The following is a 57,671-nucleotide window of genomic DNA, read 5'->3' as shown; positions in this document are numbered from 1 at the left end:
CATTCTATAATTGATACTTCTTAAAGAAGAGGTATCAACCGATAATGAGGAGGGCGTTCGCAATGGGTAAACAAGCCGAATTTTGGTCTGAGTCAAAAAATAACAGCAAAATCGACGGTCAACCGAAAGCGAAATCACGCTTCGCTTCGAAACGACCTAACGGCACAATTAACACGCACCCACAAGAACGTATGCGTGCTGCAAATCAGCAGGAAGAGTAGTACAAATTAAATTAACTTCCTACACGAGGTGATAAAGATGAGCTACCGTGATCGCTTAGATAGTCGTTCTGAATTATTTAACCATACGTGGACTCGTCCAAAACATGCGAAAGCGCAAGTTAACGGACAGACGCAACAAACCCAGTCTCTCATTATATTGGCAAATGAATGTAAAAAACGCCAATTTTAGAATCTCCTATCTCCTTTAACGCCTACCAAAGATGAAAACCAGAGAGATATGTGCTCTCTGGTTTTTATTTTTCTTGCAATAAGGAAATTGGTATGCCAATCTCTTCATTATCATTTTGCTTATATCCCCAAGCAAATACCCCATTGAAATACGTAATTTTAAATAATACACCAGGTTCTTCTACTAATTCATATGTTTCACCAATACGGAATTTGTTTATATCCGTCATATAAGCACGAGCCATTGCCATTTTTCTCATTAATACATCAAATTCATTGACAATCCCAAGCTGCTCAGCTTTTACTGCTTGCTCCTTCAAAGCGCCAATTTCTTCCCTTAGCTCATGCGGTGTCATTTCACTGTAGCGTTTTGGCATATTCATCTTATTCTCCTCATTCCTCTTCGCGTTTCATTTGCAAAAATATCTCGATTTCATCAATAGAGAATCCTTTTCGATATAACGCTTGTTTCATCTTGTTTTCAAATGTCCATCCATCATGCTTCTTATATTTCTCATAATATTTATTCCCATGATAGTGTAACGCTTCTTGTTGCTTTTCGTCATCTTTTTCGTCTTTCAATTCTTCCAAACAAATCTGAATTACTTCTCTAGAATATCCTTTTCGAACAAGCATCTCATCTAACTTTAGTTTCATTTGTAAAAAAGAATGCTTTTGATAAGATTTTTTCTTCTTTTCTATGAGAAACGAAGCATTCTCAATTTGCTTTTCCTTTGGATATTCTTGTAAACTATGTGTAATAATTAAATCCTGAACACCTTTATTTAATAGCTCTCTTTTAATAACAGTTGGACCTTTTCGATTCACATTACTTTGCGTTCGCGTATATAAAACAGCATACTCTTTATCATTAATATATCGGTCATGTAATAATTTCGAAACGACTTCAGAGATGATGGCCTGTCCCACTTCTTTTTTTCGTAAAAAATCTTCTATTTCTTGTTTTGTTCTCATTTGATAGGATAAATAGGAGATTGCTTGTAAATATGCTTTTTGTACTTCTTCATTATACAAAATATTTCCTAACTCGATTTCATCAATTTCTAATCCTTTTTGTAATCCATGTTTTATTAAGATTACTTGATCCACACTAAATCCGTACTCTTCGCCTTGACCTTTATCAATATAAATATTAAATCGTTCTTTCGATCGTTTTTGTACTTCGATTTTTGTAATGACAGCCATACTCTCACCTCTCTATTATTTTAACATAGTCGAGGAACATTTTTTCTTTTCAAGAATATATATAATGAGGAGGAAATACTTGTGAAAATCGCAATTTCTGGTGGTACAGGCTTTATCGGCAAATACCTTTCTACTTTTTTTATTCAAAAAGGATATACTGTTTACATTCTCACACGAAAAAAAACTACTGAAACTTCCGACCCTAACCTTCAGTATGTTCAATGGACACCGGATTTACAAACCTTCCCCCTCTCTTCTATTGATGTAGTTATTAATCTAGCCGGAGAGTCTATTAATAGTAGATGGACAAAGCAACAAAAGAAAGCCATTTTAAACAGTAGAATTCAAACAACAAAAGGACTCATTAAACAATTGCAAACACTCCATACAAAACCACACACATTTATTAACGCAAGTGCTATTGGATACTATGGAACGTCTGAAATAGAATCTTTTACAGAACAGCATAAGACTCCTGGAAATGACTTTTTAGCAAATACAGTATATTCATGGGAACAAGAAGCATCTAAAGCAAGTTCTCTCGGAATACGAACAATCTACACAAGATTTGGAGTTGTATTAGGTGCAAATGGAGGAGCTCTTCCAAAAATGCTACTTCCCTATCAATTCTATATCGGCGGCACCATTGGTTCTGGGAAGCAATGGTTATCATGGATTCATATAGACGATGTCGTTCGTATGATGGATTTCATCATACACAAAAAAGAAATTGATGGTCCTCTTAATATGACAGCACCAACACCTATAAGAATGAAGGAATTTGGAGAAACCATTGCAACTATAATGAAAAAACCTCATTGGTTGCCTGTACCTTCATTTATCATTCAAACTTTATTAGGTGAAATGAGCATACTTGTACTAGAAGGGCAACGTGTATTACCCATTAAAGCAATTGAACATGGATACCAATACACATTTCCGGCAATAGACCATGCATTACAAAATATACTTTCGCATACAATGTAGTACTTCTAAAACACAATTTTACATGGGCTCTTTCAAAACTTTCATTTTCTAGAATCCGAAGCATCACCATACAAATAACCTTTCAGTTACTTTCCCTTAACTTCCATTAGCATTATAAAGTAACAGAAATGAGGTACCTATGAAAATATTGCTCAAACAAGCCATTGTATACCCTATTACATCTCAAAAATTTCAAGGCGATGTACTCGTTACAGGAGAGCGAATTACCGAGGTCAAACCTTTTATTCAACCTACTCAGGATATGACCGTTATAGATGCACGAGCACTCCATCTCTTACCTGGCTTTATTGATGTCCATACTCACCTTGGTCTCTATGATGAGGGTACTGGTTGGGCTGGAAATGATGCCAATGAAACATCTGAAGTTTCAACACCACATATTCGTTCTTTAGATGGGATCCACCCTTTCGATATTGCCTTTCAAGACGCTGTACAAAACGGAATTACAACCGTTCACGTTATGCCTGGCAGTCAAAATATTATCGGGGGTACGACTTGTGTAATAAAAACAGCTGGAACTTGTATTGATCATATGATTATTCAAGAACCTGCTGGTTTAAAGATTGCCTTTGGAGAAAATCCTAAAAAAGTCCATAGTAATGGAACAAAAGAATCCATTACACGTATGGGGATTATGGGGTTACTTCGGGAATCATTCTATGAAGCGCAACACTACGGGCACGAAGCTGATTTTCGAATGCTTCCTATTTTAAAAGCATTACGTCGTGAAATACCCGTACGTATCCACGCCCATCGAGCAGATGATATTAGTTCTGCGCTACGCTTTGCAACGGAATTCAACCTTGATCTACGTATTGAACATTGTACAGAAGGACACTTTCTTGTTGAAGAGCTTTCGAAACACAATTTGAAGGTTTCAGTTGGTCCCACTCTGACACGTCGTTCTAAAATCGAACTAAAAAACAAGACATGGGATACTTACCATATATTATCTAAAAATGGTGTGGAAGTTTCTATAACAACAGATCATCCTTATACACCCATTCAATATTTAAATATTTGTGCCGCTGTCGCAGTAAGAGAAGGGTTAGACGAGAAAACAGCACTAGAAGGAATCACCATATTTCCAGCGCGAAATTTGCGTTTAGAGGATAGAATTGGAAGCATCGAGGTTGGAAAAGACGCCGATCTCGTGTTATGGACTCATCATCCTTTCCATTATTTAGCCAAGCCTGTACTAACTATGATTGATGGAAAAATAATTTACAAAAAAAATAAAAAAAACTAGTTTATTTTTTTGACTAGATAAAGTATTATACGATTATAAACTGAATGAAACCATAATCAATTTGTGTCGTGATTATCATTTTCAAATTGATGAATGGGGAAGGCAAATGGTGCGCCACCAGCGTTAGAAACTGGTTCTAGTGGGTTCGATTCCCACCCCGAAATTTTTTAAAGATTGATATAAAAATTTCGAGGGTGGGGTGTTTTTTCGTCATGCTACCCTCGTGTGAGGAGGAGTTAGTATGTTGAAAAAACGCGACTTACACGACAGCCACGTTCTATACGAGTTAATGGTGGATCCAGCTGTCTTCCCTTTTGTGCGTCAAAAGGCTTATTCTTATGAAGAATATTTATTCTTAACGAAACAAACGATTGAAGCTGAAGAGCGTGGTGAATTAATTTCACGCACAATTTTAGATGAATGGGGTAACCCTATCGGAACAATTACTTTATTTGATGTGCAAGAAAAAGCTGGATTTCTCGGGACATGGCTTGGCAAACCATATCATGGAAAAGGCTATAATAAATTGGCAAAAGATTCATTTTTTAGTGAACTTTTCTATGAATTAGATATTGAAACAATTTTCATGCGTATTCGTAAAATAAATATTCGTTCTATTAAAGCTGCAGAAAAACTGCAATATGTGAATCTAGCAAACGAAACAAGAAAAGCCGTATATGATGAAATTAACGCAAACGAAGAAGTGTATAACTTATATGAAATTCCAAAAGATCAATACACACTTGCTACAATGCGAGATACAACCTTCCAAGATGCTCATCAATTAAAAGAAGCGTAATCTTAATTTTCTGAAATAATAATCAATAGTTAACATTTTCCATATGCGTATATCCCCTCATGTCTTTGGAAACGATAAATAGTAACTTTAAGACACGAGGTGATTTGTAATGGATAAAAAGAAACGTGATAAAGCAAAAAACACATTATCTAGTACACAAGAAGTTCTCTATCAACGCGAATTTCAAAAAGCAGATCGTGCAGCAGGATATCGCTCGAAAAGCATTTAAAGTGAAAATGAATAATTAGAAGTTTCCCCCCTAATTATTCATTTTCATTACACAATTTTCTCGACTGATAGAAGTAAGCAAAAAGGACCCTTATACATAAGGGTCTTTTTTGCTGTGGACAACTTTATCCACAAAATCAATGAAATTGTTAGTAATTTTCAAAAACATTTAATATTTTTCTATATTAAAGCATATATCAGCTGTTTTAATTGTGGATATTTTTCTAAAAATTGTGGACAATGTGGATATAGTTGTTAATATTCCGACTTTACTGTTTAATGAAAGCGTAATCCTTTTGTGGATAACTGGCTAAATTTTCTTTGAAAATAATAAAGAACCCTCTTTACATATACAAAGAGGGTTTCATATTAAGTAAAAGATTGTGCAAGAGCAGGTGATTTAATAGGTATATGGCGCGGTTCTGCATGATTTTCTGCCAAAATTGCATCTACAATATGACCAGCTGGCTCTGGAAGATAGATGCTTTTCATTGCTTCTTTCATTTGAAGAAGCTTCACATCATCTTGTAATAATGCCTCTGTTTTAGCAAAAACCTCACTATCATCGCGAATGACAACTGCTGCTCCCTTTCTTTCAAAGTACATCGCATTTTCATTTTCTTGTCCTGGAACAGGCTTATATAAAATGACAGGTACTTGCAACGCTGCTGCTTCACTTAATGTTATTCCGCCTGGCTTCGTAATCATACAAGAAGTAACACGGAATAATTCATCAATATTTTCAACATACCCAAACACTTTTAATGCATCGGAATTTTGCTTCTGTAAACTTAATAAATCCTGTTTTAAAGCTTCATTTTTTCCACAAACGACAACTACTTGTAAATTAGGCACTGACATAAATGATTGGCATAGTTCTTTTACATTTCCTAATACTCCATGAGCACCTGCTACAATTAGTAAAATCTTTTTGTTCTCACATAACTGATATTTATTATATATGATTTCTGGATTTACCTTTAACTCAAAACTACTCCGAATTGGAATTCCTGTTTCAACAATTTGTTCCGCAGGTACACCGATATCAACCATCAATTCTTTCACGTGATCCGTTGCAACAAAATAACGATCTACTTCTCGATGAATCCATATTTTGTGCACGCAAAAATCCGTTAATACGTTATAGACAGGAATTGAAATACCTGTTTGTTTCTTCAATTCTGGTACAGCGATAATTGGAAATGTATTAATTACAATATCTGGTTTCTCCACCTGTAACAGTGTTTTCAAACGTTTTCTTCCAAAGTTCGCATACCAAGATGCTATTTTCTTATCATAAATTTTTTCTACCCCGTAATAAAACAAACGATATAATTCTTTTCCTATTGTATAACTTTTTAAATATAGATATTTTGTAATGTCAGTTATAAATGGATGTGATTCTCCAAACAAGTCGCATACAATAACATCTTCAATTCCTTTTTGGCGAAATGTTTGTTCTAATGTTTTTGCTACTTGCACATGACCATTACCGTAATGTGCAGTTAATATTAAAACCTTGGGGTTTTTTATCAAACAAATCCACTCCTAGCTTTTTGTTTCTCCATATTGCATATACGACAATAGGAAAAACATTTTCCTTAAAAATTACATAAACAGATTCTAATAATTCCCTTTCAGCTATGTACCTGTCGTGGATATGCAAAGCATATAAGATTGACCCCTTAATCCTATCTGTGCTCATATCTTTACATTATACTTTCCTATAAGAGCTTTCGCAATAACTTACAAATGTTCTCTATTCCATGATACTCACTCTTTTACTTCTTAATTCTTTTTACTATTTTGATTTCCCTTTACAATTATGTAAATTTCTCCACTTATTCCTTACAAAATTATGGATATTCTACTTTCAGTATACTCTTTTATCAATATATACTCTAGATTTTATTGTAAAGAAAGCAAAAAGCCTAATCCAATATTTGGATTAGACCGCTTGTAAAATATGTTTAGCATGTTCTACATTTTTCTCAGTAGGTGGTTCTACATTTGCGAGTGGGTACTTGTGTCCAAGCGCCTCCCATTTATATACACCAAGCTTATGATATGGTAACACTTCAACTTTTTGAACATTAGACAGGCTTTGAATAAAGCTAGATAGTTTTTGTAGATCCTCTTCATTATCCGTAACACCAGGGACTAATACGTGTCGTACCCAAATCGGTTTATTCTTATCCGATAAATAACGAGCAAATTGTAAAATATGTTCATTTGGTTTCCCTGTTAATTTACGATGCTTTTTGGAATCGATATGTTTCAGATCCAATAAAACTAAATCTGTATAATCCATTAAAATATCTAGCTTATTTTGGAATTCTGGTTCTTCAGAATAACAACCACCAGAAGAGTCAATTGTTGTATGGATACCAGCCTCTTTACACTTTTTAAACAACTCAATTAAAAAGTCTAGCTGTAATAATGGCTCTCCACCGCTAACTGTTATACCGCCTCCGGAAGCTTCAATAAATGGAAGGTAACATGTCACATCCTGCATCACTTCTTCAACTGTTATTTCTTTACCTTTACCGATTTCCCACGTATCAGCATTATGACAATATTGACAACGTAATAAACACCCTTGTGTAAATATGACATAACGAATCCCTGGGCCATCAACAGTACCACAAGACTCTACAGAATGTATTCTTCCTTTTACCATGTTACTTCCTCCTTTATTGAAACAGCCTCCCTTCGCTATATATTAAGAACGAAGGGACACTTTTTTTCATTTACATGCTTTCATGCATTGTACGGTTAATTACATCAATTTGTTGTTCACGAGTTAATTTAATAAAGTTTACAGCATAACCAGATACACGAATTGTTAATTGTGGATACTTCTCAGGATGTTCCATTGCATCCATTAATGTTTCACGGTTAAATACGTTAATATTTAAGTGGTGACCTTCTTTTACTGCATAGCCATCAAGCATTGATACTAAGTTACGTACTTGTACATCATCTTCTTTACCAAGTGCTTTCGGAATAATAGAGAATGTATTAGAAATACCATCTTGTGCATCTTTATATGGTAATTTAGCCACAGATAATAATGAAGCTAATGCACCTTTTGTATCACGTCCATGCATTGGGTTCGCACCTGGTGCAAATGGTTCTCCAGTACGGCGGCCATCTGGAGTATTACCAGTTTTCTTACCATATACAACGTTAGATGTGATTGTTAAGATTGACATTGTATGAACAGAATTTCTGTATGTTTTATGTTTACGAAGTTTATTCATAAATGTTTTTACAAGATTTACAGCAATCTCATCTACACGATCATCATTGTTACCGTATTTAGGGAAATCTCCTTCAATCTCGAAGTCAACTGCAATACCATTTTCATCACGAATTGGTTTTACTTTTGCGTATTTAATTGCACTTAATGAATCTGCCACTACAGATAGACCCGCGATACCTGTTGCCATTGTACGAAGAACATTTGTATCATGAAGTGCCATTTCAATACGTTCGTAGCTATATTTATCATGCATGTAATGAATAACATTTAATGTGTTTAAATACAGGCCTGCTAACCATTCCATTGTCATATCAAACTTATGCATAACTTCTTCATAATCTAATACTTCAGAAGTAATCGGTGCGTACTCAGGACCAACTTGTGCTTTAGATTTTTCATCTTTACCACCGTTAATCGCATATAGTAATGCTTTTGCTAAGTTTGCACGTGCGCCGAAGAATTGCATTTGTTTACCAATTCTCATTGCAGATACACAGCAAGCAATTCCGTAGTCATCGCCGTAATCAGCACGCATAATGTCATCATTTTCATATTGAATTGCTGATGTTTTAATAGACATTTTTGCACAGTAGTTTTTAAAGTTTTGTGGTAATTGTTTAGACCAAAGAACTGTTAAGTTTGGTTCTGGAGCTGGTCCTAAATTATCTAATGTATGCAAGAAACGGAATGAGTTCTTTGTTACTAATGAACGACCATCTAATGCCATACCACCGATAGACTCAGTTACCCAAGTTGGGTCACCAGAGAATAATTCATTATAATCAGGAGTTCTTGCAAATTTCACAAGACGTAATTTCATAATGAAGTGATCCACAATTTCTTGTACTTCTTCTTCTGTTAAAGTACCATTTGCTAAATCTCTTTCAATATAAATATCTAAGAATGTAGAAGTACGTCCAAGACTCATTGCAGCTCCGTTTTGCTCTTTAATTGCTGCAAGATATGCGAAGTATAACCATTGGAATGCTTCTTGCGTATTTGTTGCTGGCTTAGAAATATCAAAACCATGAGCAGCAGCCATTTGTTTTAACTCTTGAAGTGCACGCATTTGCTCAGATAACTCTTCGCGTAAACGCATTGTCTCTTCGCTCATTACACCGCCAGTTAAATTTAAATCAGCTTTTTTCGCTTCAATTAAATGATCTACCCCATATAATGCTACACGACGGTAGTCACCGATAATACGTCCACGTCCGTATGCATCTGGAAGACCAGTAATAACACCTGATTTACGAGCAGCTCTCATTTCTGATGTATAAGCATCGAATACACCTTGGTTATGAGTCTTTCTCCAATCTCTAAAAATACGACTAAGTTCTTTATCCATTTCGTATCCGTAAGATTCACAAGCTTGTTCCGCCATACGAATACCACCATATGGTTGTAAAGAACGTTTAAATGGTTTATCAGTTTGGAAACCGACTACTTTTTCAATATCTTTATTTAAATATCCTGGTTCATGTGATGTAATAGAAGAAACGATTTTTGTATCCATATCAAGAACGCCACCGTTTTCACGTTCTTTTGTTGTTAAATCCATTACTTGATCCCAAAGTTGTTTCGTTGCTTCAGTTGCTCCCGCTAAGAAAGATTCATCTCCTTCGTAAACGTTTACATTATTTAAAATGAAATCGCGAACATCAATCTCAGCTTTCCATTTTTCACCTTTAAAGTTTTCCCATGCGTTTTTAACATTTTCTAATACTTGAGTCATCCTAATCTCCTCCATTTTTGATTAGTACAGGACTAAGATTTTTTATATAACAGCTTACACACTTAGAATACTACTTTTTTGCGAAAGTGAACGAAACAGTTGTGACATGTTTGTGAAATATTGAGCAAACTACTATATGTATAGTGTTAACTTCACTTAAAAGTCTTTATAATTAACCCTTTCCTTAATTGTATTTTTTTGGTACCCTTATATACGAGTCCTATTTTGTAATATAAGAACAATAACCATTGTAGAGCTGTAATACTCTTATCTCCTAATCTGTTATAGTTTTTATAACAGAACAAAAAAGTGTACATATGTTGTACACTTTTTTTGTTACTACTCTAAAACATCTCTTTTTCTATTGCCGTCATAGAATCCGCCACGATTGTCTGTTAATGCAATTATTTGCTCTAGTCCCTCTATATGATCACCTATAATTCGAAGTACAGCTGGAGGGTGACCTATTTTTGCGAAATGTTCACTGGGACGAATACGGTTCATCTTATCAACCTCAACATGATATACACATGCAATTTCAAATCCAGAAAGAAGAGCCTTCACTTGTGCTACACAAGGTGACAATAAAGATTTATACCCAATTGCTTTCAAACACTTTTGGCTAAATGCATTAGGTACCGCAATAAGTGATCCTACCCCTAAATCCTTTCTATCACAAGCTAAATTTAATGCATATTTAAATGCAGTTACAAGATGAAGCGGTACTCTTAAATCTAAATAATGATTTAGATCATTTAATGCGACATCCATTCCATCTGCAATAGCTTTTGCGAAAGGATATAGTTCCCTAGCCGGGATAACAAAGTCACCGTCTATAAACAACACAATATCGCCTTTTGCAAAGTAAGTTCCAAGTGAACGCCCTACATCGTTTCCAAGTGCTTCTTTATATACAATTGTTGTTGCTCCCTTTTCTTTTGCAATCGTTGCGGTTTGATCAGACGAGCCATTTACTACAACGATAATTTCAAAAGGTTCAATTTTTCGAAGTTCATCTATAACATTTCCAATTGTTTTCTCTTCATCTTGTACAGGAATAATGACTGATAATTGCTTTCCTTTATACAATTTAGATGTAATGCCCCAACCTTGATAAAAATCTTCGAAATCTAGAGTATGATAGACACTATCCCTTTTCCTATTTCCATCATAATATCCTCCGCGCTCATCACTACCTACTATTCGCTCCGCTACAGCTTCTATATGATCACCTATCATCCGTTTTTCAGATTGCGACAGACCCGTGCCATATGCAGCATGCTCGGTCGGCCGAAATTTATTTGGCGTAATAACGTCAATTGCACAATGCCGACTAATTCTCCATTCACTTTGAACTAGGCGTAAATGAGCGACAATAGGATTAACAAAGCTTTCATATCCAATGCTTTGAACGACTTCTTTCGTCAACGCATGAGGTGCATCTAATAAGGAATCAATTTTTAATTCTTCACGCTCTAACATTGCATTTAATATTTGGCGCCATACTGTAATAGAATTGGGTTTTTGCCTTTTTAAAAATAATGCATCCAAGTTATTTAAAACGATGTCGGTCTGATCATGTAAAATCGGATTCAGGAATAATTGTAATTTGGAAGTTTGAATAGCAAAATCACCATCTATAAATAGTAATACATCACCTATCGCGTGTTTTGCGCCAACCGCACGGCCAACATCGTTCCCTAGTAGCTCCGTATGCTTGATTACTTTACACCCTAAATGATCAGCAACCTCTTCTGTACCATCGTTACAACCGTTTGCTACTACAATAATCTCTATTGGATTTAATCCTTTTGCCGATTGGATAACATCTGAAATCGTTTCAACTTCATTACATACAGGTATAATGACCGATAGTGACTTAGCCATTATTTTCTTCACGGAACCACTTAATAGTTTCTTTCAATCCTTCTTCCCACGTTACTTCTGCTTGAAACTGAACAAGTTCTCTTAATTTCGCAACATCCGGTCTTCTATTTGGAATTTCTTCAAATCCATGTGGGTATACCTCTTCGAAAGGAACTTGGACAATTTTCGAAGAAGATTTCGTTAGTTTTTTAATTACTTCTGCTACTTCTTTTATACTCTTTTCATTCTCAGAACCTATGTTAATAATTTCACCATTTACCTTTTCATCCATCGCTCGAATCGTTGCCTCTACCGCATCACTTACATACGTAAAACAACGTGTCTGCTCTCCATCTCCATATACGAGAATGTCTTCTCCTTGCAGTGCCGCACTAATAAATCGCGGGATTACCCCTGCATACGGACCATCTTTCGCTCTTGGACCATAAATATTAAAATAACGAACAATCGTTACCGGTAAACCTTCTAATGCGTATCCTAAACATAATGTTTCTTCTAATGTTTTACACACTGCATAACTCCAGCGTATTTTAGAAGTTGCCCCGTATAATCGATCTCCCTCTTCAGAGAAAGGCGGCTTGGCCTTACCATATACTTCTGAAGTAGAAGCAAAAACTACTTTCTTCTTTCCTTTTAACGCTGCTTGTAAAATATTTCTCGTCCCATCAAAATTCGTTTCTATGAGCTCTATACTTTTTTCCATTGTTGTTTTCACACCTAAAATTGCTGCTAAATGAAACACGACATCATGCTGATCTACTAATTCATAAATAGAATTTTTATCTAAAACACTTATTGGAATAACACGGATTTCTTTCATCAACTCTTTATGATACTTATTTTTACCTTTATAAAAGTTATCCACAACAGTGACCTCATAACCTCTTCTCATCAACTCTTCAGCTAAATGCGACCCGATAAATCCGGCCCCACCTGTAATTAAACATTTCTTACTCATTTACTCACCTTCTTTACGATCCCGCGTGTATCTATTACTTGATCCATTCCTTTAAAAAGCTTCCAATCAATATTTGAATGATCCGTTAAAATTAAAATACAATCCGCTTTTTTAACTTTTTCTTCATCTAAAGAAACAGATTGGTACACCTTATCTCCCATTTCCGCGGAAGAAATATAAGGATCATGATATTCTATCTCGTATCCTTTATTTCTTAATAACTGAATAATCGGTAACGCTGGTGATTCTCTCAAATCATTTACATCTTTTTTATACGCAATCCCTACAATTAACACCGTTGCAGGTGATTGCACCACACTTTTTACTTTCCGGACTATTTTCTCTGGCATTTCTTCATTAATCACATGTGCAGCCTCAATTAATTGACTAATTTCCCCATTCTTTTTTATTCTCCATTGGAAATATAAAGGATCTACTGGAATACAATGTCCTCCTATTCCTGGTCCTGGCCAATATGGGGTAAATCCAAATGGTTTTGTAGATGCGGCTTCAAGCGCCTCATAAAAATCAATTCCTAAACTTTCACATAGTGTGTTTAACTCATTTACTAAGGAAATATTGACTAGGCGCTGAATATTTTCAAATAACTTACACATTTCCGCTACTTTTGGAGAACTAACTGGAACAACTACATCAAATGTAGTGCTATACAACTCCTGTACTTTTTGTTTACACTTTTCTGTTTGTCCACTAATAACTTTTGGAATAACTTGAACTGAATATTGACTATTTGCTGGATCAATTCTCTCAGGGGAATATCCGATATAGAAATCTTCACCTACCTTTTTACCATTTTGAGAAATAATAGGTAGGATGACTTCTTCAAGTGTGCCTGGATATGTGGAGCTTTCAAAAATGAAGGTTTGTCCTTTTTGAAGGTTTTGTTGTATATAATGCGAAGCTGAAATGAGGGCACTTAAGTCTGGTTCTCTTTGTTCATTAATTGGAGTCGGGACAGTGACAATAACATAATCACTATTTTGAAAATCAGCAATGCCTTGATCCGGTGTATTTACTGTTAATTTTTTTTTGGTCAATAAACTTTGTAACTCTTTAGAAGAAACATCCGGAATATAACTTTCTCCTTTTATAATTGAATCTATTTTTCTAATATCTTTATCTAATCCAAGTACTGTATGCCCTCTTTCTGCAAAATGTACTGCTAAAGGAAGGCCAACATACCCTAACCCAATAATAGCTACTTTACTACTATTCATTTGTATTCTCTTCTTCCCTTCTCAATTGTTGAATTATATCTCTATCTCTATCTCCATCAGTAAAGCCACCGCGTTCGTCCGTACGTTGTAATAAATACGCAATCGCCTCAATTTGATCACCGAAAATACGATCAAATGCTGAAATACGTCCATTTACAAATTCGTGTTGCTCTGGACGTACTCGATTTGTTTTTATAACATCTACTAACTCTACTGCTGTAATAGAGAATCCTTCTAAAATAGCTTTCACTTGTGCTAATGGCGGAATGATAAGGGAGTCATATCCTATTTTCTCTATTACCTTCTTATGAATGGCATGTGGTACAGCAGTTAGTGAGTTATTCCATAAATCTGGTCTTTTCGCTACCAAATTCAAAAAGTATTTTCCCATACTAATTGGATCTGCTGGATGAAACATATCTAATAAGCATTGTAAATCATTTAGCACCACGTCATTTCCATCTTCAACAGCATGTAAAAATGGAGTGAGTTTTTTTGCTGGAATAACAAAATCACCATCAACGAATAAACAAATATCTGCCGTAGCATGCATGGCCCCTATTGCTCGTGCTACATTATGTCCAAGCGCCTTCGTAAATTCAACAACAATAACATTCTCTAGCTTTGTCTGTTTAACAGTCTCAACATCTGCTCCATTCGCGACAACTATAATTTCATCTACACCTGCTTCTTTCACTTCTTGTATAACAGACCTTATAGTTGTTTTCTCTTCTGATACCGGGATAATGGCACTATATTTCGCTTTTTTCTTTTGTAATAAAACTGGTTTATACTTTCCTACAAACTCTCTATCTCTATTGTCCTCTGAAAAATCACCGCGATTACCGTATGTTTCAATTACGTATTGTAAAGCACGCAAATGATCACCCATAATACGACTAGTCGCTTTCGGATAAGGAGAGCCAGGTGATGTGCCCGTATGGACAGGACGAACTTTATTTGTGTAAATGACATCAACTGAAGCCATATCAGAAATATCTACTCCTCTAGACATCGCCATCGCTTGAAATAGTGCTGGATCCGCTAAATTCCACCATCCTAGTTTTTCAATCACTTCACGACTTATCGCATGTGGTATCGCAATTAAAGATCCTACAACAAACTCTTTTTTGTTCAAATAACGGTTTAACATATATTTTCCAACCGTCGTATAATGCGGTCTCATCTTCAAATAAACGGACCATGTTAAATTATTTAAAACAATCTCATGTCCTTGCTGTATTCCTATAATAAAATTGTATAATTCTTCACTTTTCATGACGATATCGCCATCTAAAAATAAAACAATTTCACCTTTTGCTTCTCTAGCACCAATTGCCCGTCCCACATCATTACCAAGGGAATATCTATAATAAATCACACGGCAATTATGCTGTAGCGCTATTTCTTTCGTACCATCTGTCGATCCATTATCTACTATGATAATTTCATATGGTTCGAGCTTTCTTACTTCTATTAAAACTTTTGATAAAGTACTTGCTTCATTATGCACTGGAATCACAACTGACACTCTCATACTTGCATCACTCTTACCCTTCCAAGCGAACATAAGCAATAATAGGAATACGTACAACTACATCTTCTGGTGGTCCATAAGAAGGAGAAGTACGAACAATTACTGCCCCATCCGTCACAGATAAAAGAACGCCTGCAATGATTTCTACAGCTGTCACAACTTGCACTAGTTCCCCAACATGGTTACGTAATTCATCAGTAAATAACATATATAACTCTCCTTTCTTACGCTTCTTTAATTGATATAATACTTGTAAATGGTAATAAAACTTCTGTTCCTATTCCTTCTCGCAGTGTTAAGAAATCATCTCCAACCGCTACAATCACACCCGTTAACTGTCCAACTGTCACAGTAATTTCTACGTTTTTACCCAAATACTGCTCTGCAATTTCTTTAAATGGTGATGTATTACATTCTTTTAAAATGTTACAAATAATAGATTGAAATCTACTTGATTCAATAAATTCCTCTGTAGCTTGCTTAGAATTTCTTTGAATAAATCTCGCGAAGTTTTGTGAAAATAAAAGTCTTTCCACAGCAGGTAATAACTTATTATCTAAAAAATAATCTAATTGCCTATTAAACAATCTCGATAATTTATGCCAATATTTTCTGAACAGACACATACACTTCTCCTCCTATTATTTTTAGATTATAAAATTTCACATCCATACATCTTAATGTATACAAAATAGATATTTTTGTGATAGGTAAGACATACATTTTCTAAAAGAAATATTTGGTTCAAGGCATAAAAAAAACTATCCAAAAGGATAGTTTCTTACACTTCAATATTCCGCAATATCGAATAAATGTCGTTATTCACTTTACCAAATGATTTAATGTTATTTTGAATGTTAGATAATAAAACAACATATACACTACCATTTTTACTAAATCCGTTTAAGCAATTCCATCCTGGCATTACACCGTGATTCGAATAGCTTCCTGGGTCTACGTACCATCCAAACCCGTAATCCTTTTTTCCACCCGTAAACATTTGATCGTAACTCTCTTTTGAAATTAATTTACCAGAGAATAGTGCTTCGTTAAATAAATATAAATCATGCGCACTTGTGTATATATCACCACAACCATATAGTTGTGACATGCTCGGAATATTAGGTGTTGTCATATTATTATTTACTATTTTATAACCCGTTGATGGGAATCTTGTTTGTTCTAACGCTGTGCCAAAACCAGAATGTTTCATACCCGCAATAGCAAAAATATGTTGTTTAATATATTCTTCGAGCGACTGTCCACTTACCTTCTCGGCAATGTATGCAAGTATAGAGTAATTCGAATCAGAATACTTCCACTTCTCTCCTGGACCACCAATACGCTTTTGATTTCCTATCCGCTTTATCAGTTCTTCATGAGAAATATCTTCTTTTCCCTGCTCATATTCGGGAATCCCTGATGTATGTGTTAATAGATGTTTTAGCTGAATACTATTACCTTGAGGAAAGTCTGGAATATACTTTGCAACAGTATCTTCTACTTGTAATTTATTTTGATCTTTCAACTGCATAATAGCGGTTGCCACAAACGCCTTTGAAATAGAGCCAATATAAAAAGTTGTCTCTGAATTATTTGGTACTTGCTGCTCTTTATTTGCCATGCCGTACCCTTTATTTAAAAGAACTTTTCCATTCTTCACAATAACAGCCGTACCACTAAATCCTGCGTTTTGTAAATACTGGTCCAATTGAGCGTTTTCATTAATTTCTTGAGGTGGTCCCTCGGTAAGCTTCTCCACAGCTTGCGCTTGCTTCACTTGTTCTTCCTGCTCTTTTTGTTTTTGTTGTTTTTGTTCTTCTTGCTTCTTTTTTTCTTCTTCTTTCTTTTTTAGCTCTTCTTGTTTCTTCATTTCTGCTGCCGCTTTTAAAGTTTCTTCTTTCTTATTATGCGCAACAATTTTTGTATACATGAAATATACAAGTGATAGTAGTAAGACGAAAATAATTGTTCTTTTTATGTATACAATCGGCCGACGTGCTTCCCTATTCGCATTATTTTTTTCCTGATCCATAATTGCTTTTTTCCCCTTACTCAACAATAATTTAATTCATCTACTAAAGAATTATTTTAGTAGATTATGGATAATCCATTCTATATCATCCCTACTTTATCACGCACTGCACATATTACCAACCTATATGTACAAAAAAGAAAAAGAAAATTTACAAAAGTAAGATTCCCTTTAAATTATTAACAAAAAAGAGGATATCCTCTAAAAAATTGATGTCATCAATCTTTTCGGATATCCTCTTATCGTATTAGTTATACGTGTTTTTTCATATCATCGGCAACAGATTCAACATTTGTACCTACGATAACTTGGACACTCGTGTTACTTAATTTCATAACACCTTTCGCACCAGCACGTTTTAACGCTGCTTCGTTTACTTGACCAGCATCTTTTACTTGTAAGCGTAGACGTGTTGCACAGTTATCAATAACAGTTAAGTTTTCTTTTCCACCTAAAGCTGCTACGTAAGTTTCACCAATTGAACCTGCAACTGGTGCATCACCATCTTCAACTAACTCATCATCATCTTCACGACCAGGAGTTTTTAAATCGAACTTCTTAATTAAGAAGTAGAATACTATGAAATAAATTGCTGCGTAAATTAAACCGATACCTGCTAGTAAGACTGGTTTTGTTGCAATACCGAAGTTTAAAGCGTAATCGATTGCACCGGCACTAAATGAGAAACCATCATGAATGCCAAGTGATGTTGTAATAAATAAAGAAAGACCTGTTAGTACAGCATGAATACCATATAATACTGGTGATAAGAACATGAATGAGAATTCAATAGGCTCTGTAATACCAGTTAAGAATGAAGTTAATGCTAGACCAGCTAACATACCAGTAACTGCTTTACGCTTTTCTGGTTTAGCAGCTGCAATCATCGCGAAACATGCTGCTGGTAAACCGAACATCATAACTGGGAAGAAACCAGTCATAAACATACCCGCTGTTTTATCTCCGGCAAGGAAACGAGCAATATCACCATTAACAACATTACCTGCTGCATTTGTAAAGTCCCCAAATACAAACCAGAAGTATGTGTTCATTACGTGGTGTAAACCAATTGGGATTAATAAACGGTTTAATAAACCAAACAATCCTGAACCAATTGCACCTAAATTAACAATTCCATGAGCTAATGCATCAATACCATTTTGAATTGTTGGCCAAATTTGTGCAAATAGAATTCCTAATATCAGCATCACAACTGATGTAACAATTGGGACGAAACGTTTTCCAGCAAAGAAACCTAACCATTCTGGAAGTTTAATCTTATGGAATTTATTATAAAGAAGTCCCGCTATAACACCGACAATAATACCACCTAAAACCTTCATATCTACTTTAGTCGATAATTCAGCAGCCTTAGATACTTGTGTCATTGTATCCGCAAGCTTAGATGGATCTACATTTGCGCTATTACCTATTAAATCTTGGACTTTACCCAATTTATCTTGTAATTCAGCAGTTGAATACCCTTTGCTAAGCGCATCAATACTATTTTTCATAACAAGATAACCAATTGCACCTGCAAGACCTGCTGCACCACTACCATCCACTGAAAGACCGATTGCAATACCAATTGCAAAAATAAGTGCTAAGTTATCAAAAACTGCTGCGCCGGCCTGTGCCATAACAGGAATATCAAATACATCTGGTTGCCCTAAACGAAGCAATAATCCTGCTGCTGGTAGTACTGCGATCGGAAGCATTAAAGCTTTACCAATACGTTGTAAAAACTGCAACATTTTAATTCCCCCTAATTAAATTTATGAAATCGTTATCATTATAAGTACGCTTTAGAAAACGCTTTCTATTACATAACCATAATAACATATAGTTGTATAGATGTGTAGTTTTTATTTCTGAACTTTTTATGGATAAATCTCCTATTTCCAAACTGTTATATAAAAGGAAATTTCTCCTTTTTAAAATACAGAATACTCGAAACGAAAGACCTATTATATCACATTGAACTTTCGTTTTATCATTCCACTTTTTCATGTTATTATTTATTTCCGAGCATATCGGGAAAAGTAAACTTAGTTAATTCAAAATAGGAGCGTTGGTACTATGCAGTGCATTGAAACAAACAACTTACAACAGTTGTTAGAACAAGTAAAACCATATACGAAAAAAGGAAAACTTGCTACTTATATCCCCGAACTAGGAAATGCAAATCCAGACGATTTAGGGATTGCCATTTTCCATAAAGAAACAGAATATATCCATGCAGGCAACTCACAAACACTATTTACTCTTCAAAGTATTTCCAAAGTAATTACACTTGCCCTTGCCCTTTTAGACCGTGGTGAAGAATATGTATTTTCTAAAGTCGGAATGGAACCAACGGGTGACCCATTTAATTCTATTATTAAGTTAGAAACGACAAGTCCGTCCAAACCCCTTAATCCAATGATAAATGCAGGTGCTTTAGCTATTACAAGCATGTTAGCAGGAAAAGATAACGAGGAAAAAATGGAACGTATTCTTCATTTTGTACGTGAAATAACAGATAATCCTACTATTAATTATTCCTCTAAAGTTGCCGATTCAGAACTAGAGACAGCTTACCTAAACCGTTCACTTTGTTATTATATGAAACAAAACGGAATTATCGATTGTGATATTGAAGAACTTATGGATTTATATACTCGTCAATGCGCAGTTGAAGTAAACTGCATCGATTTAGCACGTATCGGCTTAATTTTTGCAATGGATGGATATGATCCATATAAAAAGAAACAAATCATCCCTAAACATATTACAAAAATTTGCAAAACATTTATGGTCACATGTGGTATGTATAACGAATCTGGTGAATTTGCAATTCGTGTTGGTATTCCTGCAAAAAGTGGTGTAGCCGGTGGTATTTTTGGCTGCGTAAAAGGAGACATGGGAATCGGTATTTTCGGACCAGCTTTAGATGCAAACGGAAATAGTATTGCCGGTTTTAAAATTCTTGAACTTCTTTCTGCTCAAGAAGGTTGGAGCATTTTTTAATCGCGAGTTATCCTGCTATACTAGCAGGATTTTTTATTTCGCCAAAACCTCACTTTTGTCAGTTATCAATCCTCTTACAAAAACAGTGCTGAAAGTTTCTCTATATCATGCATATTTGTTCCCCCCTCCTGAATAATATAGTACAACCTAGCGCTATATGTGGAGGTGTGAAAGATGAAACTAATATTTCAAATGGGAAAACAACCTGTTCTTGAAAAAACAATCCTTCTTTTTATATTGAGTATTGTAGAAAGCTTGAAGTTAAAAGTTGTTTCACTCGACGAAGCTCACCGATACATATTCAATTTAGAAGTACTTGAATTATTAATGGATCGGAACATCGATGATCAAGTACTTGAACTTATTCATTTCGGGATGGGACTTGAAGACATTTATCATGTGCTTCCTGAAGAACTTGAGCATACGATTGAGGAATTAAAGTGGCTTTGCATTCAAGTATTAAGTGAGTACAGTATGCATGAAGAATCCGAACAATTAATTGAAGATATACGGTAAAAAAGCACCTATGTAGGTGCTTTTAATGTTTTTTTAAACTATTTTTATACGCCTCAATATTTACTGGTAGCTCTTCCTCTTCCAAAGTATGTTCATTTACATCTTTATGAATGAACGCACCTTTAGGTGGTTGATGATCATGCCCTTTTTTCTTATGATCAAATGCTTTCCCGCGTCCCATACAAATCCCCCTTTCTTAAAAGAAATCCGTATTAGTATGGAGAAAAGTACGTCGATATATGCAATCTCTTGCTGTATTTCCAAGGAAATACTCGAACCTTGTTTTCTACTCTCCTTACAACAACTGATCGATCCCAATAAGAATTAATAATAGTCCTGCGATAACTGTCGCCCATTTTCCTAAGTATTCTGCTAAAAATCGTTTTCCTACATACGCAAAACCACTAATACAAATAAAACTAAACACCCCAGAAATAGTCGCTGTAAGCCAAAGATTTAAATTTGTTACCCCTGCATCAAATCCACCTGCAATATTATTAATAGACAACGCAACTCCTAAAACAATTGCTTCTGAGAAACTAATTGTTTTAGAACCATCAAAATCTGCTTTTTCCGGATTACGTAAAATGCCCATAAGTACATTACCATCTTTAGAACCTGCAGTATTTTTTTGACCCAAGAAAGGCTGGCACAAAATAAACACACCGATTACCCCTAAAACGATTGCTCCAATCAGATTTGCTGTAAACTCTGAAATAAATAACGCAATCCAGTTTCCAAAAAATCCAGCTAGTAAAGTAAATAAAAATCCAAAGAATGCGATGATAAAATTGTTAAACCACGAAATACGAATTTTACGAATGCCATATGCAATTCCAACACCTGCATTATCTAAATTAGAAGCGATCCCGATTAAAAAAATTGAAAATAAGCCTACTGTACTCATAAATAGTCACCCCTTTTTCTCACTTTTCAATGCATATTATGAAAATGTTGAGCAACTGTGCCTGTCTGTTTCATATACTTGTAATAAATGCTCAATATTTTTTCAATACTAAAAAAGGAGTGCCTACACTATGGCTAATGAAAACCCGAATGATCGGCTTGGCAAATTAATAAAAAAACTTTTAAAAGAACGCGCCTTATCTATGCGCCAACTAGGAATACTTACAAATATTGATCCTGCAACAGTCTCAAGAATTATTAATGGCAAACAACCGCCAAAACAAAAACATCTACAAAAATTTGCAGAATGTCTTCAAGTTCCACCCCAATTGTTATTTGATGAAATGTACCCTGATTCTCCTCACATAAATAAAGAAAAAACAGATATGTACACATCTCTTGATACCATTCAGCAAACGCTGCAATCCTCTAACTTATTCGATTTCGATTACACTACAACTCGCGTAAAACAAGAACTCGAAAATTACGAACGCTATGCCCAGACAACAGAAGGCGAAAAACGTATTCATGACAGTTTCGCAAGTAAATTAGAGCAAATTGATAGTGCTGGTCCTTTTATTGAACAATTAACAGATATGTATCAACAATTTTGCAATGAAACCATTTCAAAAGAAGAACGTGCAGTTCTTGGGAGCGCATTACTGTATTTCATTTTATCGACAGATATTATTCCCGACTATCTCTTTCCAATTGGCTATTTAGATGATGCGATCGCCGTTGAATTAGCAAAAGAGAAATTACTTGAAATAAAGCGAAAGACATAGCAAAATAAAGAACTATTTCAGTTGTTTATTTTTACCTCTGAAATAGTTCACTAAAAAATCGTACAAGTATACATACTCGTACGATTTTACTATACAAATCTATTTTTTCGTGTGGCACCATTCATATATAAATGCTGTTATTACTTTTGTAAATTCAATTAACTGTTCAATTTCAACTTTCTCATTTACAGAATGTGCTTCTTCTAATGTACCTGGTCCATATATAATCGCTGGAATATGAAACTCACTAAACCAACCACCATCAGTTACCGTTGCAGACATATCTAAAATTGCATTTTTTGATAAAATAGACTCGTGTACTGAGCTAAGTTTTTTTACAGCTGCATGTTCCCTATCTACTTCTAATGAAGGGAAAATTTCACCACGATCTACAATCATTGATTCTCCGCCCCACTTAAATTGTGGCGGATTTTCACTTAACCATGGATCGGCAGCTGCTACCTTTCCAATATATTCTTCAATTTCTTTTATTATTTGTTCATGTGTTTCGTTCGGATAGAAGTGCACTGTTATCCATAACTGGCACTCATCCGCAATAAACGCCGCATGCCTTCCCCCCTCAATAACAGCTGGATTAATTGTTGTTGTTCCAGATGGATAGCCTTCATATGTTTTCATGACTGCCCAGTGACGCTCTAATTCTTGTAAGCTCTGCACAATTTTCATCATTTTTTCAATCGCACTCGCTCCAAATAAACGTCCTCCAGCATGGATTATTTGTCTGCGCGTTGCATCATGAAACGTTTGCGGACTTTTCACTGTAATCCATCCAGTAATGACACCACCTTGCCCTTGCATATGTAAATCACTCGTATCCACTACGACTGCAAAGTCAGCATCGTAACCTCGCCTGCAGCATTGAAGTGTTCCTGCCTCTCCAACTTCTTCCCCTATTACTGATTGAAAGATTAAATCTCCAGGTAATTCAATACCAGCTTCTTGTAAAAGTTGAATGGCAAATAGCGCTCCAGCCAGCCCACCTTTCATATCTGCTGCGCCACGTCCAACTAACCAGCCATCTTTTATAAATGGATCAAATGGATCTGTTTCCCACGCCTCATCTGCTGACACTTCAGCTACATCCATATGACCATTAATAATAAGACTTTTATATGAGTCACTTTTTATTCCTTTTTTTACCCCAACAACGTTCGGATCATTCGGATATACATCCCATTTATTAATACTAAAATTTCGTTTTCTTAAAAACTCTGCAACAAATTCTTGCGCTTCATTTGTATTTCTCGCTGGCGGTGCTGGTGTTTCAAAACGAATTAATGTTTTTGTAAGTTCTAACAATTCCTCTTTCCTTGAATCTATTTGTTTTAACAACTGCGAAACTTCTGGATTCATCGCTAATTCCCCTTTGCATACATAGTATGTTTCCAGCTTTATTTTCACAAAAAAAGAGACTGTTTACAATTTTACAGTCTCCTAATTAATCACTATTATAAACTCTCTACTTCCGTTGTATTTGTCTTTTCAATATGCTCTACATTACTTCCCTTATTTCTTGTAGCACGATAAAACAGTAAACAAACAATCATAAATGGAATACCACAATATAATGCCATTCTTTGTTCTGGAATAAAGGCCATTCCAACGATTACTGTTAAATTTAATACTAACGCAAGAAGTGGTACAAATGGATACAATGGTGTTTTAAATTTCAAGTCCTTCACATCCCCGCCCTGCTTAACATATGTCCTTCTAGCTAATAAGTTAGATAGAGCAATAGATGCCCAAACTAGTATCGCTCCGAATCCAGCGATAGAAAGCAGCCATAAATAAACTGTATCTTCCGCATAAATACCTGATAATAATGAGAGACAACCTACAATTGTACTTACAATCAATGCATAAATAGGAACACCGTTTTTAGATAACTTACCAAAAATCGGACTAATCATTCCTTGATTAGACATAGACCATAGCATACGAGAAGTTGCATATAATCCTGAATTCGCAACGGATAGCACTGCTGTAATAATAACGAAATTTATAATATCTGCTGCATAAGGAATACCAATTTTATCAAATACAACTACAAATGGACTTTCAATTACTCCTGCTTGCTGCCAAGGGAATAGTCCAGCAAGAATAAAAATAGATAGTACAAAGAAAACAAGTATACGCCAAACTGTATTGTTAATTGCCTTCGGGATTGTTTTCTCTGGATTTTCACTCTCACCTGCTGCAATACCAACTAATTCTGTTCCTTGGAAAGAAAAATTAACTGCGATCATCGTAATTAAAATGGCTGATAATCCATTGGGGAACAACCCACCATAATCAGTAAAGCTAGAGAACATTGGCGCTGGTTCATTTCCTTTCATATCTAGAAACCCAAACATTGCTGTCCCACCTAAAATAATAAATGCAATAATTGTAATTACTTTAATACTTGCAAACCAAAATTCCACTTCCGCAAAACTTCTTGAAGATAACGCATTAATAGCAAAGAGCAGTACCGCGAACACTACACACCAAATCCATGACGGTACATCAGGAAACCAACGTTTCATCAGAATACTAACTGCAATTAATTCAATGCCTATCGTAGCAGACCAGTTTAACCACGACATCCATCCCACTACATAACCTGCTGCAGGAGAAATATGCTTTGTCGCATACGTTTGATAAGATCCTGCGTCAGGCATCGCAACCGCCAACTCTCCAAGACAGAGCATCGTTAAATACATTACAAATCCACCGACAAGATATGCTACAATTGCTCCTCCAGGTCCAGCCTCATGAATCGTATAACCTGACCCTAAAAAAAGTCCTGTACCAATAACTCCACCGAGTGCAATCATAAATATGTGCCTACTTTTCAATTCTCTTTTTAATCCTTGGTTTTGATCCATCATATAAATCCCCCCTTTTCACTTTGCCAACCCATTTAATGTAAGCGTTTTTAAAAGTATTCATTGTAAAAATAATGATTGAAAAGAGCAAAAATACACGTCACTTACATTAATCACTGCCTGTTACTAAAAGGTCATCCCTTACTGTTATTAATAATTTTTGATCAGCAATAGCTTGTCCTTCTACTACTTCTAATGATTCAATATAACCACTGATCCCTATCTTAATTTCTACTTTCTGTTTATCTATTGTTTCAATTAACGCTAATTTCTCCCACTCGTATACGTAAGAACTTTCCGTAACAAATAACTTCTCTACTTTTCCATAACAAGGACTATACACACCTTCTATAACTGTCTTCACTTTATAAATTCCTCCCTCTTATTAATTGACACCAAAACGTTGTATATCCTGTAAAAATTCATATTCTCCCCTCTAGAGATTTCGAATATTATTTATGCAAAATACGTACCAAGTCTCTAATTCATATATTAAATGAGAGTTTCATACAAAAAAATGTGCACAACCGCAAAATTTTTCGATCATTTAAAAAGTTTTAAACGAAAAATAGCAAAATTTTTTTGCGATTTTATAAGAATTTTAATAAAATTATAAAAAGTCAGTCTTCATAGGGTGAAATGAGGAGAAGATGTTACATGCATACAGAAGAAATTAATTTCAAACAAATTATTGAAATGAATATGCTATATGAAACTTTAATCAATGAACTCGATATCGGGATTCATATTATTAATGAGGAAAGTAAAACGATTGTCTATAACCGCAAAATGATGGAAATTGAATCAATGGATCGCTTAGATGTGCTATATAAAAGTCCTTTAGAGGTATTTGCATTTGAAGAAAATAAAAATAGTACTCTTATAGAGGCATTAAAATTTGGAAAAACAAAGAAAAATATAAAACAAACGTATTTTAACAATAAAGGACAAGAAATTACAACGATTAACGATACTTTCCCTATAATAGAAAATGGAAAAATTAAAGGCGCTATTGAAATATCAAAAGAAATTAGTAACTTAAAACAAACGATAAAAATAAGTCCTTCTCGAAAACAAAGCACTAAATTTACCTTTGATCACATAATTGGTGATTCTGAAGCCATTCAATCAATCATTACAGAAGGAAAAAGAGTAATTCGTACATCTTCCTCCATACTTCTCGTAGGGGAAACAGGCACTGGTAAAGAACTATTTGCACAAAGCATCCATAATGAAAGTCAGCGTTCAACCAAACCCTTTATTTCACAAAACTGTGCCGCTATACCTGATACCTTAATAGAAAGCCTACTATTTGGCACAAATCGAGGTGCCTTTACAGGAGCAATAGATAAATCAGGCTTATTCGAAGAAGCGAACGGAGGAACTTTGTTATTAGATGAAATCAACTCATTAAGTCCAGCACTTCAAGCGAAGTTACTACGAGCTATACAAGAAAAAACAATACGAAGAATCGGAGGCACACACGAAAAAGAAATTGATGTTCGTATTATAGTAACTATCAATGAAGATCCTTTCGAAGCCATCGCACATAATCGATTAAGAGAAGACTTATATTACCGATTAAGCGTCGTTACTTTATGTCTTCCGCCTTTACGTGAAAGAAAAGAAGATATTCCAGATCTTGTTCAGCACTTTATTGAAAAATATAATACTCAATTTGGGCTCAATGTAACCGATGTAGATGTAAATGTAAGAGAATTTTTCTATGCATACGATTGGCCTGGAAACGTACGGGAGTTGGAACATATAATTGAAGGTTCCATGAACTTGATAGAAGATGAAACCATCATTACAGCGTTTCATATGCCTACTCGCTTTCGTGAACGAATAAAAACAGAATTCAATATGCAACATGCACTAACTAATCAAAATACTGATGCACCTAAAACTTTAAAACACACAATAGAAAAAATGGAAAAGAACTACATTAACCAAATTCTTAAAGAAAATCATGGCAACATCTCACAAGCTGCAAAATTTTTAGGATTAAGTAGGCAAAACTTACAATATCGAATTAAAAAACTGCATTTACACATATGAAATAAACATGTCTCCAAGTGCAAAAATAACTTGGTAAAATATGTTATAATAAACATATAACATGCTAGAAAGGGGCTATATATATGAGTAATGATAAAAAATTAAAGTTATTACACTACTTATACCTTCTCCCTGCTGTTCTATGTATAATGTTATTCATTAATGGTGATATGAGTAGCTTTCCTTATGCAAAGCTATTAGGAACAATTAGTGGCTCCTTTGCAGCTATTATGCTTGCTGCTTTTTGGAATTTGAAGCTACGTATAAAAAACGAAAAATCTTCGTAATACTAAAAAAATCGAGCTACTTAGCCCGATTTTTTTATTTGCCATTAAAACTCAACATTCTCTAAATACAACCCACTTGCCTCAGCAAGACAATTAATTTGATTGCGCTGCTTTTCCTCTAAAATGTTTGGAATTGCTTCAGCGTCTAATTGTCCTAATCCAACTTCAATTAATGCCCCGACAATTTTTCTTACCATATTATGAAGGAAGCCGTTACCACTTACTCTAATTTGTACAAACCCTGCCTCTTCCATCACATCAAGTGTATATACTTCTCGAACCATAGATTTTTTCTTTGATTTCGCATTTGAAAAAGCAGTAAAATCATGTGAACCAACTAAATGTTTCGCAGCTGCTTTCATGCTTTTCACATTTAATTTTTTATTCACATGCATGCTATATTTACGCATAAATGGATTTGTATGCTCTTCATTCCAAATTTTATACAGATATGTTTTTGCTTTAGAATTGTAACGAGCATGGAAGCGATCATGTACTTCTTCCACATTCGTAATGCTAATATCATTAGGTAAATATTGATTTAAATATTTTTTCACTTTATGTTCCACTAACTTCTCATCACTTTGAAAGTTAGCAACTTGATTCAAAGCATGTACACCAGCGTCTGTTCTACTACAACCGATAATTTCAATTTCTTTTCCGACCATTTCAGAGATGACACTTTCGATTTTTCCTTGAATCGTATTATCGTTATTACCGAGACGTTGCCATCCTTTAAAACGTGCACCATCGTACTGAATCGTTAATTTATAATTGTACATTTCATTCTCCTTCATAGAAAATATTCCCTCATACCATGAGGGAATATTAATAAACTTTACTTTCTAACAAGCTTCACTACATTTTCTACGTGAGCTGTATGCGGGAACATATCAACTGGTTGCACATACTCCACTTCATAGCTCTTCATTAATACTTGTACATCACGTGCTAATGATGAAGGATTACAAGACACATAGACAACTTGTTTCGGCTTCACTTTTAAAATTGTTTCCAGTAATTTATCATCGCAACCTGTACGTGGTGGATCAACAACAATTACATCTGGACGCCATCCTTCTTTTACCCATTTCGGTAACCATTGTTCAGCTTTACCTGCTTCATATTTCGTATTTGTAAATCCGTGACGCTTCGCATTTTTTCTTGCATCTGCAATCGCTTCTGGAATTACATCCATACCACGTACTTCCGCTGCATCATTTGCAAGCCAAAGTCCGATTGTACCAACGCCACAATACGCATCTACAATTTTCTCATTGCCTGTTAAAGCAGCGGCTTTTTTCGCTTCATTGTATAAAACAACCGTTTGTTCTGGATTCAACTGGAAGAATGCACGTGCTGATAATTCAAATGATAAATCACCAAGTGTTTCTTGAATTACTTCTTTTCCAGCCAATTTAAATGTTTTATCACCGAAAATAACAGATGTTTTACGCCAGTTTACATTTTGCATAATTGATTTAACAGCTGGCATCTGTTTTTGTACTTCTGCGATAAATTGCTCTTTATTTGGCAATTCTTCTTTTGTTGTAATAAGTGTAACTTGTACTTCCCCTGTTTGCACTGCAGTACGTGTCACAATTGTACGTACTAAACCTTTTTGCTTTTTCTCATTATAAATAGAAACATTTAACTTTTCTAATATACGTCTTACAACTTTTGTCGCTTCATTCGTTACTTTATGTTGAATCATACAATGAGCAATATCAATTAACTGATGTGAGTTTTGTTTATACAGCCCTGTAATAACCTTTTCGTCTTTACGCCCCACTTGTAGTTGACTCTTATTACGATAATGCCATGGATTTTCCATGCCAAGCGTCGGACGAATTTTCTCTTCCAAACCGTTGTTCATATACTTCTGGAATGCTTGTACAACGATATCACGCTTTTGATTTAGTTGTTCTTTATAGTCTAAATGTTGCAATTGGCAACCGCCGCACTCCTCATATACTGGACACGGTGCTTTCACACGATGCGGTGAAGCTTTACGAACTTTTTTCACTTTCGCTTCAGCGAAGCCACGCTGAATTTTCGTTGTTTCTGCAACAACTTCTTCTCCTGGTAATGCCCCTGGAATGAAAACAACTTGTCTCTTAAAATAACCAACGCCTTCTCCGTTAATCCCAAGACGTTTAATTGTCACAGGAAACGTTTGACCAACTTCCAACTTACTCTCATGTTGCTTTTGTATCATTATTACACCTCTACTCTATACTTTTCCATAAATATAACGCTGCATAACTGCAGTATGGTTCACACTCTTGTTTCACTTTTTCTAAAAATGCATCATCAGGTTTATCATCTAATTGAAATATACCTTGCACTGCACGCTGAATCCCAATGTCCGCTTTCGGGAACATATTTTTCCGTCCAAGCCCAAACATTAAAAAGTTTTGCACTGTCCATGCACCAATTCCCCTAATTGGCAACAATTGTGCTGAAACTTCTTCTTCTGTCCCATTTTCTATACTCGCTAAATTTAATGTACCACTGACAATACTTCGACCTAATCCTACTATATATTCAGCCTTTCGCTGACTAAACTTCTGCTCTCTCAATTCTTCTATTGAAATATTTGCTACTATTTCCGGAGTGGGGAAAAAGAATACACCGTTCTTCTCTGTTCCATACCGTTTCACAAATTGTTCTGTTAACACAGTAGCAAATTTCAAATTTATTTGTTGGTGAATGATACAGCGAAGAAGACAAGCAAAATAATCAAATTCTAAAATAATTGGAGTATAAGCATATATTTCAAATAGTGGACGTAATGATGTGTTTAAAAAATGATTTTGTATATCTTGAAACGGTTCATTCCAATGAAAAATGGCCCTCATTCGTTTCATGACTTTCTCTGGATCTCCTGTCTGACTAGAAATCCAAAACTGTGGATTTTGAACAGTACCAATCCCTTGTAAGCGAACAACAACCTGTTCCTCGTCTATACAAAGCGGGATATAAATAACTTTCTCATCTAATTGAATGACGTTAAGAGGATCAAAAGATAAACGTTTTAATACTTCTTCAAAATGATACGGATACTCTAACGTAACATGTTCGCTCCACATACGTTTCCCCATCCTTTTTACACATCATTATAGCATGAGAAAACCGTAAGCATACATGCTTACGGTTGATTGCTTTTTACTAAGTCATCTAGACTTTTAAAATGATACCCTTTCTCGCGCAAATCATCAATGATTTTCGCAAGTGCTTCTGCATTATCTTTTGATATTGCATGAAGTAATAAAATAGATCCTGGATGAATCATCGTCATAACATTATTATGCGCATATTGCCATCCTCTTTGCTGATCCACTTTCCAATCCAAAAATGCAAGTGACCAAAATACATTATAATAGCCCATTTCTTTCGTAAGAGCTAACGTTCTTTCACTAAATACACCGCGCGGAGGACGTACATATTTCACTTCTTTTTGCCCAGTTACTTTTTTAATTTCTTCCGTTACACTCGTTAATTCTTCACGAAGTTTCTCATCATTTACCGCTGTAAAATCAGGATGACTCCAAGAATGGTTTCCAATAATGTGTCCTTCATCCTTCATTCTTAACAATAAATCTTTTTGTGTTTTAATGTAATGCCCCGTTACAAAGAAAGTTGCTGGTACTTTTTTCTCTTTTAATACATCTAATATTTTCCCGGTGTATCCATTCTCATATCCATTATCAAATGTTAAATAAATATCTTTTTTCTTCGTATCTCCTAAATAAAACCCGCCATTTTTTTGTAGTAAATCTGTATATAACTTTCCTGCATCTGGTACTGTTTCATTTTTAGGACGCGGGATTCCCCAGTTATGTGGAGTATTTGTATAAGCCAGTGCTGAAACTGGAACAAGTGCCATCATAATTGAAAAAATGAGACCGATATATAACCATTTATATTTCATAAATAGTCTCCTTTCCATATATAATCGTACTTGTAGTTTCTGTTGCTACGCATTCTTTCATGCTGAACATGTTTTTCTATATATACCAAAAAATGCATCTCGAATCATTCGAGATGCATTTTTTATTTACTTAAATACTGGCTCTTTAAAGCTAGCTAATTTTTCAAGTGATGTTTTATCAACATCTGCATGTAAGCTATTACCATGAGAGTCCATCGTTACAACTGCTTTAAACCCGTCGATACGTAAATGCCACATTGCTTCTGGAATACCAAATTGTAAGAAATCAACATCTTTCACTTCTTTAATACATTCAGCATAATATTGCGCTGCACCACCGATTGCGTTTAAATATACACCGCCGTGTTCTTCTAAAGCCGCTAATGTTTTCGCACCCATACCGCCTTTTCCAATGACAGCGCGAATACCGAATTTCTTCATAATATCGCCTTGGTAGGGTTCTTCACGAATACTTGTCGTTGGACCTGCCGCTTTAATTTGCCAATTGTCATTTTCATCTTTCACAACAACTGGACCACAGTGGTAAATAATTTGTCCGTTTAAATCTACTGGACAATCATTATCCATTAAATGCTTATGGATTGCGTCACGACCTGTATACATCATGCCATTAATTGTTACAACATCACCAACGCGAAGTTCACGAATTTGCTCTTCTGTAATTGGTGCTTGTAATACAATCTCACGTTGCTCTGTTTTTTCTTGTACTTCATGCTGAAGTGTATCTTCCCCTTCTTGATATAACCAATCCATAATGTCTCCTGTTTCAGGATGGATTTTCACACCAAGGCGACGATATGCCCAGCAATTATACGCAACAGATACATAGAAACTAGCTGGCAAACGATTATAGACGCCAATTTTACAACCAAGTAAAGTTGTTTCTCCGCCAAATCCCATCGTACCAATGCCAAGCTTATTCGCATTTTCTAATACGTACTCTTCAAGATGTTGTAACTCTGGTACTGGATTGACATCATCTAATGTACGGAATAATTGATTTTTTGCTAATTCATAACCTGATGTGCGGTCTCCCCCGATACCAACACCAATTACACCAGCGCTACATCCTTGCCCTTGTGCTTGATATACTGCATGAAGAAGGCATTTACGAATCCCTTCTAAATCACGGCCAGCTCGTCCAAGTCCTTCTAGTTCACACGGTAAGCTATATTGAATATTTTTATTCTCACAGCCACCACCTTTTAGGATTAAACGTGCATCAATATAATCTTTTTCCCATTGTTCAAACTTAATCACCGGTGTACCTGGTCCTAAATTATTTCCACTATTATCTCCAAAAAGAGAATCAACAGAATTGGGACGAAGTTTACCATCTTTTGTCGCCCGCTCAAGCGCATTATAGATAGCTTCCTTCAACTTTAATTGATTCACACCAACTGGTGTATAAATTTTAAACGTTGGCATCCCTGTATCTTGGCAAATCGGCGAGATGTTATCATCAGCCATTTTAATATTATTTGTAATTGTGCCAAGTGCCATCGCAGAACGAGTCCCTGCATTTTCTCGCTCTTTCGCTTGTTGAATCGCACGACGAACATCTTTCGGTAAGTTCGTTGACGTTTCAACAATTAGTTGATACATGCTTTCTTGAAGCTTTTCCATTGTTACTTCCCCCTCAATTGTGAACGCTACCAAAACGTTATGAGCTGAAAATTCAATTGTTATGCTCTTTAGCTATTTATTTGTTTCACGCTATTAGAGCATAAATGAAATTTTTCACAACTTGATTATACCTCTTTTTCTATCGTCCTTCTATTACCCGAACAGAAAAAGGCTACCAAATTGGAATTGGTAGCCTTTTTAATATATTATTCGTCTTTTTTAAATTGCTCACATTTTAATTCTAATTCATCTAACATTGCAAGAAGACGATCTACATCTTCTAATTCTACTTCTTCAGGTTCAATTGTATCAATTACTTCAATGAACATATTTAAACGTTCTTTTAAATATACTAATTGTGTATCTTTATCTTGAATTGCTTTTCCCATGAAGGCACTCTCCTTTTAATTCGAGTTGCTTTTATTATACCGCAAAAACGATTGCTATGGGCATGAAATTTCATCAATTTTGTCACAGTCATCCACTATAATGTAAGCCCTCTCTCTTTTCATGCTAAAAAGTTTCACTTTATAAAAAGCACATATTCTTCTATTATAGAGAATGGACAAATTGTTATTTCAATAGTCAAAGGAGTATTTCATATGACGATATCACAAAAAATGAAGCCGATTACTCCTTCTTACGATCCATGGGAAGCGTATATGGACCTTGAAGAGTACGGCAAACTACTATTAACAAATGTTGAATTTACAACGACGACGTTATGCAATATGCGCTGTGAGCATTGCGCTGTTGGTTACACGTTACAGCCGAAAGACCCAAATCCGCTTCCGATGGATCTTTTATTAAAACGATTAGATGAGATTCCTCATTTACGTTCTTTAAGTATTACTGGCGGAGAACCTATGCTTTCCAAAAAATCCGTCGACAACTATGTAACACCACTCTTAAAATATGCCCATGAACGAGGCGTTCGCACTCAAATCAACTCTAACTTAACTATAGATTTAGCACGTTATGAACAGATTATTCCTTATTTAGACGTATTGCATATCTCTCATAACTGGGGAACAATTGATGACTTCGTTGAAGGCGGATTTGCAATGATGGAGCGTAAGCCTACTTACGAACAACGTGCAAAATTATTCGAAAGAATGATTACAAATAGTAAGGCTTTATCAGATGCAGGTGTACTTGTATCGGCCGAAACAATGCTAAACAAAAGAACTCTACCACATATTGAACATATTCACCGCCAAATCGTCGAAGAGATGGGCTGTAAACGTCATGAAGTTCATCCAATGTATCCAAGTGACTTCGCGAGTAATCTAGAAATTTTAACAAAAGCTGAAATTCGTGATGCGATTGAACATTTACTAGAAATTCGCGATGAAAATGTATGGATGCTATTTGGAACTTTACCTTTCTATGCTTGTAGCGATGACGAGCGAGACATTGCCACATTTAAAAAGTTACAAGAGAGCAAAAATGTAACTGTTCGTAACGATCCAGATGGTCGTTCACGCTTAAATGTAAATATTTTTGATGGCAATATTATCGTTACTGATTTTGGTGATGTTCCACTTCTAGGAAACATACAAACAAACACATTACAAGAAGCGTATGAAAAATGGAGCGCTTCAAAAACAGCAAAATCATTAAGCTGTCACTGTCCTGCAGTAAAATGTCTTGGACCAAATGTTCTTGTAAAAAACAGCTACTATCCGACAGAAGATTTCTTATCAAAAACAGCAAACATTACATTATAAAAAAACGTCAGCTCATAAGCTGACGTTTTTTCATGTTATTGCGAGTGGGAAGAAGAAATGAATTTAAAATACAAATGATCATGAATTGGAATAGCAGCTCCAATTCCTTGAGAAGTAATATTTTTCACAACAAGTCTTTTTTGATTTCCCTTTAATACAAGATACACTTCTCCAAATGTTACTTTTCCTTTTTCATTTACTGCTGGTGTATAAGCGTATAAATATCCGAGTTGACTCGGGCTAATATTATACACACGCTCATGCCCAGTACCATAACCAATGGTCGTTTTAAACGAAAGGGGTAATTGTACTTTTTCAAGTGCTTTGAGAAGCATCATTTTTTTCACATCTGCAGCATCTTTCATATCTGCTGTTAAATCGCCTTCAACCGTCTTTTGTGTTTCTTGCTTATAGCGAAGTGGATATAAACGGTCTCCTCCGCGATTATCATACACATTTCGATTCACTTGTTTATATTCCCAATTAATCGATGTGTCTACTGATTCATAACGTAAAGCCCATTGACCTAAATAAATTTTTGCCCGATACCCTACTGCAAGCGGCGCATTTGAAATTGTCGTTTCATTAAACATCCGAATTAAGTCTGGATTTTCAATTTTAATATTAGCCGTTTTCAATAGCTCTTGAGCAAATTTACTTGGTTGTAAACGTGGCAAATCTTGCGCATCATTTGGAAATGTATTGTCTTTTGAAATATTTAAAACAGATGAAGGCATTTTTGTTCCTACTGTTGTCTTTGCAAAACTCATGTTAGGAAATAATAAAATAAACGAGACCATAGTTGAAAGGCATATGCTGTATACTCGTTTCACCTGTCTGGCTCCTTCCTATGTAGGTATATATACTACTTCGTTTATTGTTTTCTCTGAGCGCAATTGTTATGCCTATTTTTCATAATAAATAAAAACCAATTCCCATAATGACATACGCCGCTAGTAAAGTGCCACCTTCAAACCAGTTTGTATCTCCATCATTGGAAATCGCAATCGTTAAGAAAACGGCTGTAATCATAGACACAAGTTCTGGTATGGTAAATACTAAAGGCATCCTTTGTGCGAAGAACATAGATAGCAATACTAATACAGGAGCAACAAACATAGCGATTTGTAATGTAGAGCCTATTGCAATTTCGACTGCAATATTTACTTTATTTTTATAAGCCATAATAATTGCAGACGCATGTTCCGCTGCATTCCCAACAATTGCAACGATAATAACCCCTATAAATAACTCTGACCAGCCAAATGACTTTGCAACAGTTTCAAAAGTATGCACGAGTGCCTCTGACACATAAGCTACTGCCAGTGTTGCTATCGCTAAAATAAGGAGCGCCTTCCCTTTCGACCACTCTGGCTCTTCTTCATGCGCTACTTCGTCACTTTTATGTTGATATACACCACGGTGCGTAACTAACTTAAATAGTAATGCAGCAAGGTACATGATAATCATAATAATAGAAACACCTATACTTAATTGATACGTCTTGCCAGCGTCCATCTTCATTGAAAAGATCTCTGGAATAACAAAGGCCACAACAACAGCAAATATTAATAAAGCTGAATTATGCCTTGCATCATATACATTAAAACTTTGTCTTTTGTATTTAAGACCTCCAACAAAGAAAGATAACCCTCCTACTAATAATAAATTTCCAAGTACAGAACCCGTTAAAGAAGCTAACACCACTTCAATTAACCCTGCTTGAAGTGCAAAAATTGAAATGATAAGTTCAACAGCATTACCGAAAGTAGCATTTAATAACCCGCCTATTCTAGGACCAGAAACAATTGCTAAACTCTCTGTTGCTCTCCCCATAAAACCAGCTAATGCGATAATCGTAATACAATACACAGCAAACATAATTGTTTCTGGCCAATGAAGTGTTTTTCCAAGCACAGACAGTGGTACACCTATAAGCGCTACTATAAGAAATATTTTATTAAACATGCTTTTTCATCCTTCCATCGTATGTATTTCTCCTCAATATTATTATTATTCTCCTAACTTGTCCGATTTCATCACAATTACGTTTAAAAAATCGGATTGAAGAAAACAGTATGAAAGATATTTAAATTATCTTGTTTAAACAGACAGAATTATAAATTGTGAAAAGGGGTTAAAATTATGCACTTAAAAGAAAAAATCGCAACTATTATTCAAGGTCAACGTACTGGTGTATTATCTACAGTACGAAATGAGAAACCTCATAGCGCCTTTATGATGTTTTTCCATGAAGATTTTGTACTGTATGTTGCAACAGATCGACAATCAAAAAAGATAACAGATATTGAACAAAATCCTAATGTCCATGTACTACTCGGACGAGAAGGGAAAAAATTAGATGAAGATTATATTGAAGTTGAAGGATTGGCTTCAATCGAGGAAGACTCGACATTAAAAAACAAGTTTTGGAATAATAGCTTAAAACGTTGGTTACTCGGCCCTGAAGACCCTAATTACGTACTGATCAAAATCAATCCCGACACAATTTATTACATCGATGGTGCCGGTACGACGGAGCCTGAGTTTTTACGACTATAAAATAAAACAAGCCCCCTTAGGTGGGCTTGTTTTGTCGAAAAGTTCTTTTGAAAAAAACAATAAAATAGGTGGAACTTTCTAAAGATTCTGTTATATAATAGCAGTAACTTAAATAAACTGTATTAAAACAGATTGAGAGGAGAAATAAAATTGATGAAGAGAGAAGAACGCAAAAACATGATTGAGTTTATTGAAAAGAAAAAAGGGATTGAGCGTGACGAATTACTGTTTATGACAGACGATGAAGTAGAACATATTTATAATGTAACGTACTTTTTATATGAGGAAATTGCAGAGTAGTATAATAACCCCCACCTTATTAAAAATATAAGGTGGGGGTTATTTCGTTATTTCGTTATTTCGTTATTTAGCCCACTATTTACAGACAGTAAAACTCCCACCTTAAAATTCAGGTGGAGCAAGAAGTTAAGTTGAAGTCGTGCTTCCTATAAACCTCAATTGCTTCAACCTTATACATGAGAATCATTTTCATGTATAATACTGTAAGATTGGAGGAATTTTACTATGAGTTCGTGGCTCTTATTTGCCCTATTATCAGCAATTGCTGCTGCCCTTGTATCGATTTTTGGAAAGTTTGGTTTAGACGGCATCGATGCAAACGTTGCAACAACAATTCGATCTATTATTATGGCATTATTTATGATAGGCGTTATTATCATACAAGGTAAATTTCAAAATATCGGCGACGTACTGCTAAATAAAAAAGCACTGCTATTTATCACATTAAGTGGGGTTGCAGGTGCTTCGTCATGGCTATTTTATTTTCTTGCCCTCAAAACAGGAAAGGTTTCACAAGTAGCTCCTGTCGATAAATTAAGCGTCGTATTTTCTATCATTCTCGCTATGATTATCCTCGGTGAAAAGTTAAACTTTATGACCGGTGTTGGTGTATTCTTTATTACAGCTGGTGTATTATTTATTGCTTTCAGCTAAAAAAACCGCTATTAGCGGTTTTTCTTTTTCTTTATGTACAACCATACAACACATGTAACAACTGCTGAAATTAATAAAATCCATATTCCATAATGATGTAAACTATACTCAACGAAGCGCCACTTCTCGCCTAACTTCCAGCCAAGCCCAATAAAAACACTTATCCAAATGAGCGCACCACCGTAAGCGTATAAACAAAAACGCCAAAGTGTCAAATTTGATACCCCAGCAAAATATGCTGTTAAATGACGTACTCCCGGTATAAAATAACCAATCATTAAAAGAAATGGCCCATATTTTTCAAATAAAATATGTGTTTTTTCAATGTGATGTTCTTTAATTCTAATTTTCGGCCCATATTTCTTTAAAACAGGGAGCCCAAGTTTTAAACCTAATATGTAGCTTAACGTGATCCCTAACATCGCACCAGCCATCCCACTTAAAAAAGCAGCAGTTCCTGACATAACTCCTTTTGAAACATTATAACCAACAAAGGTCAATAAAAACTCGTCTGGTATCGGTAATCCGACAATCCCACCAGCCAAAGCTATAACAATTCCAAAATAGCCATAATGCGCGATTAACTCGCCAATATGTTGTTCCATTCGGAAGACACATCCTATGCACGATCGTTATTCCACATTGTACCCTTCCTATCTTTAAGGCAAACATGGTATACATATTCACTATACATTGTTTTTATAATGAACTCTACTTCTATTCTTTCCTTTAACAGAGATAAAGTGAAACTTTAATCAGTGGGAGTTTTGTTCATCCTCTACTAATTATTAAACTACGCTAACCTTGCTTCTACAGACATCCCGACTCCCACATAACTCACTTACATTCACCAATTTTGAGATTAGATTCTTACTGCATGCAAATGACCCGATAAAAAATAAAAATTCATATGCGTGTTTTTTTGTTACAATAAAGGAAAGTTACTTTTCGCAACGGTTTAACTCTCAAGAAAAATGATATATCTAGCAAAAACATAGTTTGGTCTATATAATGCAACTTCTACCTATTAAAAGAACATACACCCTTTTACATACAACATCATTTTTCTAAATTATACAGGGGGGAACGAACATGACCATTGAAAATCAATTTATTCAAAAAGTTTACTATAAAACATTTTTAACAGAAGAAACTTCTACTCCTGCATCGGAAGTACTCGGTGAAGCATATATAAATGAATCTAAAAATGAATTCTCCAACATTTCTAATATTCGATTTGCTCAAGGTGAATTTTATTATCAAAATAAAGATTTTGAAGCAGCTATATTTAAATGGGAAAAAGTAAATAATGCTCTTGCACTTTGGGCGACAAAAAATATTGCAGATGCTTATTTTGAACTAGGATTCTTATCAAAGGCAGAAGAAATTTATCAATCTATTCAAACGGAAGATACAACTCTTACGATGGAGGTTTCCTTACAACTTCTTTCTCTTTATATCGAACAAGATCGTTTAGGACTCGCTTTTAAGACGATTAGTGAAGCTGTTGCATTCCAACCGGATTACCCAAATATTACTGCAATTGCACGTTCTTTCTATGAAAAACAAGAAGATTGGAACAACGCTATCGAACTAGCTGTTCAAGAAGGTATTCGAACACAATCTTTACACTGGTTTGATACGTTAATAAATTACATAAACAAAGGATTTACAAAAAATATTAAGCCTGAATATTTCTATGAGTCTTTAAAAGCTCTATATGCTGTTGATCAAGCCCAATTTAAAGAACTTGTTATTGCTCTTTGGAATAGCTATCAACATGAATCCTTATACCTTCCTTGGATTCAAAGTATTAATCATTTATTCTTGCATATTGAAACAGACAATAATGACGATTGGAATGAAATTTGTACTCGCTATCAAGAAACATACTTTGCATTAATTACCGGAAATCACTTTATGCATGAATTAAACGGACTTGTACCAAATTTATTAACAAATTGGTTCAGTTTAACAAAAGCAAAAGATTCTCTAGTTGTCTCTGCAGCAGTGTTAGCATGGAATGAAGTCTCACCTACAACTTTAGAATCATTACTTGTAAAAAGTGCTGGTTCCTTACTTTCTAATACATCAGCTGAAGCAGATGTAAATATGGAAACAGTTTCTCATTTATTCGAAACAATCGCTGTATGGGCTGAGAAAAATGATGTAGATTTAAGTCATCAATTTACGCTACTCGTCCATGAACTATGTGATTTAAATGTCACACCACTACTAATAGCTGGAACTAGCGACCATGATAAAACATCATTTGTTAATTCAATATTGGGAGAGAACATCTTAACTGAAACTTTAACAACTCCTATTCTATTTAAAGACGCTAGTCAAACTGAAATTACAGAATTTACCGAGTTAGATATACGAAATATCTCTAACCTTGATGAATTCCATCAAATAACGTCTACATCTGCTCAGTCAGAACTTGAGAAAAAATGTATAGAAATTAAGCTACCAAGTAGGTTTTTAAGAAAAAATAAGTTTACATTTCTTATTACACCATCCATTCAAGAACAATTGGATAAAAACAATGCATACTTTGAATACTTACAAGCAGCAGATAGCCTTGTTTACGTATTAAATTCTTCTTCACCATTGCATAGTGAAGAAATTGATACGTTAATTTATTTACGTGAACAAGTACCAAACTTACAAATTCACTTCGTATTACATACAAATAATACGACTACTAATGAAAAACTAATTAATAAACTTAAAGCACATTTTCCAGATGCACAATTCTTCCCATACTCTCCTTCGCAAGAGAGTAGCCAGCAACTTGGAGATGTAACAGAATCTATTCTCTCTAATCTTGCAAAACGCGATATAGAAAAAGAACGTATAGAAAAGCTAATATGGTTTACGCAAAAGACAATTGCTTATCTCATAAATGAACGTGTGGAATTAGAAAATACATTAGTAAAATCCGTACGCTGGAATAAACACATCTCAGTGAAACTTACTGGATTTATTAATAACCTTACTGCTCTTGAAAAAGATAAAATTCGCTCTATTACCGAATCCTATCTTTTAATGAAAGAAGAAATTACACGAGATATACATTCTCAAATTCCTGAATTATTACAGAGCTGCTCTGATCTTGTTCAAGAAGATAGTGATTTCAAACTAGTTCATGAAGAATTAAATGCTGCAATGAATGAACGAGTTCAAAAGCATGTACAACAGGTACTTCTTCCTAAATTTACTGGTTCTATTCAAGAATGGATTGAAACAGCACATAATGAATTTATTCAAGCTCAAGCTTATTTAGATGAAATGAGTGAAACATTTAATAAATTATATAAAGAAGAACGTATGAAACTTCCTTGCGATTTCAAATTATTAGATGATTGGAATCGAGATGTTGTACGAATGACAAATCGAATTACAGTAACGAACATCAATATTTTATTACGCTTTACACCGACACAGTTTTTCTTAAAAAGTGCCGGAAAATTATTTGGTAATATGCAAAAAAACCAATCTATGCTCGCCAACAAATATAAACAATATATTGAAACAGAAGACTATACAGAAATTGCTCACACAATTTCAAAACAATTCTTCCTTCAATTTGAAGTATTTGAAGGTGCATTAGAACGTGATATCATGATGTTCTTCAAAGATCCACTTAACATATTGAAACAAAATGTAGATGCAGCTCAACTTGAGATAAAGGAAGACGAGCAAACATTAGCAACGCTAAGAAGCAATCCAGAAACATATCATGATCCTTTGGCGTTATTTAAACTACAATTGCTACAACATAAATTCGTTTTAAGTACTACAAAGAAATATGAAGATACCTTTGTATCTAACGAATCTCCTACTGTTTAACAAAAAAACCAAGCAAACTAAAATTTGCTTGGTTTTTTTACTTTATTATTTTCATATGTTCAAACGGATAATAAACGCCTGCTAACTTTCCTAACACATCTTCTCTATCAATAAAACCTAAACCATTTCTACTATCTTTACTTATTAAGCGATTATCTCCCATAACAAAAATCTTATTTTTAGGAACTGTAATCGGTCCAAAGTCCTCTGTTAAATTCATAAGTTTTTTTTCTGCTTGTTTTTTATTACTATCCAAATACTCTTCATCTTCCACTTCAGAATTTACATATAATTGATCATTTCTCATCTCAATTATATCTCCAGGCAATCCAATCACTCTTTTGACATAAAAATTATCTGTTTTCACAACAATAATGTCTTCTCTCCCATAGCTTTCAAATTGTTTTGCTAACTTATTAACAATCACCTTATCTCCATCTTTCAACGTTGGCCTCATAGATGCTCCTTTTACAGTCGTAGGGAAAAACACAAAAATTTTCGCCAAAAACACCAATAAACATGCAATTGCAATAGTTCCAAAGAATTCACGCCAACGTTTTTTCTTTTGCATCATTTCACCATCTCATCATCTTTTTACTTTTATTATAAATAATACAACTGATGATTTTCTACAAAATTCTTAATTGTAAAACTATAAATTTTAAAATAATAATACTGATCAAATTAAACAAGCAAAAAAGATACCCTCAAAATAGTCTATCCACTATTTTGAGAGTATCTTTTTATAATCCCACATATACAATACACATTTGAGCAGCTACATATGTAAACCAAATCCAAAGTGGCTCATACTTCAATTTACGCCCTCCGATATCTGTCACGCCAATAATGAAATCAGAAATCACAAACAGTAAACCACCAAACGCTGGTATCCACCATATTCCTGTATTTTCATAATATAAGGCGAATGCAAAGCAAGCCATTCCTCCAACCCACAATCCGTAAATTAGAGCTCCTATCGTAAACAATTTATCCTGTTTATCATTTCGGATAAAGAAGAACCATCCTACAATTAGAAAGAGCCCATATACGAGTAAGCCAATCCAAAAACCATTCCACGAAATTCCTGTTTGCAAAAATGCTTTTACATAAAAACAATGAGCAAGAGCGAAAGTAACCATCCCACCAATTAACCTGTGACCAATTGGAATCAGCCCAGCCATAAACAAATCTCCCACAGTGGATAAAGTCATACCAAGTGCAACCCACGTACTATACTCTACAGATGGATCTTGTACCCATATCCAAATTGCACTACCTGTTAAAGAAAAACTAAGAATAAGACGGATTGCTAAAGGTAACGGCATATTATCTTTTGTTCTTTTTGTCTGCCGTATTGCATAAATTGCACCAATTAAAAAAAGAAGTATTTGCCCAATTAACAACACGTAAAGTAGATTCATAATATGTTCTCCTCAATAAATGCTTTTTGTATCTTTTTTCGTTACACTTAGTCTATTATCCTTTTTCTACAAAAAAAAAGAAGAACAGTACTGTTCTTCCATTGTAATCGCTTTTCTGCTCTCTATGCCACTTGTTTTTCTTGCTCCATTTTTTGCTTAGCTGGCGTTCGATTTACCACAATAATTCCCGCGGCTACACACGCTAAACCGAATAGCACAAATGAATGAATTGCTTCACCTAAAATCATGCTCGATAATAATACACCAAATACGGGTATAAAGAACATATACATAGATACTTTTCCAACCTTGTTGTATTTCATAATTGTATTCCAAATGCAAAAACCAGCTGCAGATAAGAAAGATAAATAAATCAGCATAAGTAGTGCATGTAGACTAAATGTAAATGGCATGACTCCAACTTGTAAAGCCCCTATACATAATAATCCTATAGAACCAAACATCATTTGGTATGCTGTCATATAGCCAACATCTAATGTTTTACTACCTTCTTTTGCTAATATGTTTCCATATGAATACAGCATTGCTGCACTAAGAAGTAACAAGCTTCCGATTCCAAAATGAAATGATAAGCTACCATCACTCGGCACATTTACTAAAATGACGCCACAAAAACCAATCGATACCCCAATTATTTTTCTCATATTGAGGGCATCATCTTTATATAAAAAATGGGCGAGTAAAATTTGAAAGAATGATGATGTCCCTGAAATGATAGCTCCTTCAATTCCCGAACTATAACTCATTCCAATATAAAAACAGATATATTGAAGAAACGTTTGGAATAAACCAATTTGTATTAACTGTTTCCCCGTTCCTTTTTTGAAGCTCATATCTTTTCCTAACATTTTAAAGAATAATAAGAGCATGACTCCAGATAAAAGGAAACGATAACCGGCAAATAATATTTGCTCTCCAACTTCTTGTGGTTGAATTCCAAGTTCAACATAACTTAATTTAATAAAAGGAAATGCGCTTCCCCATAAAAAAGTTGCTACTATCGCAGCAATAAATACGCCAATCGGATGGGTAAAAAATTTCTCTGTCTTCACTTGTTGTCTTCCTTTCCGATCTTTTATGAACAATATTCATATATACCAGAGGAATTGCGAAAACACAAGTTTTCCGTTTATACTTGAAACAAAACCGTACCATCTCATAAAAACATATGATATACTATAGAATAATTACAACATAATAACTATTAAAAACAGATTCAACAGAAATGCTGCTATCCATTATGGATGGCAGCTTTCGTCGTTTTATAGGGGTTTCGATTTTGATTATTTTTCTCAATAAGAATTCGGAAGGAGCGAGTAGTAATGAACTCAGAAGTAAAAACGTTACACGCAAAAGAAACAATTTCACATCCCTCTCTATGGGACACATTAAAAAAACATTATGAACTTGTATTTGCAGTAGCATCTGGTATTTTTATTTTAGTTGGTTGGTTATTCACAAAGAACGATGCAATGAATGTAGGTATTACTTGCTATATCCTTGCTTATATAGTTGGTGGATATGCAAAAGCGAAAGAAGGAATTGAAGATACGATTGAAGAAAAAGAGCTAAATGTTGAAATGCTAATGCTCTTTGCAGCTATTGGTGCTGCAATTATTGGCTACTGGGCAGAAGGGGCTATTTTAATCTTCATCTTTGCGCTCAGCGGTGCTATGGAATCTTATACGTTAAGTAAGAGCCAAAAAGAAATTTCCGCTCTTCTTGACTTACAACCTGAAGAAGCATTACGTATTTCCACCGGAACTGAGGAACGTGTTCCTGTTGGAGAGTTACAAATTAACGACATTATTTTAATTAAACCAGGTGAACGTGTTCCTGCTGACGGTACAATTCATAACGGTGAAACAAATATCGATGAGGCAGCAATCACAGGAGAACCTATTCCAAATGAGAAAAGACATGGCGATGAAGTATTTGCCGGTACTGTAAATTTACGTGGTGCTATCGAAGTTAAAATTACGAAGCCGAGCGATCAAACATTATTCCAAAAGATTATCCGTCTCGTCCAAAGTGCACAAAGTGAAAAATCACCATCACAACTATTCATCGAAAAGTTTGAAGGAACATACGTAAAAGGTGTACTACTCGTTGTTGCGCTTATGATGTTCGTTCCTCATTTCTTACTTGACTGGAGCTGGAATGAAACGTTTTATCGCGCTATGATCTTACTTGTAGTCGCATCTCCTTGTGCACTCGTTGCTGCCATTACACCAGCAACGTTATCTGCAATTTCTAACGGAGCGAGAAATGGGATTCTCTTTAAAGGTGGCGTACATTTAGAACGTCTCGCTTCAGTAAAAGCAATCGCCTTTGATAAAACAGGTACATTAACGGAAGGTAAACCTACCGTAACAGATGTATATGTTCGAGAAAATATAACAGAAAAAGAAGTACTTTCTATTACAGCATCCATTGAAAGTCACTCTACACATCCTTTAGCTGAATCTATTGTTAAATATGCACAACATGCGTACGACATTACATTAAAAAAACCAGAAAAGGTTGAAGATGTAACTGGTTTTGGGCTAAAAGGAATATTGGAAAACACTGCTTATAAAATAGGTAAAGCTGATTTTATCGGTGAAGAAACCAAAACATTTCATAATGGTATTTCTGCCTCACTTGAAAAGGAAGGTAAAACTGTCGTTTATATTAGTGATGAAGGAGGCATTCTTGGACTTATCGCTTTAAAAGATACGCTTCGCCAAGAAACAATAGTTGCTATTCGTGAATTGCAAAGCATTGGTGTCGAAGCAATTATGATTACTGGCGATAATGAAGAAACGGCAAAAGCTATTGCCTCTGAAAGTAATATAAAAGAATATTACGCATCATGTTTACCAGAAACAAAAGTTGAAACGATTAAAAAGTTAAAAGAAAAATACGGTACAGTAGCAATGGTCGGAGACGGTATAAATGATGCACCTGCACTAGCTACTGCTAGCATTGGTGTCGCAATGGGAGAAGGAACAGATGTAGCTTTAGAAACTGCGGATGTTGTACTGATGAAAAACGAACTATCTCGTCTTTCTCAAGCGATCCGTCTATCAAAACGAATGAACCGTATTGTGAAGCAAAACGTAATCTTTTCGCTAGCCGTTATTGCCATGCTAATTTGTTCAAACTTCTTGCAATTTTTAGCTCTTCCATTCGGTGTTATTGGCCATGAAGGAAGTACGATTCTTGTCATTTTGAATGGCTTACGATTATTAAAAGGAAGCAAATAAAGTGAAACTTTAATCAGTGGGGGTTTTCTTCATCCCCCACTGATTATCAGCCCTCACCAATCGGACTTTTATGGGCAGCCCGACCCCCACCTAACTTCTTTGCTTTCGCTGAATTTTGAGGTGGGGGTCTTACTGCCCATTAAAAAAAACGGGTCCCTCATAGAGGACCCGTTTTTTTTAATGGTAGCTATTATGTCCGTTCGCACTACTACTCGTTTTATGCTTAGGATGCGAACTGCTCTTTTGTTTATTGTTATTTTTATTGTTGTGATTCTTTTTATTATTACTCATGAAATATCCCCCCTATTCCCTATTATTATGGAACAAGAGGTCATTTTTCATTACGGGAATTATTGTCACCCGTTCTATAATGATGGAGTAAACCATTAATTTCACCGCCAAGTAAAATTACCCATCCAGTTAAGTAAAACCATAACATTAAAATAATAATACCACCGAGACCACCATATGTATTGGCGTAATTCGCAAACTTATCTACATAATAAGCAAATGAGTACGATACCACAATCCATCCTACAGTAGCAAATAACGCCCCTGAAATAACTTCTCTTCTTTTTAACTTTCGATCTGGGGCAAATGTATATAAGAAACTAAACAAAGCAAATAGCACGAAGAAACTCGCTACTAATCGTGTAATGCTCCATACTAAAGAAAAACTATCTGATAAACCGAGTGCTTTAAACACTGCTGCTCCAATAACTTGTCCGAATACCGGAACAATTAACGCAAAGACAATCATAAAAATAATAGCTAATGTAAACACAATTGATAACGCTCTTGTTGTAATAAAAGAACGTGTTTCTTTCACGTCATAAGCGCGGTTAAAAGCATTCATAACCGCATTAACACCATTTGAGGCAAACCATAACATGGATAATAAACCAAATGATAATAAACCACCATTTTGCTGGTTTACAACTTTATCTACATTTACCTCAATTAAGTTCATTGCATCATCTGGTACATAAACCTCTAATAAACTAAGCACATCCTCTGTTTGAATGGGAATAAATCCAAGAAGCGTAATTAAGAAAACGAGCCCAGGAAAAATCGCAAGCAAGAAGAAATAAGCGAGCTGTGCTGCCAAGCCCGCTACATCATCGCGCATCGTCCGGTCATATAAATCTTTACCAAACGAATAAGTACGATTTCTTCTCACCTTTTCTAAAATTTTTCTCATATATGTTTAAACGCTTCTCTTCTCTTCTTTATCTTGCTTTAACTCAATGTACGCTTCAGTTTTTTTTTCCACTGCATTTGAGTCTTTCATAAATAATTCACGCGCTTCTTTCATACCACCATCTTCAGCAACTACTGGCTCTTCTTCTGCTTTTAGCTCATCTACCTTTGGAGATACAGCTTGAATTTCAATCGTTTCTGGCTTTTCTTCTGGCTCAACTTTTTTCTTACTAAAAATTTCTTTCGTTTCTTTTAACGTCTCTACAACAGATGGCGTTAATTTTTTAATTTCTGCTACTTTCGCTTTTACCACATTGAAATCAGCAAGTTCGCGTCCTTTATCTGTAACAGTTTGCACTTTTTCTTTGATCTTTGCATTTTCACCAATTTCAATCATCTTTGTTTTTGCTTTTTCTGCTGTATTTTTTACTTTTTCACGGTTTTCTTTCTTTAACATGGATACAGCTACACCTGCCGCTACACCAATCGCAATGTTTCGAGCAATATTATTTTTCTTTGCCATATTCCTTCACCCTTTCATTTCTTATGTTAGAAAGTATTTCTTTCTAAGCTTCCTCATATTCCTTGTTCATTTCGAATGAAAGCTAATAGCTTTGCACACCCTTCTGTTACAAGGTCATATACTTCTTGGAAATTCCCTGTATAGTAAGGGTCAGGAACGTCTGTCCAGCCACCGTCTGGAACAAAGTCGGACAGCCTACCAATATAGCCTCCAGTTTTACCTAAACTTTTTAAATCTGCTATATTCTTGTTGTCCATGGCAATAATATAATCAAACTTTGTTAAGTCTTCTTTTTCTACTTGCCTTGCTTTAATTCCTTCAAAAGTGACTGCATTTTCTTTTAAAATTTTTTGTGTTCCTTTATGTGGCGGATGGCCAACATGCCAATCTCCAGTTCCTGCAGAATCAATGACAATTTTCTCTTTAAGTCCCTCTTTTACGACAAGATCTCGAAAAATCGCTTCTGCCATCGGAGAACGGCAAATGTTCCCAAGACAAACAAACAATACTTGAACCATATTTTTGTTTCTTCCTTTCTTGGTGCATTTGTTTATATATACTTATAGTATAAACAACCAATTAGTGAATATAAAGGAAATCCCTACTAATTTAATGGGATTGAAAAGATTCATTAACGAAAATGATAAAAAATGTTAAGATAGCCTTATGTTATTTTAAAGGGGGACACTTCGGTGGATTTATCCGTAAAGTCAGAAGAAAACGTTGAATATATGGTCGAAGCTATTAAAGAAAAATTACGTATGGTTAATGCTGGAGCGATGAGAGCTGCTAGTTTTAACGAAGAAATGTACGAAGATTTACGTGACATTTATGATCATGTTATGAAACGTGAAACATTCAGCATTAGTGAAATGCAAGCTATTACAGAAGAATTAGGTACATTAATTAAAAAGTAAAAAAGCCTCTCTTATATGAGGCTCTTTTTTATTTCCAACAAATTCATGACAACTCATCTCTTTCCCTCAACCAACTGTAAAATATTGTACAATAGAAGTAGAACCTCATCTTAGATTTTTTCTCCATACATACTACTCACAAATAATAGCAACACTACCATTGCTAACTGTTTTTACTGGAGGTGCTTACTTATGAGCAATTGGTACAGTAAGACGAAAAATCAAACATTAATTGCCCTAGAAACAAACGAACAACACGGTTTAACAGATGAGATTGTAAGTGAACGTTTAAAGCAATACGGTTCTAATGAATTAGCTACAAAACAAAAACGCACTTTATGGCAGCGTATTTTCGCCCAAATTAATGACGTCCTCGTATATGTCCTTATTATTGCTGCCCTTATTTCTGCCTTTGTAGGTGAATGGGCGGATGCCAGTATTATCGCGCTCGTTGTAGTTTTAAATGCTGTTATCGGTGTTGTCCAAGAATCGAAAGCAGAACAAGCTTTAGAGGCATTGAAAAAGATGGCAACACCTAAAGCTATCGTCAAGAGAAATGGTGAACTAAAAGAAATTCCATCTGAGCACGTCGTTCCAGGGGATATCGTTATGCTCGACGCCGGACGATATATCCCATGCGATTTACGCCTTATCGAAACCGCAAATTTAAAAGTTGAAGAATCTGCTCTAACTGGTGAATCTGTCCCTGTTGATAAAGATGCAATCTACCACCCTTCCATGCAAAGTGATGAGCAAGTACCACTCGGCGACCAAAAAAACATGGCATTTATGTCCACTCTTGTAACATACGGAAGAGGCGTCGGTGTTGCTGTTGAAACTGGGATGAACTCACAAATTGGTAAGATTGCTACCCTTTTACATGAAGCAGACGATGATATGACACCACTTCAAAAAAGCTTAGCACAAGTTGGAAAATATTTAGGCTTTGTCGCTGTAGCTATTTGTATCCTTATGTTTCTCATCGGTTTTTTACAAGGCCGGGATACATTAGAAATGTTTATGACTGCTATTAGTTTAGCTGTTGCAGCTATTCCAGAAGGCTTGCCAGCTATCGTTTCCATCGTTCTTGCAATTGGTGTGCAACGTATGATTAAACAAAACGTTATCATTCGGAAACTACCAGCTGTTGAAGCCCTCGGTTCTGTCACAATTATTTGTTCAGATAAAACAGGTACGTTAACGCAAAATAAAATGACCGTTACTCACTTTTATAGTGATAACACATACGATCGCTTAGAAAGTTTAAATGTAAATAATGATGCGCAACGTCTATTGTTAGAAAATATGGTGCTATGTAATGATGCGTCTTACAATAACGAATCACAAACGGGAGACCCGACTGAAATTGCACTTCTCGTTGCTGGAACCACTTTTAACATGCAAAAAGATCATTTAGAAAAAATACATGAACGTGTTAACGAAGTACCTTTTGATTCAGATCGTAAAATGATGTCAACCGTACATATGTACAATGAAAGTTACTATAGCATGACGAAAGGCGCTATTGATAAACTCTTACCTCGATGTACCCATATTTTTAAAAACGGCAAAATCGAGATTTTAACTGATTCTGATAAAAATCAAATATTAGAAGCTGCCGGATCAATGTCTCAAGAAGCTTTAAGAGTACTTTCATTCGCATTTAAACAATACGATTCAAACGATGTGGATATAAATCATCTTGAAGAAAATCTTATCTTTATTGGTCTTGTCGGTATGATTGATCCACCACGAACTGAAGTGAAAGATTCAATTAAAGAATGTAAAAAAGCCGGTATTCGCACAGTTATGATTACTGGTGACCATAAAGATACCGCCTTTGCAATTGCCAAAGAACTTGGCATTGCTGAAGAAATATCGGAAATTATGATTGGAACTGAATTAGATAACATTTCTGATACAGAACTAGCTAACAAAATTAATCATTTAAATGTATTCGCTAGAGTCTCTCCAGAGCATAAAGTGAAAATTGTAAAGGCATTACGCGCAAAAGGAAATATCGTTTCTATGACTGGTGATGGTGTCAATGATGCACCATCTTTAAAGCAAGCTGATGTTGGCGTAGCGATGGGCATTACAGGAACAGACGTTGCAAAAGGGGCAGCAGATGTCGTGTTAACAGATGATAATTTCTCATCTATCGTGAAAGCCGTTGAAGAAGGTAGAAATATTTATCGCAACATAAAAAAATCAATTCTCTTCCTACTCTCTTGTAACTTCGGAGAAATTATCGCTTTATTTTTAGCCATTTTACTCGGCTGGGCGACACCACTACGACCTATTCACATTTTGTGGGTGAATTTAATTACAGATACACTGCCTGCATTATCACTTGGGGTTGATCCTGAAGACCCAGATGTGATGAAGGAAAAACCACGACATACGAAAGAAAGCTTATTTAGCGGCAGCGTTCCTTTCCTAATTTTCAATGGAGTTGTCATTGGACTTTTAACGCTAATAGCTTTTATCGCCGGAGCAAAATTCTATACTGGAGATACAAATTTATTCCCTCTTTTCCCAGAGCAAATTGATGACGATGCTCTATTACATGCTCAAACGATGGCATTTGTCGTTCTTAGTTTTTCTCAGCTCGTTCATTCATTTAACTTGCGTTCAAGAACAAAATCGATTTTTTCAATTGGGATCTTTACAAATAAATATTTAGTCTTCTCCCTCCTTATCGGTGTTCTTATGCAAGTTTGTATCATCTCCATCCCGCCCCTTGCAAATATATTCGGTGTACATGCATTAACGATGCGAGATTGGGGATTTGTTCTCTTATTAAGTATCATTCCGCTTGTTGTGAATGAAATCATTAAATTAGTGAAGAAAAACTAAAAGGCAATGAGGACTATTCCTCATTGCCTTTTCATTTACCCTTGTAATTCTTTTTTGATATTCTCTGTTAATGTAGCCATACGCTTACGGCTTTCTTCACGCTCACGTTTGTTTTGCTCTTCAATTTGTTGTGTTTCTTGCATACCTCTTGAAATAATGTTCCAAGTTTCCTCAAGTGTTTCCATCTTAATACTAGAAGAACCCGATAATCTCGCTACTTCTACACTTTGCGTTGCGATATTTTGTGCATTTTTCTTAAGTAATTCATTTGTACGGCGATCAAGTTCAGCCATAGAATCTGCAACAAGCTTTTGACGTTTGGCATTTACCGCTTGAATGATACCATTTTTAAAGATAGGAATCGTCGTAATAAATGCTGTATTGATTTTACCAATTAATTTATTATTACCACGTTGAATCATACGAATTTGTGGTGCTGTAAGTAACGCAACCATACGAGCTTTTTCTAAATCATCAATACGTTGCTCTAAAATTTCAACCGAGTTTTTAAGCGACTCTAATTCAATACCTGCTAATTGATCATTATTACGCACGCGCTCTTCATACATCGGAACTAACTCTGTATTTAAACGCTCTAACAACATTTCTCCTGCTACTACGTATTTTTCTAAGTCTAAATAATATTTTAAGTTTTGCTCATATAAACCATCTAACGTACCAATTGATTTTTTCATTTCATCTTGATACTTCGTAATTTCGACATACACTTTATCAATTTCACGGCCCATCGTTTGATACTTGCTAAAGATTTGTTCAATCATTTTATCCGCTTTTTTGAACATACGTGAGAAGAAACCACTTTTCTCTTCCGCAAAGTCTTTACTATCAAATCTGTCCATAATTTTACCAAGTTGCTTTAACAATTCACCAGAATCTTCTATTTTTGATAATGACATTGTATGTAAAATTTGATCAGCAAAACGTGAAATTTCCATAGAAGGTTCTTTTCCAAGTTCAATTAATTCCAGTTGGTCTTTAATATCTACTGCATTATAAATACGTTGCACATCTGCATCTTGTCTAAGTTGCAAGCGAACATCTTGTGCGGTTTGCTCATTCAATTCAGTTTTCGAATCTAGTACGACTGGGTTATTCATATGGTATTCTCCCTTTCCTTATAAAAATGGACGAAATAGTCCTTTTATTGTTTGTGATAAATTTTTATAGGCTGATGAACCATGAAACTCAAGATCGAAATTAACTTCTTCAAGCCAATGAGAATCAAATGCTCCCGCTTCAACATACGGTTCAATATCGTTTCTTCCTGTTGGATTGAAGTGGAATACATCTACTCCTATTTGATTTAAAAATAGTAATAAAACAGCGTCAGAACGAGTTAATTCTCCACTCTTCTCATTATTAAATATAACAATTTTTGGTACATCTTGTGAATAATCAAATTTCTCAAGCTGTTCTAAAATATTCGGTGGTATTTGAGAAAGTTGTGCGAAAACATATAGCGCTACATCTTGTTTCGTCTCTTTTGCAATTGGTTTACACATTTCACTTTCGCACGTATGGATAATCGCCTCTGCAATCCCATGTTGTAAACCTTCCGGTAAACGCTTATGCGGCCACCAATGGCTATTCATAATTAAATCAGGATGTAATTTCCCAGCTCGGTCCAATGCATCTCGATAATGATATTGGAAGTTTGCTTTTTGCTCTTTCGTAAATGGGAATGTATTAATTAGTAAACTATTATCAAATGATGTAACAGCCTTTAATCGTTGAAAATATTCTTTATCATTCTTTGAAACACCTGATATTTTCGCAAATAAAGAAGGGATATAAATATGTTTATTTTCAACAAAGAATGTTGGACGTACAAATGCCTTTTCTTTCGTAATTAAAAAGAGTTCATCATATGTCGTTTTTAACGTACGTGCTACAGGTGTATACGAACGGAATTGCCACGGTTTATATAATAGTGAATTATCGTGGTGAAGTACTTGTTCAATTTCTTTCGAAGCTTGATATGCTACTGTTGCAACACGCTCACGTCGACGATCAGGGAACGGTTCAAGCGAAATGCGACTTGAATGAGATACAACAAAAGTTCTTCCCTCTTCATCAATATTTTCAAATCCATCTTTTCCTTCGGGGTGATAATAAAGCACATCACAACCGAGCATAATAAGAAAATATAAGAAATATATACGGCTTTCCTGTGCATCACCATACCAAACGATACGCGGCATTTGTTTCTTATAATTAATCGTAGAAAACCACTTCGCTACGTAATTTTCACTTAGTTTAATTATGTCGATTAAGAAACGACGGAAGCCTTCTGTCTTTAACGACTGATTATGTTGCTTCTCATATAATTTCAATAGTGAAATAAACGTCGTATGTATGTAATGCTGTAAATCAGGATTGTCTACTTTCGGTAAAAGTTGTTTCCCAGATAAGTGTGCAACTAACCTATTTACTGTCAGACCATTGGGTGCTTCTTGATGTAATCCGAACACTTCTTGAATATGACGAAGCTTTTCCGAATCAATCACTTTGTTTAAATTTTGTTCGTGTAAAACTTCGATTCCTTTCGCTTCACTATAATCAAACAATTCATTAAAATATTCATCTACATCATTAGGAACGCCAAGGATTCGACATGCTATATAACTAAATTTCATCTCATTCTCTGTCAGCTCATATTGTGGACGTTTTTCTAAAAGCATTTCAAATTGCTTTAAATCTGATTCATCTTTTAATGCATATGGTTGAAGTGTAAAACGTGAAAACACAACAGTTCACCTCCAAAAACATTTACGTTTTTTCTAAGTCCTTCTTATATTATAAACTATTTTTGGTTATAAAAAATGGGCGCTCGCAAAACGAGCAAACCCATTTCAATTATTTATTGTCTTCTTTAGTAGCTGCAACTTCTTCTTTAGCTTGTCCAGAATTCTTCATGTAGTGAATTATAAATGTTGCTCCAAATGCTACAACTAAAATAATGAAGAACAGTGTATGACTAATATGAATATCAATTAGAGACAATAGCATTTTCGATGCGATAATTAAGATTAAAATATATGCTGTTGTTTCAAGCTCTGGAATACGCTCTAACAATTTTAAGAATACACCAGCGATACCACGCATCATTAAAATACCGAGCATTCCGCCTAATAATAGAATCCAAACTTCATTAGATACACCAAATGCAGCAAGTACGCTATCTACAGAGAACGCGATATCCATTAATTCAACCATCGCAACTGTTCCCCAGAAGACACCGAACATTCTAAAGAGAATACTATTTTGATTCATACCGTGAGCTTCGTCTTCTTCACTTGCACCTTTACGCTTATCAATAAAGTATTTTACTGATAACCAAGCAAGGTAAAGTGCACCAAGAAGTTTTACCCACCATAATTTAATTAAGAACATTCCGATTCCAATCGCAATAAAGCGGAATACATAAGCTCCAATAAGTCCATAGAATAATGCTTTTTTACGTTTCTCTTCCGGAAGGTGTTTTACCATTACTGCTAATACAAGTGCGTTATCAGCAGATAACAACCCTTCAAGTACAACAAGTGTACCAATTAATCCCCAAGATACTGGATCCTGCAACACTTTAATCCACATGTCCAAGTCAAAAAACTGAGCATACGTATCAAGGATTCCTTGCAAAATACTCATCTTACCTATATCCCCTATTCTTTGCTAGATTTATAGAAAGGTCAAAAAAAGGAAACGAATGTCGTTTCCTTTCTATGCATCCAAGCCATACGCTCTTACAAGCGCACCTAAACCACCTTGGAATCCACTTCCTACTGCATTAAACTTCCACTGTCCATTATGACGGTATAATTCACAAAAGACAACTGCTGTTTCGATGGAGAAATCTTCCCCTAAATCAAAACGAAGAACTTCTTCATTCGTTTCTTCATTCGCTAAACGAACGAACGCATTTCCTACTTGTCCAAAGTTTTGACTACGGCCTTCTGCATCATAAATCGTAACTGTAATAGCAATTTTGTGCACATCTGCTGGAACTTTCTTCAAATCTACAACAAGTTGCTCATCGTCACCTTCACCTTCACCTGTGCGGTTATCTCCTGTATGTAGAACAGATCCACAAGGAGACTGTAAATTATTATAGAAGATAAAATCAGTTTCCTTCGTACATTTTCCGTTCGCATCTAATAGGAATGCTGATGCATCTAAATCGAAATCTGATCCACCGTCGTAAGATTTAATATCCCACCCAAGACCAATTACTGCTTTTGTTAAACCAGGGCTTGTCTTACCTAAATCAATCTTCTGTCCTTTTTGCAATTGAATAACCATTTATATTCACCTCTATATTTTAATCTTAAAAAATATATCCATCAGTAAACATCTGTTTTATCGATGGATATATCAATCTATTACTCTACATCTAAACCGAAATTATTACATAGAGACGCTAATCCACCTTGGAATCCACTTCCGATTGCATTGAACTTCCATTCACCTGCATGACGGTATAGTTCACCTACTACTACCGCTGTTTCAATAGAGAAATCTTCTCCTAAATCGTAACGAATTAATTCTGCATTCTTTTCTTCATCTAAAATACGTACGAAAGAGTTAGAAACTTGTCCGAAGTTTTGGCTGCGTCCTTCTCCATCGTAAATTGTGATAGTGAAACAAATACGTTCGATATGTGCAGGTACATTTTTTAAATCTACTTTAATCGATTCGTCATCGCCTTCACCTTCGCCAGTTCGGTTATCTCCTAAATGCTCTACAGCACCATTTGCACCTTTTGGGTTATT

Annotated in this window: 57 protein-coding genes and 1 pseudogene (1 of these 58 only partly in view); 19 read left to right on the top strand and 39 right to left on the bottom strand. The window is 35.1% G+C overall.

All coding sequences use genetic code 11. The features are described from left to right. Positions 1-62: 62 nt before the first annotated feature. Positions 63-221, top strand: a complete 159-nt coding sequence (locus AC0OM3_RS26565; protein ID WP_000517891.1) for a small, acid-soluble spore protein K — start codon at positions 63-65, stop codon at positions 219-221. Between the two features lie 37 nt (positions 222-258). Beyond that, positions 259-411 carry a YpzG family protein gene (locus AC0OM3_RS26560; RefSeq protein WP_000122093.1) on the top strand — a complete coding sequence of 51 codons (153 nt, stop codon included), beginning with the start codon at positions 259-261 and terminating at the stop codon, positions 409-411. Between the two features lie 64 nt (positions 412-475). Here the strand turns inward: AC0OM3_RS26560 and AC0OM3_RS26555 are convergent, their stop codons facing one another. Beyond that, the gene (locus AC0OM3_RS26555; RefSeq protein WP_001057024.1) at positions 476-793 is read right to left on the bottom strand and encodes a YfhH family protein; all 318 of its coding nucleotides are present in this window, start codon (positions 791-793) and stop codon (positions 476-478) included. A gap of 10 nt (positions 794-803) precedes the next feature. After that, the gene (recX, locus tag AC0OM3_RS26550) at positions 804-1,616 is read right to left on the bottom strand and encodes a recombination regulator RecX (protein WP_000268503.1); all 813 of its coding nucleotides are present in this window, start codon (positions 1,614-1,616) and stop codon (positions 804-806) included. An 81-nt stretch (positions 1,617-1,697) separates the two neighbouring features. Between recX and AC0OM3_RS26545 the strand changes: the two genes are divergently transcribed. The 4 genes from AC0OM3_RS26545 (at position 1,698) to AC0OM3_RS26530 (ending at position 4,901) form a co-directional block, all read left to right on the top strand. Next, positions 1,698-2,603, top strand: coding sequence for a TIGR01777 family oxidoreductase (locus tag AC0OM3_RS26545; RefSeq protein WP_000684401.1), 906 nt, complete (start codon positions 1,698-1,700; stop codon positions 2,601-2,603). Between the two features lie 139 nt (positions 2,604-2,742). Next, positions 2,743-3,873 (top strand): amidohydrolase, encoded by a 1,131-nt coding sequence (locus AC0OM3_RS26540; protein ID WP_000698317.1) that lies wholly within the window; start codon positions 2,743-2,745, stop codon positions 3,871-3,873. A 241-nt stretch (positions 3,874-4,114) separates the two neighbouring features. After that, positions 4,115-4,672: a GNAT family N-acetyltransferase gene (locus AC0OM3_RS26535; RefSeq protein ID WP_000914737.1), complete on the top strand. Its 558-nt coding sequence runs from the start codon at positions 4,115-4,117 to the stop codon at positions 4,670-4,672. Between the two features lie 109 nt (positions 4,673-4,781). Beyond that, on the top strand, positions 4,782-4,901 hold the full coding sequence (locus AC0OM3_RS26530; RefSeq protein WP_000358482.1) for a YfhE family protein: 120 nt from the start codon (positions 4,782-4,784) through the stop codon (positions 4,899-4,901). Between the two features lie 368 nt (positions 4,902-5,269). Here the strand turns inward: AC0OM3_RS26530 and AC0OM3_RS26525 are convergent, their stop codons facing one another. From AC0OM3_RS26525 to AC0OM3_RS26470, 12 genes and pseudogenes are all read right to left on the bottom strand, one after another. Beyond that, positions 5,270-6,436, bottom strand: a complete 1,167-nt coding sequence (locus tag AC0OM3_RS26525; protein ID WP_000594687.1) for a diglucosyl diacylglycerol synthase — start codon at positions 6,434-6,436, stop codon at positions 5,270-5,272. A gap of 412 nt (positions 6,437-6,848) precedes the next feature. Next, on the bottom strand, positions 6,849-7,580 hold the full coding sequence (gene pflA, locus AC0OM3_RS26520) for a pyruvate formate-lyase-activating protein (RefSeq protein WP_000238466.1): 732 nt from the start codon (positions 7,578-7,580) through the stop codon (positions 6,849-6,851). Between the two features lie 70 nt (positions 7,581-7,650). Further along, on the bottom strand, positions 7,651-9,900 hold the full coding sequence (gene pflB / locus AC0OM3_RS26515; protein WP_000195482.1) for a formate C-acetyltransferase: 2,250 nt from the start codon (positions 9,898-9,900) through the stop codon (positions 7,651-7,653). 339 nt (positions 9,901-10,239) lie between these two features. Then, positions 10,240-11,787, bottom strand: a complete 1,548-nt coding sequence (locus AC0OM3_RS26510; protein WP_474213348.1) for a glycosyltransferase family 2 protein — start codon at positions 11,785-11,787, stop codon at positions 10,240-10,242. After that, positions 11,780-12,745, bottom strand: coding sequence for an NAD-dependent epimerase/dehydratase family protein (locus AC0OM3_RS26505; protein WP_000037019.1), 966 nt, complete (start codon positions 12,743-12,745; stop codon positions 11,780-11,782). Before AC0OM3_RS26505 ends, AC0OM3_RS26510 begins: the two co-directional genes overlap by 8 nt. Continuing rightward, positions 12,742-13,983: a nucleotide sugar dehydrogenase gene (locus AC0OM3_RS26500; protein WP_001088928.1), complete on the bottom strand. Its 1,242-nt coding sequence runs from the start codon at positions 13,981-13,983 to the stop codon at positions 12,742-12,744. The genes AC0OM3_RS26505 and AC0OM3_RS26500 overlap by 4 nt, the downstream gene beginning before the upstream one ends. Continuing rightward, positions 13,976-15,520, bottom strand: coding sequence for a glycosyltransferase family 2 protein (locus tag AC0OM3_RS26495; protein ID WP_474213346.1), 1,545 nt, complete (start codon positions 15,518-15,520; stop codon positions 13,976-13,978). The genes AC0OM3_RS26500 and AC0OM3_RS26495 overlap by 8 nt, the downstream gene beginning before the upstream one ends. Positions 15,521-15,533: 13 nt before the next feature. Continuing rightward, positions 15,534-15,728, bottom strand: a complete 195-nt coding sequence (locus AC0OM3_RS26490) for an LSm family protein (protein WP_000899469.1) — start codon at positions 15,726-15,728, stop codon at positions 15,534-15,536. A gap of 16 nt (positions 15,729-15,744) precedes the next feature. After that, positions 15,745-16,146, bottom strand: a complete 402-nt coding sequence (locus tag AC0OM3_RS26485) for an LSm family protein (RefSeq protein ID WP_000335529.1) — start codon at positions 16,144-16,146, stop codon at positions 15,745-15,747. A gap of 155 nt (positions 16,147-16,301) precedes the next feature. After that, entirely contained in the window at positions 16,302-17,555 is a 1,254-nt protein-coding gene (locus AC0OM3_RS26480; protein ID WP_000371847.1) for a serine hydrolase domain-containing protein, read from the bottom strand. Between the two features lie 251 nt (positions 17,556-17,806). Beyond that, positions 17,807-19,309, bottom strand: a complete 1,503-nt coding sequence (gene nagE / locus AC0OM3_RS26475; protein ID WP_000938892.1) for an N-acetylglucosamine-specific PTS transporter subunit IIBC — start codon at positions 19,307-19,309, stop codon at positions 17,807-17,809. Positions 19,310-19,450: 141 nt separating this feature from the next. Next, a pseudogene (locus tag AC0OM3_RS26470) lies at positions 19,451-19,565 on the bottom strand (transcriptional regulator). Between the two features lie 69 nt (positions 19,566-19,634). Between AC0OM3_RS26470 and glsA the strand changes: the two are divergent. Further along, entirely contained in the window at positions 19,635-20,564 is a 930-nt protein-coding gene (gene glsA, locus AC0OM3_RS26465) for a glutaminase A (RefSeq protein WP_001149850.1), read from the top strand. 174 nt (positions 20,565-20,738) lie between these two features. Further along, positions 20,739-21,080 (top strand): DUF3969 family protein, encoded by a 342-nt coding sequence (locus AC0OM3_RS26460; RefSeq protein WP_000766604.1) that lies wholly within the window; start codon positions 20,739-20,741, stop codon positions 21,078-21,080. Positions 21,081-21,102: 22 nt separating this feature from the next. Here the strand turns inward: AC0OM3_RS26460 and AC0OM3_RS26455 are convergent, their stop codons facing one another. Further along, positions 21,103-21,261, bottom strand: a complete 159-nt coding sequence (locus tag AC0OM3_RS26455) for a hypothetical protein (RefSeq protein WP_000532409.1) — start codon at positions 21,259-21,261, stop codon at positions 21,103-21,105. A 114-nt stretch (positions 21,262-21,375) separates the two neighbouring features. After that, complete coding sequence (gene ytaF, locus AC0OM3_RS26450; protein WP_000108731.1) at positions 21,376-21,987, bottom strand: sporulation membrane protein YtaF; 612 nt, start codon at positions 21,985-21,987, stop codon at positions 21,376-21,378. 130 nt (positions 21,988-22,117) lie between these two features. On the opposite strand from ytaF, the gene AC0OM3_RS26445 reads away from it, so the two are divergent. Further along, the gene (locus AC0OM3_RS26445; protein WP_001262772.1) at positions 22,118-22,771 is read left to right on the top strand and encodes a DUF1232 domain-containing protein; all 654 of its coding nucleotides are present in this window, start codon (positions 22,118-22,120) and stop codon (positions 22,769-22,771) included. Positions 22,772-22,870: 99 nt separating this feature from the next. On the opposite strand, the gene AC0OM3_RS26440 is transcribed toward AC0OM3_RS26445, so the two are convergent. The 3 genes from AC0OM3_RS26440 to AC0OM3_RS26430 form a co-directional block, all read right to left on the bottom strand. Then, complete coding sequence (locus AC0OM3_RS26440) at positions 22,871-24,145, bottom strand: acetylornithine deacetylase (RefSeq protein ID WP_474213252.1); 1,275 nt, start codon at positions 24,143-24,145, stop codon at positions 22,871-22,873. 95 nt (positions 24,146-24,240) lie between these two features. Next, on the bottom strand, positions 24,241-25,662 hold the full coding sequence (locus AC0OM3_RS26435) for an amino acid permease (protein ID WP_151522371.1): 1,422 nt from the start codon (positions 25,660-25,662) through the stop codon (positions 24,241-24,243). Positions 25,663-25,768: 106 nt separating this feature from the next. After that, positions 25,769-26,023 carry a biotin/lipoyl attachment domain-containing protein gene (locus tag AC0OM3_RS26430; protein ID WP_000859489.1) on the bottom strand — a complete coding sequence of 85 codons (255 nt, stop codon included), beginning with the start codon at positions 26,021-26,023 and terminating at the stop codon, positions 25,769-25,771. A 293-nt stretch (positions 26,024-26,316) separates the two neighbouring features. Here AC0OM3_RS26430 and AC0OM3_RS26425 point away from each other — a divergent pair, with 293 nt between their 5' ends. Together AC0OM3_RS26425 and AC0OM3_RS26420 are read left to right on the top strand one after the other, a co-directional pair. Then, on the top strand, positions 26,317-27,720 hold the full coding sequence (locus tag AC0OM3_RS26425) for a sigma-54 interaction domain-containing protein (RefSeq protein WP_474213251.1): 1,404 nt from the start codon (positions 26,317-26,319) through the stop codon (positions 27,718-27,720). 83 nt (positions 27,721-27,803) lie between these two features. After that, positions 27,804-28,007, top strand: coding sequence for a hypothetical protein (locus tag AC0OM3_RS26420; protein WP_000063854.1), 204 nt, complete (start codon positions 27,804-27,806; stop codon positions 28,005-28,007). 44 nt (positions 28,008-28,051) lie between these two features. On the opposite strand, the gene truA is transcribed toward AC0OM3_RS26420, so the two are convergent. From truA to AC0OM3_RS26390, 6 genes are all read right to left on the bottom strand, one after another. Then, the gene (truA, locus tag AC0OM3_RS26415; RefSeq protein WP_002181877.1) at positions 28,052-28,789 is read right to left on the bottom strand and encodes a tRNA pseudouridine(38-40) synthase TruA; all 738 of its coding nucleotides are present in this window, start codon (positions 28,787-28,789) and stop codon (positions 28,052-28,054) included. 56 nt (positions 28,790-28,845) lie between these two features. Further along, positions 28,846-30,225, bottom strand: a complete 1,380-nt coding sequence (gene rlmD, locus AC0OM3_RS26410; protein WP_474213250.1) for a 23S rRNA (uracil(1939)-C(5))-methyltransferase RlmD — start codon at positions 30,223-30,225, stop codon at positions 28,846-28,848. Positions 30,226-30,235: 10 nt separating this feature from the next. Next, positions 30,236-31,099, bottom strand: coding sequence for a DNA-3-methyladenine glycosylase family protein (locus AC0OM3_RS26405; protein WP_046945074.1), 864 nt, complete (start codon positions 31,097-31,099; stop codon positions 30,236-30,238). A 59-nt stretch (positions 31,100-31,158) separates the two neighbouring features. Continuing rightward, positions 31,159-31,941: a delta-lactam-biosynthetic de-N-acetylase gene (gene pdaA, locus AC0OM3_RS26400; RefSeq protein WP_000875957.1), complete on the bottom strand. Its 783-nt coding sequence runs from the start codon at positions 31,939-31,941 to the stop codon at positions 31,159-31,161. A 126-nt stretch (positions 31,942-32,067) separates the two neighbouring features. Then, the gene (gene fumA / locus AC0OM3_RS26395; RefSeq protein WP_000413523.1) at positions 32,068-33,588 is read right to left on the bottom strand and encodes a class I fumarate hydratase; all 1,521 of its coding nucleotides are present in this window, start codon (positions 33,586-33,588) and stop codon (positions 32,068-32,070) included. Between the two features lie 206 nt (positions 33,589-33,794). Then, the gene (locus tag AC0OM3_RS26390; protein WP_000513558.1) at positions 33,795-33,977 is read right to left on the bottom strand and encodes an SE1561 family protein; all 183 of its coding nucleotides are present in this window, start codon (positions 33,975-33,977) and stop codon (positions 33,795-33,797) included. Positions 33,978-34,190: 213 nt separating this feature from the next. Here AC0OM3_RS26390 and yfkAB point away from each other — a divergent pair, with 213 nt between their 5' ends. Continuing rightward, positions 34,191-35,318, top strand: a complete 1,128-nt coding sequence (gene yfkAB, locus AC0OM3_RS26385; RefSeq protein ID WP_000156023.1) for a radical SAM/CxCxxxxC motif protein YfkAB — start codon at positions 34,191-34,193, stop codon at positions 35,316-35,318. Positions 35,319-35,353: 35 nt separating this feature from the next. Here the strand turns inward: yfkAB and AC0OM3_RS26380 are convergent, their stop codons facing one another. Beyond that, positions 35,354-36,151, bottom strand: a complete 798-nt coding sequence (locus AC0OM3_RS26380) for a YfkD famly protein (protein ID WP_002163835.1) — start codon at positions 36,149-36,151, stop codon at positions 35,354-35,356. 79 nt (positions 36,152-36,230) lie between these two features. Next, positions 36,231-37,286, bottom strand: coding sequence for a calcium/proton exchanger (gene cax / locus AC0OM3_RS26375; RefSeq protein ID WP_000482133.1), 1,056 nt, complete (start codon positions 37,284-37,286; stop codon positions 36,231-36,233). Between the two features lie 177 nt (positions 37,287-37,463). Between cax and AC0OM3_RS26370 the strand changes: the two genes are divergently transcribed. The 3 genes from AC0OM3_RS26370 to AC0OM3_RS26360 all read left to right on the top strand — a co-directional run bounded on the left by AC0OM3_RS26370 (position 37,464) and on the right by AC0OM3_RS26360 (position 38,834). Continuing rightward, a complete protein-coding gene (locus AC0OM3_RS26370; RefSeq protein WP_000550220.1) occupies positions 37,464-37,880 on the top strand; it encodes a pyridoxamine 5'-phosphate oxidase family protein in 417 nt (138 codons plus the stop codon). A gap of 153 nt (positions 37,881-38,033) precedes the next feature. Further along, positions 38,034-38,180, top strand: coding sequence for a BH0509 family protein (locus AC0OM3_RS26365; protein WP_000817786.1), 147 nt, complete (start codon positions 38,034-38,036; stop codon positions 38,178-38,180). A gap of 225 nt (positions 38,181-38,405) precedes the next feature. Further along, positions 38,406-38,834: an EamA family transporter gene (locus AC0OM3_RS26360; RefSeq protein ID WP_474213249.1), complete on the top strand. Its 429-nt coding sequence runs from the start codon at positions 38,406-38,408 to the stop codon at positions 38,832-38,834. Between the two features lie 11 nt (positions 38,835-38,845). Here the strand turns inward: AC0OM3_RS26360 and AC0OM3_RS26355 are convergent, their stop codons facing one another. Next, a complete protein-coding gene (locus tag AC0OM3_RS26355; RefSeq protein ID WP_000434878.1) occupies positions 38,846-39,439 on the bottom strand; it encodes a DedA family protein in 594 nt (197 codons plus the stop codon). A gap of 487 nt (positions 39,440-39,926) precedes the next feature. Between AC0OM3_RS26355 and AC0OM3_RS26350 the strand changes: the two genes are divergently transcribed. Then, positions 39,927-42,689 carry a tetratricopeptide repeat protein gene (locus AC0OM3_RS26350; RefSeq protein ID WP_000151422.1) on the top strand — a complete coding sequence of 921 codons (2,763 nt, stop codon included), beginning with the start codon at positions 39,927-39,929 and terminating at the stop codon, positions 42,687-42,689. Between the two features lie 37 nt (positions 42,690-42,726). Here the strand turns inward: AC0OM3_RS26350 and lepB are convergent, their stop codons facing one another. The 3 genes from lepB to AC0OM3_RS26335 form a co-directional block, all read right to left on the bottom strand. Beyond that, positions 42,727-43,263: a signal peptidase I gene (gene lepB, locus AC0OM3_RS26345; protein WP_002163834.1), complete on the bottom strand. Its 537-nt coding sequence runs from the start codon at positions 43,261-43,263 to the stop codon at positions 42,727-42,729. 169 nt (positions 43,264-43,432) lie between these two features. After that, a complete protein-coding gene (locus tag AC0OM3_RS26340) occupies positions 43,433-44,113 on the bottom strand; it encodes a lysoplasmalogenase (RefSeq protein ID WP_001051069.1) in 681 nt (226 codons plus the stop codon). 122 nt (positions 44,114-44,235) lie between these two features. After that, positions 44,236-45,186 carry a DMT family transporter gene (locus AC0OM3_RS26335; protein ID WP_000845712.1) on the bottom strand — a complete coding sequence of 317 codons (951 nt, stop codon included), beginning with the start codon at positions 45,184-45,186 and terminating at the stop codon, positions 44,236-44,238. A gap of 270 nt (positions 45,187-45,456) precedes the next feature. Between AC0OM3_RS26335 and AC0OM3_RS26330 the strand changes: the two genes are divergently transcribed. Continuing rightward, entirely contained in the window at positions 45,457-47,382 is a 1,926-nt protein-coding gene (locus AC0OM3_RS26330) for a heavy metal translocating P-type ATPase (RefSeq protein WP_001083757.1), read from the top strand. A gap of 331 nt (positions 47,383-47,713) precedes the next feature. Here AC0OM3_RS26330 and AC0OM3_RS26325 read toward each other — a convergent pair whose 3' ends face one another. The 3 genes from AC0OM3_RS26325 to AC0OM3_RS26315 are packed head-to-tail and all read right to left on the bottom strand — an operon-like array spanning position 47,714 to position 49,623. Beyond that, positions 47,714-48,583 carry a YihY/virulence factor BrkB family protein gene (locus AC0OM3_RS26325; RefSeq protein WP_474213248.1) on the bottom strand — a complete coding sequence of 290 codons (870 nt, stop codon included), beginning with the start codon at positions 48,581-48,583 and terminating at the stop codon, positions 47,714-47,716. Between the two features lie 6 nt (positions 48,584-48,589). After that, on the bottom strand, positions 48,590-49,105 hold the full coding sequence (locus tag AC0OM3_RS26320) for a DUF4075 domain-containing protein (protein ID WP_474213247.1): 516 nt from the start codon (positions 49,103-49,105) through the stop codon (positions 48,590-48,592). A 53-nt stretch (positions 49,106-49,158) separates the two neighbouring features. Further along, positions 49,159-49,623 carry a low molecular weight protein-tyrosine-phosphatase gene (locus AC0OM3_RS26315; RefSeq protein WP_000250913.1) on the bottom strand — a complete coding sequence of 155 codons (465 nt, stop codon included), beginning with the start codon at positions 49,621-49,623 and terminating at the stop codon, positions 49,159-49,161. 174 nt (positions 49,624-49,797) lie between these two features. Here AC0OM3_RS26315 and AC0OM3_RS26310 point away from each other — a divergent pair, with 174 nt between their 5' ends. Both AC0OM3_RS26310 and AC0OM3_RS26305 read left to right on the top strand, forming a co-directional pair. After that, positions 49,798-50,022, top strand: coding sequence for a DUF1128 domain-containing protein (locus AC0OM3_RS26310; protein ID WP_000366196.1), 225 nt, complete (start codon positions 49,798-49,800; stop codon positions 50,020-50,022). Positions 50,023-50,214: 192 nt separating this feature from the next. Next, a complete protein-coding gene (locus AC0OM3_RS26305) occupies positions 50,215-52,881 on the top strand; it encodes a cation-translocating P-type ATPase (protein ID WP_474213246.1) in 2,667 nt (888 codons plus the stop codon). A gap of 35 nt (positions 52,882-52,916) precedes the next feature. On the opposite strand, the gene AC0OM3_RS26300 is transcribed toward AC0OM3_RS26305, so the two are convergent. From AC0OM3_RS26300 to AC0OM3_RS26280, 5 genes are all read right to left on the bottom strand, one after another. Further along, complete coding sequence (locus tag AC0OM3_RS26300; RefSeq protein ID WP_001064413.1) at positions 52,917-53,999, bottom strand: toxic anion resistance protein; 1,083 nt, start codon at positions 53,997-53,999, stop codon at positions 52,917-52,919. 18 nt (positions 54,000-54,017) lie between these two features. Further along, positions 54,018-55,649, bottom strand: coding sequence for a YceG family protein (locus tag AC0OM3_RS26295; RefSeq protein WP_000492849.1), 1,632 nt, complete (start codon positions 55,647-55,649; stop codon positions 54,018-54,020). A gap of 109 nt (positions 55,650-55,758) precedes the next feature. Beyond that, positions 55,759-56,550: a TerC family protein gene (locus AC0OM3_RS26290; RefSeq protein WP_000025705.1), complete on the bottom strand. Its 792-nt coding sequence runs from the start codon at positions 56,548-56,550 to the stop codon at positions 55,759-55,761. A gap of 72 nt (positions 56,551-56,622) precedes the next feature. Further along, positions 56,623-57,201: a TerD family protein gene (locus AC0OM3_RS26285; protein ID WP_000236649.1), complete on the bottom strand. Its 579-nt coding sequence runs from the start codon at positions 57,199-57,201 to the stop codon at positions 56,623-56,625. Positions 57,202-57,281: 80 nt separating this feature from the next. Beyond that, on the bottom strand, positions 57,282-57,671 hold the 3' portion of the coding sequence (locus AC0OM3_RS26280) for a TerD family protein (RefSeq protein WP_000146731.1). 195 nt of this gene lie beyond the right edge of the window; only the last 390 of its 585 coding nucleotides appear in the window; its start codon lies beyond the right edge, outside the window; it ends in the stop codon at positions 57,282-57,284.

Source organism: Bacillus sp. FAU20 (genome assembly GCF_056033865.1).
Note: the sequence above shows the minus strand (reverse complement) of the source record. Positions and strands in the feature narration are given on the sequence as shown.

Coding starts and splice junctions, on each gene's coding strand:
- AC0OM3_RS26565 (WP_000517891.1), top strand. CDS start 63: ATGGGTAAACAAGCCGAATTTTGGTCTGAGTCAAAAAATAACAGCAAA.
- AC0OM3_RS26560 (WP_000122093.1), top strand. CDS start 259: ATGAGCTACCGTGATCGCTTAGATAGTCGTTCTGAATTATTTAACCAT.
- AC0OM3_RS26555 (WP_001057024.1), bottom strand. CDS start 793: ATGAATATGCCAAAACGCTACAGTGAAATGACACCGCATGAGCTAAGG.
- recX (WP_000268503.1), bottom strand. CDS start 1,616: ATGGCTGTCATTACAAAAATCGAAGTACAAAAACGATCGAAAGAACGA.
- AC0OM3_RS26540 (WP_000698317.1), top strand. CDS start 2,743: ATGAAAATATTGCTCAAACAAGCCATTGTATACCCTATTACATCTCAA.
- AC0OM3_RS26535 (WP_000914737.1), top strand. CDS start 4,115: ATGTTGAAAAAACGCGACTTACACGACAGCCACGTTCTATACGAGTTA.
- AC0OM3_RS26530 (WP_000358482.1), top strand. CDS start 4,782: ATGGATAAAAAGAAACGTGATAAAGCAAAAAACACATTATCTAGTACA.
- pflA (WP_000238466.1), bottom strand. CDS start 7,580: ATGGTAAAAGGAAGAATACATTCTGTAGAGTCTTGTGGTACTGTTGAT.
- pflB (WP_000195482.1), bottom strand. CDS start 9,900: ATGACTCAAGTATTAGAAAATGTTAAAAACGCATGGGAAAACTTTAAA.
- AC0OM3_RS26510 (WP_474213348.1), bottom strand. CDS start 11,787: ATGGCTAAGTCACTATCGGTCATTATACCTGTATGTAATGAAGTTGAA.
- AC0OM3_RS26505 (WP_000037019.1), bottom strand. CDS start 12,745: ATGAGTAAGAAATGTTTAATTACAGGTGGGGCCGGATTTATCGGGTCG.
- AC0OM3_RS26500 (WP_001088928.1), bottom strand. CDS start 13,983: ATGAATAGTAGTAAAGTAGCTATTATTGGGTTAGGGTATGTTGGCCTT.
- AC0OM3_RS26495 (WP_474213346.1), bottom strand. CDS start 15,520: ATGAGAGTGTCAGTTGTGATTCCAGTGCATAATGAAGCAAGTACTTTA.
- AC0OM3_RS26490 (WP_000899469.1), bottom strand. CDS start 15,728: ATGTTATTTACTGATGAATTACGTAACCATGTTGGGGAACTAGTGCAA.
- AC0OM3_RS26485 (WP_000335529.1), bottom strand. CDS start 16,146: ATGTGTCTGTTCAGAAAATATTGGCATAAATTATCGAGATTGTTTAAT.
- AC0OM3_RS26480 (WP_000371847.1), bottom strand. CDS start 17,555: ATGGATCAGGAAAAAAATAATGCGAATAGGGAAGCACGTCGGCCGATT.
- nagE (WP_000938892.1), bottom strand. CDS start 19,309: ATGTTGCAGTTTTTACAACGTATTGGTAAAGCTTTAATGCTTCCGATC.
- glsA (WP_001149850.1), top strand. CDS start 19,635: ATGCAGTGCATTGAAACAAACAACTTACAACAGTTGTTAGAACAAGTA.
- AC0OM3_RS26460 (WP_000766604.1), top strand. CDS start 20,739: ATGAAACTAATATTTCAAATGGGAAAACAACCTGTTCTTGAAAAAACA.
- AC0OM3_RS26455 (WP_000532409.1), bottom strand. CDS start 21,261: ATGGGACGCGGGAAAGCATTTGATCATAAGAAAAAAGGGCATGATCAT.
- ytaF (WP_000108731.1), bottom strand. CDS start 21,987: ATGAGTACAGTAGGCTTATTTTCAATTTTTTTAATCGGGATCGCTTCT.
- AC0OM3_RS26445 (WP_001262772.1), top strand. CDS start 22,118: ATGGCTAATGAAAACCCGAATGATCGGCTTGGCAAATTAATAAAAAAA.
- AC0OM3_RS26440 (WP_474213252.1), bottom strand. CDS start 24,145: ATGAATCCAGAAGTTTCGCAGTTGTTAAAACAAATAGATTCAAGGAAA.
- AC0OM3_RS26435 (WP_151522371.1), bottom strand. CDS start 25,662: ATGATGGATCAAAACCAAGGATTAAAAAGAGAATTGAAAAGTAGGCAC.
- AC0OM3_RS26425 (WP_474213251.1), top strand. CDS start 26,317: ATGCATACAGAAGAAATTAATTTCAAACAAATTATTGAAATGAATATG.
- AC0OM3_RS26420 (WP_000063854.1), top strand. CDS start 27,804: ATGAGTAATGATAAAAAATTAAAGTTATTACACTACTTATACCTTCTC.
- truA (WP_002181877.1), bottom strand. CDS start 28,789: ATGTACAATTATAAATTAACGATTCAGTACGATGGTGCACGTTTTAAA.
- rlmD (WP_474213250.1), bottom strand. CDS start 30,225: ATGATACAAAAGCAACATGAGAGTAAGTTGGAAGTTGGTCAAACGTTT.
- AC0OM3_RS26405 (WP_046945074.1), bottom strand. CDS start 31,099: ATGTGGAGCGAACATGTTACGTTAGAGTATCCGTATCATTTTGAAGAA.
- pdaA (WP_000875957.1), bottom strand. CDS start 31,941: ATGAAATATAAATGGTTATATATCGGTCTCATTTTTTCAATTATGATG.
- fumA (WP_000413523.1), bottom strand. CDS start 33,588: ATGGAAAAGCTTCAAGAAAGCATGTATCAACTAATTGTTGAAACGTCA.
- AC0OM3_RS26390 (WP_000513558.1), bottom strand. CDS start 33,977: ATGGGAAAAGCAATTCAAGATAAAGATACACAATTAGTATATTTAAAA.
- yfkAB (WP_000156023.1), top strand. CDS start 34,191: ATGACGATATCACAAAAAATGAAGCCGATTACTCCTTCTTACGATCCA.
- cax (WP_000482133.1), bottom strand. CDS start 37,286: ATGTTTAATAAAATATTTCTTATAGTAGCGCTTATAGGTGTACCACTG.
- AC0OM3_RS26370 (WP_000550220.1), top strand. CDS start 37,464: ATGCACTTAAAAGAAAAAATCGCAACTATTATTCAAGGTCAACGTACT.
- AC0OM3_RS26365 (WP_000817786.1), top strand. CDS start 38,034: ATGAAGAGAGAAGAACGCAAAAACATGATTGAGTTTATTGAAAAGAAA.
- AC0OM3_RS26360 (WP_474213249.1), top strand. CDS start 38,406: ATGAGTTCGTGGCTCTTATTTGCCCTATTATCAGCAATTGCTGCTGCC.
- AC0OM3_RS26355 (WP_000434878.1), bottom strand. CDS start 39,439: ATGGAACAACATATTGGCGAGTTAATCGCGCATTATGGCTATTTTGGA.
- AC0OM3_RS26350 (WP_000151422.1), top strand. CDS start 39,927: ATGACCATTGAAAATCAATTTATTCAAAAAGTTTACTATAAAACATTT.
- lepB (WP_002163834.1), bottom strand. CDS start 43,263: ATGATGCAAAAGAAAAAACGTTGGCGTGAATTCTTTGGAACTATTGCA.
- AC0OM3_RS26340 (WP_001051069.1), bottom strand. CDS start 44,113: ATGAATCTACTTTACGTGTTGTTAATTGGGCAAATACTTCTTTTTTTA.
- AC0OM3_RS26330 (WP_001083757.1), top strand. CDS start 45,457: ATGAACTCAGAAGTAAAAACGTTACACGCAAAAGAAACAATTTCACAT.
- AC0OM3_RS26325 (WP_474213248.1), bottom strand. CDS start 48,583: ATGAGAAAAATTTTAGAAAAGGTGAGAAGAAATCGTACTTATTCGTTT.
- AC0OM3_RS26320 (WP_474213247.1), bottom strand. CDS start 49,105: ATGGCAAAGAAAAATAATATTGCTCGAAACATTGCGATTGGTGTAGCG.
- AC0OM3_RS26315 (WP_000250913.1), bottom strand. CDS start 49,623: ATGGTTCAAGTATTGTTTGTTTGTCTTGGGAACATTTGCCGTTCTCCG.
- AC0OM3_RS26305 (WP_474213246.1), top strand. CDS start 50,215: ATGAGCAATTGGTACAGTAAGACGAAAAATCAAACATTAATTGCCCTA.
- AC0OM3_RS26300 (WP_001064413.1), bottom strand. CDS start 53,999: ATGAATAACCCAGTCGTACTAGATTCGAAAACTGAATTGAATGAGCAA.
- AC0OM3_RS26290 (WP_000025705.1), bottom strand. CDS start 56,550: ATGAGTATTTTGCAAGGAATCCTTGATACGTATGCTCAGTTTTTTGAC.
- AC0OM3_RS26285 (WP_000236649.1), bottom strand. CDS start 57,201: ATGGTTATTCAATTGCAAAAAGGACAGAAGATTGATTTAGGTAAGACA.